The sequence below is a fragment of the Geomonas sp. Red32 genome (assembly GCF_023652955.1).
Taxonomy (GTDB): Bacteria; Desulfobacterota; Desulfuromonadia; order Geobacterales; family Geobacteraceae; genus Geomonas.
In genome coordinates, this window is record NZ_JAKLOY010000001.1 from 170,763 (window position 1) to 228,433 (window position 57,671).

The following is a 57,671-nucleotide window of genomic DNA, read 5'->3' on the forward strand; positions in this document are numbered from 1 at the left end:
TCACGTTCTTGGGCTGGTGAGCCTTGTGGCAGGCCGAGCAGTCCTTGGCGGTGATGTCAGCCGAGTGCGAGTTGTGGCACTTGGTGCAAGCCGGCTTGAAGCCGTGAACGTTATGGCAGAAGGAGCAGGCGAGGGCAGTATGCTTGCTCGGGTTCGCCCGCAGCTGCTGGATCTGCTGGGTGTGGCAGGTCAGGCAGGGGTCGGTCACGTTGTTGCCGAACTTGATGATCTTCGGGGTGTGCGGGTTGGTGTGGCAACCAAGGCAGCCCTGGAGCTTGAAGTGCGGCTTGTCGGTGTGGCACATGTTGCACTGCGGGATGGGATGCTTAACCTTGGGGGGATGACCCTGGTGGCAGTCCTGGCAGGTGACCTCGGTCTTGTGCTTGCCGCCGTTGGCTGCGATATCGCGCGGCGGAGCCTCGTGACACTTTACGCAGTCAGCGCTGGTCAGCTTGGCAACCGGCTGTGCGGGGTCAGCGGCCATTGCCGTCCCGACCAGAACGGTCAGTACGAATGCCGGTATAAGGTTGATTAGTCTTGCTACTCTCATTGCCCCCTCCTTGGTTTTAAATAAATCGAGTTTAATTTAATTACGGATTTTAATCACGGATTTATATAACGTCTTTAGGTGCTTGTCAACCATTGCCTGTCGCGGATCGTCGTTATTTTGGGCCCCGGCGGAATTTAGGGGGCTACATCGACTTGTTCCAGGCAAGTTTGCGTTCCAGCAGCCTCGAAAGGGAGGTGAACGCGTAGCAGATCACGAAGTAGACCGCCGCGATGAAGATGAAGATTTCCGTCGGGTAGGCCATGGTCCGGTTGTTGATCTGGGTCGCTACGTGGGTCAGCTCGGAGACCCCCACGATGAAGGCCAGCGAGGTGTCCTTGATCAGCGAGACGAACTGGTTCACGAAGGAGGGGATCATGTTGCGAAGCCCCTGGGGGAGGACGATGTAGAGCATCGCCTGCCACGGCTTGAGCCCCGTGGAGAGGGCAGCCTCGGTCTGCCCCTTGGGGATCCCCTCGATCCCCGCCCTGACGATCTGGGACATGTAGGCGGAGGTGAAGAGGGTGAGCCCCATGATGACGGTCTCGCTTTCCGGGGTGGTCTTCCCGAGGATGAGCGGGAGAAGGAAGTACATCCAGAAGATCACCATCAAAAGCGGGAGCCCGCGGACCGTGTTGATGAACACCATGACCGGGATCCGGATCAGGCGCTGCCGCGAGATGCTCAAAAGCCCGAGGACGAGGCCGCCGAAGAGCGAAAGGACGCAGGAGACCACGGCCAGCCAGATGGTGAGGGCGAATCCACCGAGCGGCCCGTTGGGGTAGCGGCCGATCATGAAGTAGGTGATGTTGTCGGCGATGACGTGAAAATCGAGGAACGGTTCCATCGCTATGCCGCCTTGTGCGGGTTGAGGACCCGCCGGTCATACTGATACACCAGGAAGGTGATGCTGCTGGAGATGACGAGGTAAACGACGGTGGCCGCCCCGAAGGCCTCGAACCCCTTGAAGGTGTAACTTTCCACCTGGCGGGCCTGGTAGGTGAGCTCGGCAACGCCGATGGTCATCGCCAGCGAAGAGTTTTTGGCGAGGTTCAGGAACTGGTTCACCAGGGGGGGCACCGTGATGCGCACCGCCTGGGGAAGAATGATGTACTGCATCGAGCGCAGGTAGGAGAACCCTGCACTGCGGGCGGCTTCCATCTGCTCCTTGGGGATGGAGAGGATGCCGGAGCGGATGTCCTCCGCAATGAAGGCCGAGGTGTAAATGGAGAGCGCGATGACGGCGGCGGCGAATTCGAAGTTGGTGTTGTTCAGCCAGTCGTTGACGGCCTGGGGGAGGATCTTGTAGGAGCCGAAGTACCAGAAGAAGATCTGGACCAGCAGCGGGGTGTTCCTGAAGAACTCCAGGTAGGCCAGTGCGATGTAACGGACCGGCTTCACCTGGCTCATGCGGAGCACGGCCAGCAAGAGCCCCAAAACGAAGGCGAAGACGATGGAGATGGCGGAAAGCTCCAGGGTCACCTTGACGCCGGAGACGAGCCACTCGAAGTATTTACCCGAGGTGATGATCGACCAGTCGAAATGATAATTGAGCATCAACGAGCCTCTATGGTTTATCTACTCATCGGATAACGCATCGGCATCCCCTCCCCCTTCAGGGGAGCGGCAGGTGGCAGCACCCTCTCGCGAGGGTATCCCTGCCCCCCCTCCGGATGGGAAGGGGGGCAAGGCGGACCTTATTTGTCAGCGGTGATTTTGAAGGTGCGCTTGAGCGGGGTGGAGGTCTTCGGACCGAACCAGCGCTCGAAGATCTTCCGGGCTTCGCCGTTTCTCTCCATCTCGAGGAGGGTCTTGTCGACAAACTTCACGAAGTTGGTGTCGCCTTTGCGCATGCCGAGTCCGTAGGGCTCGTTGGAGATCTGGATGTTCGGGATCTCGAACTTGTTCTTGTTGGGAGCCTTGCCGAGGATACCGGCCAAGATGGACTCGTCGGTGGTGACGGCGGCGACCTTACCCTGCTGCAGGGCCAGGAAGGCCTGCGGATAGTCGTCGAAGGAGAGGACGGTGGCGGTCGGGATGGCGGCCTTCACGTTCTGCTCGGAGGTGGAACCCTTGGCGGTGCCGATCTTCTTGCCGGCCAGGTCCTTGAGGCTCCTCACCTTCCCTTTCGGGGTGATGAACTTCTGGCCGGTCAGGAAGTAGGTGTAGGAGAAGTCGATCTGCTTCGCGCGCTCCGGGTTTTTGGTCATGGTGGCGGCGATGATGTCGATGTTGCCTTCCTCGAGCTGCGGCATCCTGCTGGCGGAGGTAACCGGCTTGAGCTCAAGCTTCACGCCGAGTTTCTTCGCGATGTACTTGCAGAAGTCGATGTCGTACCCGACGATCTCGCGGGTCTTCTCGTCGATGTAGCCGAAGGGGGGAAGGGAGTCCTTCACGCCGACCACCAGCACACCTTTCTTTTTCACCTCGGCCAGGGTGTCGCCGGCAGCGAGGGCGCTGTGGGCGAGAGTGCCGACCAGCAGTACAGCGGCAAACAGGGTCATCAGTTTCTTCATCGTGCATCCTCCTTGAGTTAATGGTAGTGCAGCATGAAAAGGTACGACGACTATCCTCCTCCCAGCCGCCCCCGATGAGGGGTGACCGGGAGAAAGGCGATACTCGGAAAACTCCGCCAGCCAAGTTCCCCTCTCTCCAGGGAGTGGACAGGGCGAGGACCGGGCTAATCAATGCATGGGCGAGAGCAGCTGTTTCAGGAACTGCTGCGCCCTTTCGTGCTGGGGATTCTTGAAGAATGCCTCTGGCTCTCTCTCCTCGAGGATGACACCGGCGTCCATGAAGACCACCCGGTCGGAGACCTCGCGGGCAAATCCCATCTCGTGGGTTACCACCACCATGGTCATTCCGCTCTTGGCCAGATCCTGCATGACCGCCAGCACCTCGCCGATCATCTCCGGGTCCAGGGCGGAGGTCGGCTCGTCGAACAGCATGATCCGCGGCTTCATCGCCAGCGCCCGGGCGATGGCGACGCGCTGCTGCTGCCCGCCGGAGAGCTGGGTGGGATAGGCATCCCTCTTCACGGCCAGCCCGACGCGCTCCAGGAGCGCCATGGCCTGCTCCTCGGCCTCCTTTTTGGGAGTCTTCCTGATCTTGATGGGGGCCAGGGTGATGTTGGAAAGCACCGAAAGGTGCGGATAGAGGTTGAACTGCTGGAATACGAAACCGACCTCGGCCCTGAGCTTATTGATGTCGGTCTTCTTGTCGGAGAGATCCATGCCGTCGACGACCAGGCGTCCTTCGTTGATCGGTTCCAGCTGGTTGATAGTCCTGATCAGGGTCGACTTGCCGCTTCCGGAGGGACCGCAGACAACGACGACTTCACCTGGTTTGACATGCAGGTTGATATCGTTAAGCACATGCAGCTTCTTGAACCACTTGTGGACACCCTCGAAGGTAATCATCTGAACTCCCAGAGGCTCTTGGATACAAGGAAAACGGATGGAAATCCGTTGCATCTTAAGTAACAGTTACATGAATTGCAACTCAAAGTTTGGCCGTCCTGAACAAAATTAAAACGGCATTGTCAGAAATCCCGGATCTATATCATACGAGGTGATCGAGATTGTGCAACTGTGTGATTGAACTTATTTTCTGTGCCAGTGCGCTTTCCACTTTGCCACGTGCCCCGGGAGAGAGGACGGGGGTCAGGGAAGCGTTGAAAGCGGCTGGGAAATAATCGGGTTTGCGTGAGCCGGGAAGTCCGCTGAAATTCCCCCTGTCCCTCCTTCGCAACGGGGGGACAGGGAGATGAGCCGCAGGAGGGAGAAGGAGCCGGGAACTTAGATCGATGGGTGTCCGAGGGTGCCGCGGATCGGTATGGAGTAGGCGCCGGGGGAAGTCTGGTACTTGACCAGCAGCAGGAAGACGAACTTCTGACGCTCGAGGAACTCGGGCTTGGGCATCATCTCCAGGGTGAGGTCGAGGGGGGAATTGGCAACCGGGTTGGCAAGGACGCTGGCCCCTTTCAGCCGGACGTAGATGCCGTCCCCTTCCAGGGTGAAGCTCTTGAGGTCGGCCTTCCCCTTGGTGATGGCGAGCGCACCTCGCACCTGGCGGTAGGAGGCGTCGGGAAGTGGCATGGCTCCGATCTTCACCCCGCCCAGCTCGGCCCCCCGCACCTCCAGCTTGATGTCACCCTCCGGGGCGTGGTTCACCATCTTCACCTGGCCGTCCACCTTGAGCTCCCCGCGGACCTTGGCCTCGGCCACCGAGGTGAAGAAGGGGACGTCCTCCAGCCGAATCCCATTCCCTTTCAGGTTCCACCCCTGGGTCCGTCCCGCGGTGGCCTCGCCGGAGAGCTCTCCCCCCGCCCCTACCCCGGCATGGTAGGCGAAAACCGCCTTGCCGGTGAAGAGGGGGAAAATCTCCAGACGGACCCGTGCCCTGCGTAGTTTGAGAAGAGACCCCTTGTCCGAGGAGATCTCGACGTTGTCGGCCTTGACCCCGACCGGGAAGGCCTTGCCGAAGCCGGTGAAGGCGACGGTGTAGCCGGCATTCTCCGCCGCCCGCACGATCACCCCTCTGATGGCGTCGTTGGGGGTGAAGACGAGGGTGAGGAAGAGAAAGGCCAAAAGGCCGGCGGGAATGCCGGCCACGTAGTAGACGAGGCGCTGTTTCATCGAGCGGTCGCGGCCGGAGCCGGCTTGAGCAGGGCAACGGTGAGGGTGACGTCCAGCTTGGAAGGATCGTCGAAACGCTGCTTGACGAGTGCCTTCTTGACGGTGACCGGCCGCGTCCCCTTCTCCAGCCGGAACAAAAGGTTGGCGAGCTCGTTGGCGGTGAGGGCGTCGATCTTGATGTCGGCGGCGTCTTCCTGGTAGCCCGGGATGTCGTCACCCTTGACCGGCTTGACCTGCACGCCGCGCCCCTTGATCCCGATCTCGTCGATGATCTTGGCGGGGGTGTCGTCGAGCTTGGTGGACGCCAGCCGGTTGGCCATCCGCTGGGCCACGGCGTTGGCGCCCTGGTAGCGGATCTTGAGCCGCATCATCTCGCTGACGTCCGCCTCGCGGGCCCGTCTCTTCTTCTCCAGCGCGGAGATCCTGCTGTTGATGGCGGAGAGGGTCACCACGACGATCAGCAAGGCGGCCAGCACGATCCCGAGCCGCTGCCGGGTGCGGACGTCGAGCCGCTGGAAGTTGGCGATCAGTTCCTGGTGGGTCATTTCTGGGCCCCCTTGAGGGTTCCGGTCAGGGTGAAGGTCACGCTCCCGTCGGGACGCGACTTGACCTCCCCGACGTCGAGCGAGGCAAAGAGGGGGGCGGCGCGCCCCTTGAAGGCGTTGACCGCCTCGGCGCTTTTGGCGTCACCCTTCAGGCGGACATCGGTGCCGGTGATCTCCGTCTCGTAGATCCCGCCGATATCGTCGTTCTTGGCCAGGGCGAGGTCCTGGAGGAGCTTCAACACGTTGCTGCTGGTCCTCGTCCCTTCCAGCCGCTTGATCTCGGCACGGACCTCGGAGACTTCGTCCACCGCCTTCTTGCGGGAGGGAAAAACCTCGCGGTAGATCCCGGAGATGGACTTGTCGAGCGAGGCGAGGTCCCTCTTCACGAGGTAAAAGCGGACGCCGCTCTCGACGAGGAAGAGAAGCACCACGGCGGCGGCGAGGAGAACCGTCATGCGCAACTTGCGGTAGAGCTTTTCGTTTCCTGCGGTGTAGGCGAGCGGTCCGCGGCGGAGGTTGATGGCGCTTCCGTCGGCCACCGCGGCAGCCACCGCGTAGGCGCCGGCCAGGTCGTGGGCGGCGTGGGCATCGCCGCCGAAGGACTCGGCAAGCGACGGGGAGGCCTTGGCCAGCGTCTCGCCCTCGGCCGACTGGTTGGAATGGGAGATGACCCGCTCCACCTTCACCTCGCGGGAGAGCTCCAGCGCGGTGAGGGTGCGGTGTACCTCGTCCTCGCCGGAACCCGGGGGGAGCGCCCGGCAAAAGGAGGTGACGCCGTTGGCGTAGACCGCCAGCGCCTCGCCATCGGTCACCGCGACGTCGCCCGTTTCCGGGGCGAGCTTGTTCCAGTGGAAAAGCGAAGCCGTCACCGTCTCCGGCTCGGCCCCCGCCCCCTTCAAAAGCTCGATCCGGGAGGTGAGCTCGTGGAGCCGTCCCCAGATCGCCAGCATTCTGCCGTCGGTGAGCGGGAGGGCGTCGAAGACCACCGCGTCGGTATCGAGCGCGGTCTCCCCCTTGAGCTCCAAGGGGAGCAGCTCGCGGACCTTGGCCCGGTCGGAGATGGGGAGCTGGACTTCCCTCATGAACAGATGGGAAGGGGGAAGCGCCAGGGCGACCCGGTGATCACCCCCGCTGGCGGCTACCGCCTCGGCGAGGATGCGGGCCACCTCTTCGTCACCGGTGACGGCGTGGCGCTCGGCGGAGAGAAACCCGACGCCGCCCCGCTTGGGCCTAAAGCGCGCCAGGATCAATTCATCGGTCTTCAGCTGGACGACCAGGATATCCATCAATACTCTCTCCAATAAACGATGAGGGGCTGCGTGCCACCCATCCTGACTACCGCTTCCGCCACACTCACACTCTCCCCGACCTTACCCTCCGAATGAATCCGGTAGACGGAACCCTGGTAGCAGACCTTGGTTGAGAAGTTCATGGAGATGGACTCGATGCCGGAGATGGCGTTGAGATCGCCTATGGAAGCGATCGGCTTCTTGCTCCGGGCGTCGATGATGCTGTCCACCTTGTCGTCGGTGAGGGAGGTGTCGAGTGCGCAGAGCACCTCTCTCGGCGCGGTGTTGACATTGACCTGGGTGGCGGATTCGGAATCCGACTGGCTGCCGTACACGGTGACGTAAGGCTTCAGCTTGTCCACCAGGGCCGGGGTGTACCCCTTGAGCAGGGCGAGTTCGTCAACGGTTTCGAGCCTTGCGTTCTTCGCCTGGTAGGGGACCTTCAGCGCCCGGTAATAATTGGTCTCGGCTCCGCCGGGGTGAGGGGCGTCGTTCGTGTCTACCCAGTCGAGCAGAGTGTCGATCAGGTCCCCCGCCCCCTGGATCTTCAGTTTGTTGAAAAGGCGCAGCGCCATCTCCGTCTGGTCGTTACGGGTTCCGTTGGGGGTGGTGGCGGTGTTCAGGTTGAACTTGCCGGTCTCTTCCTCGATGGTGAAGGAGACCGTCCCCACCCCGGCGTCGTAGCTCTGCGGCTTGGCCCACGGCTCCAAGAGCGAGGAGTAGGCGCTGTTCTTGCTCCCCTGCCGCAGGAGACTCGACATCTGCAAAAGCTTCATGGCGCCGGTGACCCCGGACTCCGCCAGAAGCGAAGCCTGCTGCGAAGCGGCGAAGTTGTGGCTGTGCGAGGTGTCGACATAGACCTCGTTCATGAATTCCACCAGGAGCGCCACCAGCAGGGCGGTGACGATCAGGGTGATGACCAGGGCGAAGCCGCGCTCGTTTCTCATGGCGCCCCCCGCTTCATCCCCGGCGAGGCGATGGTGGTGAAGGTTCCGCCCCCCTTGGTGGTCACCGTGATCCGCACCGCGTTAGGGATTCCCGGGTTGAAGCCCGGCGCGGAGTCCCACGTCTTAACCCACTTCCCACCGTCGTAGCACTCCACCAGGAAGCTCTCCACCTGATCGATGACCGGGTAGGGATAGCTCTTCACCGTGGTGTCGAAATAGGGGTCGCGCGACTCCCGGACCAGGGTCAGCACCCCATCCTTCTCGCGGACGAAGTAGCTCACCAGGGTCAGCCCGGATCCCGGGGCCGTGTCCACCCGGGGGGGAGCGAAGAAGGTGAAGGCGATGAGCGACGCCGGTTTGCCGAAGACGTCGCGGTCCTCGACCTTGAAAATGGCCTTACTGGCCGTATTGGCCCCCATGGCGGGAAAGTAGGCCGAGGCGATCTCGTTGTGGAGCCGTCCCAAGGTCGAGGAGAGCTCGCGCCGCGCCTCGATCCGGGCGCCGCCGCGCTCGCGGGCCGCGGTCACCGAGAAATAGGTGCCGTAGAGCGCCCCGGTGAGGATGACCATGAGGGCCAGTGCCACCAGCAGCTCTATCAGGGTGAATCCCTTACTGTTGAGCATTCTTGGCTGCATACTGGACCAGGGAAACCTTCTTCTTGCCGTCGTCCCAGCTGACGGTCAAAACGATCCGGTTGAGCCCCGGAAGATCGGGGACCGGGGTGATCTCGCGCCCCCACTTCAGCTCCGGGTGCTCCTTGAAGGTACCCTCGGTGTCCTGGGTTTTGGCGAATTCGGGGTCGTCGAGCTTGGCCCGGCCGGCCAGCACGGCGGTGGTCTCTTCCGCGTCGCTGCTCACCAGCGCGAGGTTGTAGTTGAGGGAGGAGATCACCGTCAGCAGCACACCGGCCGCGATGGCGAGGGCGATCATCACCTCGAGGAGCGTGAAACCTCTCACGAGACCACCTCCCCGTCGAGCGACTTGTATCCTTCCAGCACCTGGACCTTGCCGCCGGAGGGGTAGGCGATCACCGTGTAGTGCTCCTCGCCCCCCTTCAGATGGACGACGATGCAGTCGGAGTAGCCGCCGGGACCGAAGGGAAGGACCACCTCCCCTTCCGAGACCTTGCCGAGCTGGGGGACCAGCACGTCCTCGATGGTGATCCCTTCCTCGATCAGCCGGCGCCCCATGAAGTTATCGTCGGGGGCCCCCTCCTCGCCTCCCGAGCTGAGCTTGGCAATCGAGGTGGTGCTCTCCGAGATGTTCAGGTGCAGCCGGTAGATCCCCTTGGTGACGATGGCCTGATCGTTGAGGAACCGGATGCCGGAGGCTAAGTTGCGGGCGGAGTTCTTCAGCCTGGTCCCCTCGGGCGCCGGCAGACGGGGCACCACCACCGCCGCGGCCAGGGCCACGATGAGAATCACCACGACCATCTCGATCAGGGTGAATCCCGCCTGGTACCTTACCATTGCCCCCCTAGCCCCGATCCTCCTGAGAAGAAAGTCCCCCTTTGGAAAAGGGGGATTTAGGGGGATTTTCTCCAAGCGTCGGCTGCAGCAAATCCCCCCCGCCCCCCCTTTTTCAAAGGGGGGAGAAGAGGGTGAGAAGCTCGAAGCTTGGCGCCGGCGAGATATTGTCATGGCTTTACGTTCCGGATTCAGCTCGTCCGCTCCCCACGCCTTGCGGCACCGGCACTACTTCCCGAGGTTCCAGCTCTCGATGTCGGCGTTTTTGCCATCGCCGCCGCGTACGCCGTCGGCCCCGAAGGAGTAGAGGTCGTAATCGCCGTGCTCGCCCGGGGAGAGGTAGACGTAGTCGGTCCCCCAGGGATCCTTGGGAACGCTCTTGTTCTCGAGGTACCCTTCGTCCTTGTACTTGGTCGGGATCTTGCCGGTAGTCGGCTTGGTGACCAGCGCCTGGAGCCCCTGGTCGGTGGAGGGGTAGAAACCGTTGTCGAGTTTGTACAGCTTCAGCGCGGTCTCGATGTTGCGGATCTGCACCTTGGCGTCGGAGATCTTGGCGTCGTCGCTCCGGCCGATGATTTTCGGCGCGACCACGGCTGCCAGGATGCCGAGGATGACGATGACCACCATGAGTTCGATAAGAGTGAAGCCGCGGCTTTCTTTCAACTTCAACATGTGTACCTCTCCGTGTTGGACTTTTACGCATCAGCCCGTCGGCGACGGGAGTAAATCTTCTGCTATTTCACCAGCTCGTTCATCTCCATGATCGGGAGCAGCACCGCGATGACCATGAAGCCGATGGCGAGCCCCATGCCGAGGATGAGCATCGGTTCGAGGAGGGCCATGGAGCGGGTGACCGAGGCGTTGAACTCGTTCTGGAAGGCGTCGCCGGACTTGATCAGCATCCGGTCCAGCTCGCCGCTCTTCTCGCCGACCGCCGCCATGTGGGTAAGGAGCGGCGGAAAGAGCGGGCTCGCCTTGAGCGCCGCCGAGAGGCTCCCCCCCTGGATCAGCGTCTCGCGCGCCTCGGCCAGGAAGGTCTTGTACTCCCGGTTGACGACCGCCTCCCCGGTGATGTCCATCGCCTTGATGATCGGCACCCCGCTCTGCAAAAGGAGCCCGAGGACCTTGGTGAAACGCGACAGCACGAGCTGCCGCCAGAGCGCCCCCACCAGGGGAACCTTCAAGAGGAGCCGGTCCCGCTTCTTGACCATCTCCTCGTCCTTGGAGATCCGTTTCAGGGCGTAGTAGACGCCGCCCCCCGCCAAAAGGAGCGCCCACCACCCTTTCCTTACCAGGGTGCTGGCCTTGATGAGGACGATGGTGATGAACGGGAGGGTCGCCTTGTTCTGCTGGAATACGGTGACGATCTTGGGGACCACGAAGGCGAGGAGGACCAGCATGACACCGGTCCCCACCACTACCATGATGGCAGGATAGATCAGTGCGGTGATGACCCGGCTTCTGACTGCCGCCTGGTCTTCCTGGAACTCGGCCAGCCGCTCCAGCACCACTTCCAGGGCGCCGGACGCCTCACCGGCCGCCACCATGCCGACATAGCTCTCGGAGAAGACCGCAGGCTCGGCGGAGAGCGACTGGGCGAGCCCCTGACCTTCAGCCAGCCGGTCGCGCACCCGCCCAAGCACCCGCTTGAGCTCCCCCGGCGGCTCCTGTTCCCAGAGGGTCGCTACCGCCTCGTAGACCGGTACCGCGCTCCCCAAGAGAGTGGCGAGCCGGCGGGTGGCCAGCGAGAGGTCGGGGACGCTGACGCGAGACTTTAAAAGCCCCTTCCCGCCGGCCTCGGCGGCCGGGGCGATGTCCTTGGCGTAGAGCCCTTTCTGCTTGAGCTGGACGCGGGCCTCGTTGAGAGTCGGGGCATCGACCACACCGGAGACCTCCGCGCCGGCGGCATTGAAGGCGCTATAGCGAAAGATCGGCATAGTCCTCCTGGGTTACCCTCAGGACCTCCTCGATGGTGGTGATCCCCCGGGCGACCTTTTCCATTCCGTCGTCACGCAAGGTCCGCATCCCCTTGGAAGTGGCGTACTCCTTGATGGCGCCGGACGAAGCCTGGCGGATGATCATCGAGCAGAGCTCGGCGTCGATGGTGAGGAGCTCGTAGATCCCGATCCGCCCCACGGTGCCGAGGTTGAAACACTTCTCGCAGCCGCGCCCGCGGTAGAGGACCGGCGGGAGCTCCACCCCGGGATAACTCGTCTCCGGGACATAGGACTCCTTGCAGTGCGGGCAGATCACCCGGACCAGGCGCTGGGCGAGCACCGCCGAGAGCGAGGAGGCGACCATGAACGGCTCGATCCCCATGTCGATCAGGCGGGTGACCGCGGTGGCGGCGTCGTTGGTGTGCAGGGTGGAGAGCACCAGGTGGCCGGTGAGCGACGCCTGCATGGCGATCTCCGCGGTCTCGGCGTCGCGGATCTCGCCTATCATGACCACGTCCGGGTCCTGGCGCAGGATGGAGCGCAGCCCGGCGGCGAAGGTCAGCTCGATCTTCGGATTGACCTGGATCTGCCCTACCCCTTTCAGCTGGTATTCGATCGGGTCCTCGACGGTGATGATGTTCTTCTCCGGCGAGTTGATCTGGTTGAGCGCCGCGTAGAGGGTGGTGCTCTTACCGGAACCGGTCGGGCCGGTGACCAGGATGATCCCGCTCGTCCGGGAGAGGAGCCTCCCCATCAGGGCGTCGTTACGCCCGGAAAGGCCGATCTCGGTCAGGGAGAGGATCCCCCGCTGCTTGTCCAGAAGCCTCAGCACCACGCGTTCGCCGAAATAGGTCGGGATGAGGGAGACACGGATGTCGACGTCGCGGCCCGCGACCTTGATCTTGATGCGCCCGTCCTGCGGGAGCCTCTTCTCGGCGATGTTGAGCCCGGCCATGATCTTCACACGGGAGGTGAGCGCCTCCTGGATCACCTTGGGGGGCGAAAGCATCTTGTAGAGGAGGCCGTCGATCCGGAAGCGGACCTCGAGATCCCGCTCGAACGGCTCGATGTGGATATCGCTCGCCCGCTCCTTGACCGCCTGGAAGAGGATGGAGTTCAAAAGCCTGATGACCGGCGCCTCGTCGGTCAGCTCCATCAGGTCGCGCGGTTCGTTGAAGGAGGTGGCGACGGCGGAGAGTTCCTCCCCTTCGAGCTCCTCGACCACCTCTTGGGCGGAGGAGCCGGAGAGCCGTGCGTAGAGCCGGTTCACGGCATCGAGGAGCGCCGGGCGCGGGACCACCACCACGGAAACCGGGTGGCCGAAGAGTCCCGCCATCTCGTCAACCGCGAGGAGGTTGGCCGGGTCGGCGCTGGCCGCCACGATGATGCCGTCCTCCAGCCGCAGGGGAAGGAGCAGGTTGTTGCGGGCGAAATTCAGCGGAATCCGGTTAACGAGCCCCGTGTCCACCTTGCTGTCGTCGATCTCCGCCTGGAAGGGAAGCCCCAGCCGGGTCGCCACATTTTCTATGTCCGTCATCAATTCTGGCATGTGGTCCTTAAAGAAACGCCCCTCCCTCCAGGGGAGGGGGAAAGGAGGGTACCTTTATGGGGCCGGCGGCGCCGGCGCCGGCAGCGCCACTGCCGGCGTCGCCTTGATCGCCTCCGGGACGTTCAGCTGCTTCTCGCTCTTTGCCGCGTCGGCGAAGCTGTTTTTCTGGGAGGTCGAGGCGTCGGCCATGTCGCGGGCGTCCTTGATGATCCGCGGGGTGAGCATGATCAACAGGTTGGTCTTCTCGCGCGTAGTGTTCTTGGTCTTGAAGAGCCACCCAAGCCCCGGGATATCGCCCAAGAGCGGGATCTTGCTCTCCGTCACCTGGTCGCGGTCCTGGATCAGCCCGCCGATCACCACGGTGTCCGTGTTCTTCACCACCACCGAGGTCTTGGCGGAGCGCTTGGTGCTCCCGAGGTTAGGGTTGGTGGCGGTGCCGAAGTCCTTGACTGCCGAGATCTCCTGGTAGATGTCGAGCTTGATGTACTCACCCTCGCTGATCTGCGGCTTGATCTTGAGGATGATACCGGTGTCCTTCCGCTCGATCGACTGCTGGGAAAGGCCGGTGGAAGTCAGGTTGGTCCCGGAGAGGAAGGGGACGTTTTCGCCCACGAAGATCTCCGCCTCCTTGTTGTCGCTGGTCATCACGTTCGGGGTGGAAAGGACGTTCAAGGCCCCGTTGGTCTGCAGCGCCTGGAGCACCACCGGGAAGTTGGCGGCGCTCCCCAGGAGGTTCAGGTTACTGACCGAGACCCCGGCGGTGGTCAGTGCCGCGAGGGTGGATCCCAGCCCGGCAAAGGTGTTGAAGGGGTCGAAGCTCGCCGCGGTGGAAACCGAACCGTTGGAGGCGGCACCCAAAAAGCCCCACTGGACGCCGAGGGCCTTGGCCTTGTTGATGGAGACCTCGGCTATCATGGCCTGCACGAAAACCTGGCGGCTTCTGCGGTCGAGCTTCTGGATCACCTGCACGAGGTTCTGGTAGTCGGTGGGCGAGGCCACGACAACCAGCGAGTTGGTGGCCTTGTCCGGAGTGATGCTCAGCTTGTCGAAGACGGCTGCCTGCGGTGCGGCAGCGGCGCCCGGAGTGGCCGGGGCGGCGGTTGCCGCCGTACCCTTCACCACCCCCTCGAGCACCTTGGCGACCTCGGCGGCCTCGGCATTCTCCAGGTAGTAGACGTTCACCTTGCTGCTGGTGGTGGGCGGGACCACGTCGACCAGGGAGACCAGGTTCCTCACGTCCCGCTTGTCCTTTTCCGAGCCGAAGACGATGAGTGCATTCAGGCGGGTGTCGGCCACCACGCTGGTGGTGCCGGAGCTCGCTGCCGGAGCTCCCCCCGCACCTGCCGCGGCCGCCTGCTTGCCGCTGCGCCCCCCCAGCCAGTCCTTCACCACGTTGAGGACGCTGTCCACGGAGGCGTTTTTGAGAAAGACCAGCTCTGGCTTTTCGCGCACCTGGTCGGTGTCGACGTACTTGAGGATCCCCATGATCTTCTGGGCGTTAAGGGCCGAGTCGATCAACAGGAGCATGTTGCTGCCGAAGGCGGTGATCTGCCCGTCACGGGAGATGAGCGGCTGCAGGACGCTCACCGCATCCTGGGGAGCGATGTGCTGCAGCGGGAGGACCCGCGCCTGGTAGGTATCGTTCACCACCGACCGCTCGCCGTCCACCAGCACCCTCATCCCGGACTGCTTGGCCGCCGCCGTGGGGACGATCTTCATCACCTTCCCCGCCGGTACCACCGTGAACCCCTTGAGCTCCAGCACCGAGGTGAAGACGTTGTAGGCGTCCTCGTTGGAGAGCTTGGTCGGCGAGAAGATGGAGATCTTCCCCTTGACCCGGTCGTCCATCACGAAGTTCTTCCCGGTCAGGTCGCTGATGAATTTCACCATGGTGGCGATGTCCACGTCCGTAAAGTTCAGCACCACCCCCTTGGCCAGAGCCAGGTTCGGGGCGGCCAGCAGGAACATCAGCATGGCAATGGTACGTGCGAATCGACTTTTCAAGTCATCTCTCCTGTCAATGTTCAAAGAGAATGCATTCTCTATCGAATGTCATAGGTGAAGGTGGTGGGCTGTCCGTCGCGGACGAGGTCCAGCTTGATGCGGCTTTGCCCCTTGAGCGAGGCGAAGGACTGGATCGCCTTCTCCGGGGAATCGATCGGGAAGTCGTTGATCTTCATCAGCACGTCGCCGTTTCTGATGCCGATGGTGCCGAAGATCCCCTGGGGCTTCACCTCCGAGGCGCGGAACCCCTCGACCTTGCCGTCCTTCATGCTGGGAAGGAGCCGGGCGTCGGTCATCGCCTGCCCGATGTTGTCGAGGGCGGCGTTCAGGGCCCGCTGGTCTACCACGTAATTCCCGGACCCGGTGGCGGCCGCCAGACCTCCGGCCGCCGACTGGGCGGGGGCCGCCGCGGGAGTGGATGCCGCCGCCGCGGCCGCGGTCGGCGTCAGGATCTTGACACGCTTTCCTCCCACCAGGATCTCCGCCACGTCCTTCCTGACCGCCACCAGCGGCCCCGCCGAAAAGACGATGTCTCCCAGCCGGAAGACCCGCTCCTCGTGGGTGGTCCCCTTGGCGACCAAAGCGAAGCTTTCCCGGAAGGAACCGACCGCGGTCCCGAGCAGGGTCAGGTCGCCGGCCGAGGGGGCCGGAGCCGCCGCAGCCGCCGCACCGGGAGCGCCGGCCGGAGCCTGGCTGATCGGGGTCAGCTTGCCCTGGGTGGCCTTCCCGAAAAGCCCTTTTTCCAGGATGGCCGAGAAGCTCTGCAGATCCTCGGAAGCCGGAGACTGAGTCGATTGCTGGGCGGCGGGTCGGGCGGTTCGCGGATAAAGAGAGGAAATCTTGAAACTGACCAGGTCGGCGGCGATAAGCGCCATGGCTGCGATAGCCAGCACGGCCAGCAGAACGTTGAGGGGAAGAATCCACCGCGGCATGAAGGGCCCTTTGATTTCCTAGCGTTAGAACTGTCTGAATATATTAGATGGACCCGCGTTATGCAACTCAAAAAAGGGAACGCTATAATGAGTCGGCCGGCCTTCGGGACTTATGAGCCGACCCCGTTTACAGCAAGTGGCGTGCCACTTCAGGAGCTGGGCGGACGAACGGGTACTTCATTGTAGCTAAACGGCTCCCTCATTGCAATGGCGCTCCCATGAAGACCTTCGAGCCGCCGTTTTCATAAGGCCTCCGCCGCCCCCTGCTGCGCACATTTTTTTGACTCGTCAGCAGATTGACGCCGATATCGCCCCGTCCTCCGTTTAAAAAGGAATGTCCCCTCCCCCGGCGGCCTCACCTCCCCCGGCGGATAACAGGTCCCCCCCTTTGACAAAGGGGGGACAGGGGGGATTTCAGCCGTAGTAGCCCCCGCCGAGAATCTTGAAGGCGAACAGGTGCTGTGCTAGACTCAGCCGCCGTTCCGAACTCCAGGAGCCAGACCATGCCCCCAATCGCCATACTCGCCTCGACCATCATGGAGCTCTCCCAGCTCGTCAAGGCCGCCTCGGCCGTCCCCGTCGAGCTTGGCCACCTGGAAGCCTACCGGGGGAGCGTGGCCGGGCGGGAGGTCCTCTGCGCCGTCACCGGCATCGGCAAGGCCAACGCGGCCTCCGCCACCACCGTCCTGCTGGAGCGCAAGGAGATCGAACTGCTGGTCAACATCGGCTGCGGCGGTGCCTTCCCCGGCCAAGGGCTCTCCGTCGGGGGGCTCGCCATCGCCACCTCGGAATGCTTCGCCGACGAGGGGGTGTTGACCCCGCAGGGATGGCACGGACTGGATCTGATCGGCATCCCCCTCTTCGAGCACGGCGGCCGGCCGGTCTTCAACGCCGTGGAGCTTCCCGGGGAGCTCGCCTCCTTCTCGCTGCAACTCGCCCGCCGCCTGGGGGTGAGCGCCCAGCAGGGACCGTTTCTCACCGTCTCCACCTGCTCCGGCACCTCCGCCCGCGCCGCCGAACTCCTCGCCCACTTCCCCGCCCTGTGCGAAAACATGGAGGGGGCCGCCGTCGCACAGATGGCGCTGCTCTACGGGGTCCCATTCCTGGAGGTCCGCGGCATCAGCAACCTCGTGGAAGACCGCGACCTCTCCCGCTGGGACCTCAAAGGCGCCGTCACCGCCGCCCAAAGCTTCGTGCTCGAACTGCTCCAGTCCCCCCTCCCCCTGCCCCACCGCTAACCGTTCTCCGGGCGAAACGCTGGGGTCTTTCCCCTACTCTCACACCCCCGTGGAGTGAAAGCCCCAAGCTAAGAAAAAAGTTTATTTATTCTCATTTCCATTTCGTGCTATAGATAGACGAACATGGCAGAACAGGCCTAAAATGATCCACAACCGGCTCTGTTAGGACAGTGCCAGTATCGGAAACAGGCACGGGCAAGCGAACCGGCCCCAATCACTAAATTACCACTCCTCAATGAGCAACACCCAACCACACTGAGAGTACGAAGTCGAAACCGTTAATGATTCAGGCAGGATAATGACAATAGCAACTTCGAATTTGACTGAGACCGGCGGATCCACCAAGAGACTCACCCTGGGGTTCTCCCCCTGCCCCAACGACACCTTTATTTTCCATGCCATGGTTCATGGCCTCACTCCCTGCGGGGGGCTCGGGTTTACCGAGCGGCTCGAGGACGTCGAGACCCTGAACCAGCTTGCGCTCGGCAGTGTCCTGGACGTCTCCAAGATCTCCTATCATCTGCTCGGCCACATCCTCAAGGATTACCAGCTCTTGCGCAGCGGCGGCGCACTCGGCCGGGGATGTGGTCCCCTGCTGGTGGCCCGTGAACCGCTGGATCCCGCGAGGCTGGCGGGGAAGAGGATCGCCCTTCCCGGCCGCTACACCACCGCCGCTCTTCTTTTGCGGCTCTTCGCCCCCCAACTGACCGATTTCGTTTACCTCCCCTTTGACCGGATCATGACAGCGGTGGCGGACGGATCGCTGGACGCCGGGGTGATCATTCACGAGTCCCGCTTCACCTACCCCTCCCATGGGCTGGTCAAGGTCCAGGACCTCGGCGAATGGTGGGAGAAAGAGACCGGGCACCCGATACCACTCGGGGGGATCGCCGCCAAGCGGTCGCTGGGAAGGGAGACCCTGCTGGCCCTGGAAGACGGCATCGCCCGCAGCGTGGGGCACGCCTTCGCCAACCCCGGCTCGGCCAGGGGGTACATCCGCGCCCACTCCCAGGAGATGAGCGATGAAGTCTGCGACGCCCACATCGGGCTCTACGTGAACGATTTCACCCGCGCCCTCGGGAACGAGGGGGAGGCCGCCGTCCGTTACCTGCTCGACCGTGCCGCGCGGGAAGGGATCCTCCCCGCGCCGCCGGAAGGGCTCTTCGCCGAGCGGTAGCCGCCGGGGCGAAAAGCCCCGAGGTCCCACTATTCACTCAAGTTTTCGCCGTCGCCGCCGAAGTGTCTCGGAGGTGGCGGCACGGTCACCCACGGAGGATAAGGATGTCACATTGGTTTCCAAATAAGCGGCTGTGCCTGGTCATATTGGGCGCCTTCGTGCTTTTTTGGCTGACCGACGCCACGATCGATGCCGTGACCTTCGGCCACGAGTCGTTCTGGATCGCGCTACGCACCGCCGAGCCCCGCGAACTCTACATGCGGACCACCATGGCCGCGATGCTGTCGATCCTTTTTGCCGCCTACCAGTACTTCAGAGACCGCAAGCGCCAGGACGAACTGGCCCTCAAACATTCCGACGAACTCTCCCGCCTCTTCATCGAGTCCACCAAGGATGCCATCCTCGTCATCAACCCTCGCGGGCTGCAGGTAACCTCGCTGAACGAGGTTTTCCTGACCCGCTACGGGCTCACCCGGAAAACGGCCACCGGCAAGGAGATGCCGTGGCTGATCGAGCAGGGGTACCTCCCCGAGGAATTCCTCGCCATGATCACCGAGGCGGCCGCCACCGGCTCCTCGCTGACCCGGGAGATCACCTATCTCCGGGCGGGGGGTGACCGCCATTACGAGGAGGTCCAGACCCATCCCATCGGCGACCTCGAGCAGGGCATCGACCGCATCTGTCAGGTCTCGCGCGACGTCACCGTGCGCCGCACCTCGGAGTCGCTGCTCAGGGAATCGGAGGCGCGGTACCGGGCGATCTTCGAGAACACCGGCACCGCCCTGGCCATCGTGCTCCCCGACGGGACGCTGCGGATGGTCAACCGCGAGTTCGAGGCGATGACCGGCTTCTCGAGGAACGAGCTCGAGGCGAAGAAGCGCTGGACCGAATTCCTGGCACCGGGGCAGGAGGAGATCATCCACCAGCAGTACGGTGGACTGTCGCACGGAGACGACGCCGGGCAGCTTTTCGAGATCTGCCTGGTCAACGGCTTCGGAACGGTAAGAACCATGACCGGGAGTTGGGCTCCCATCGCGGGAACCGAGGAGGCAGTCCTTTCCCTGGTGGACATCACCTCCCAAAAGCACATCGAGAAGGAACTGAGGGAGAGCCAGGCTACCCTGGCCCTGGCCCAGCGGATCTCCCGCCTCGGCAACTGGGAATGGGATGTCACCACCGACACCATCACCTGGTCGGAGGAGATGTTCCACATGTTCGACGTCGAGCCGGGCACCTTCAAGCCGAGCTTCGACTATTTCATCGGGGTCGTCCATCCCGACGACCGCGACACCGTGGTACGGGCGGTCAACGAGGCGCTCTACAACCGCAAACCGTACCATTTGGATTACCGCCTGGTCCTCCCCGGCGGAGTGATCAGGACCCATTCGGCCCGCGGCGAGGTCAGCTACGACGCCCAGGGGAACCCGCTGCGGATGGTCGGCACCAACCAGGACGTCACCTGGAGGATGGAGGCGGAGCAGGCGCTCAGGGTCTCCGAGGAAAAATTCTCCAAGGCCTTCCGGGCCAGCCCCGACTCGATCGTCATCACCCGCGCCGAGGACGGGATGTACATCGACGTCAACGAGGCCTTCCAGGAGATCACCGGCTACACCCGCGACGAGGTGATCGGCAAGACCTCCATGGAGCTCGAGCTCTGGGCCGAGCCCGAGGCGCGCATGGTCATGCTGAGGCTTTTGAACCAGTTCGGCCACGTCCGCAACCTCGACGTGAAGTTCCGGGTCAAGTCCGGGGAGATCCGCGAGCTGCTCTGGTCGGCGGAGGTGATCGAGTACCGGAACGAGGCCTGCCTGATCGCCATCTCCCGCGACGTCACCGATCAGCGGCACCTGGAGAAGGAGCTTTTGGAAAGCGACGCGCGCCTCTTCATGAAGCACGAGGAACTGAAGAACCTCTTCCACCAGATGGAGGGCATCCGTCGCGAGTGGGAAGAGATCATGGACAGCATCAGCGATATGTTCATCCTCGCCGACCACTTCGGAAAGATCCGCCGCTTCAACCGCGCGTTGGAGGATTTCACCCGGCTTGCCCATCGCGACCTAGTCGGCCGGGACTGGCTGGAGCTCCTCGAGGAGCACGGACTGAAGGCCCACCTGCAGGCCCCTGGCGTGGAACTGCCCCACGAGGGAAGCGGCAAGCGCTTCGTGCTCAACCGCTACCCGCTGCCGACCCCGGAGATCGACGGCTCGGTGCGCGAGGTCATCATCATCAACGACACCTCCCGCATCCGGCTGCGCCACACCCCCACCCATCTCCGCCTCGCCACACCGCGCCAAGACCCTCATTAGAAGTCGGCAAATCAAGCACTTAGCCGACCGCGGCCTCATTGAAACTTGACTTACCCCCTGTCTCATGATATATGAGAACCTCGCCCAACAAAGGAGGTGCGCATGGCATCACCCGAGCGGAGCGGCAGGCTGGTGCTGGTTTTGGCACTCTGTCTGATGCTCCTCCCGATCCACACGCTTCCCCTGCTGGCTGCTGAAACCGGAGTAGAAAGCAAAGTAACGCAGGCAACACCCGCAGAAGAACCGCAGAAAAAGTCGTTGGTCAAGAGGCTGGTCGGTATAGCTACCTACTACGCCAAGAAATTCCAGGGACGCCGGACCACGTCGGGGGAACGATATCACCCCGAGAAGCTCACCGCGGCTCACCAGAGCCTCCCCCTGGGGACCAAAGTCCGGGTCAAGAACCTGGACAACGACAAAGAAGTTACGGTTGTAGTGAATGACCGTTGCCGCAAGAGAAACTCCCCGTTCATTGATTTGTCACGGGCTGCGGCAAAGAAGCTGGGATTCTTCGGATCGGGAAAGGCCAACGTGGCCATCATCCCGCTGAAGGAAGAAGGATCCTGACAATTTCAACAATATGGGCGAAGAAGTAGAAAAAAGACCGGGCATCCTCCCGGTCTTTTTTTGTCCCTCGCCCTCTCTCGCCCTCTCTCGCCCTCTCTCGCCCTCTCTCGCCCTCTCTCGCCCTGTCGTCCCTGTCGTCCCTGTCGTCCCTGTCGTCCCTGTCGTCCCTCTGGTCCCTTCGGGTGTAGACTGAAGGTACCTCCCCCTGCGGCACAAATGAAAGGAGGAATACCGACCGTTGCCGAGGCGGAGCCAAAGCCGCGGTCAAGGAGGTAACTACATGGAACGGACCGAGAAGAGACACTCCATCGTACGGCTTGTCCTGGAACTGGTCGAGCAATCGATCGTGCTCGTCTTCCTGGAACTGAAGCTCGGGGTGATGGAGATCAGACGCAACGTCGATTCTGCCAAAACAGGAGTCGCCATTGTTGCCCTGGGGGGCGCCCTGCTCCTCTTCTCCCTGGTCGCCGGGACCGCCACGGCCATCGCCGCCTTGGCGCTCGTACTTCCCGTCTGGCTCTCCGCCCTCATCGTCACCGCTCTTTACGTCTTCGCCGGAGCCGCGCTGCTCTTCACCGGGATCGGGAAACTCAGACACTTCACCCTCCTGCCAAAGGACACCATCGAACGAGCAGAGACTATCGGCAGGAAGCTGAAAAAGCACACCGAGCAGCGTCAAATAGAGGCGGCCGAGGCCCGTGGCGCAGCCGTCAGGGAAGCGGCCAGGGACGCCGGAAAAACGGAGGAACGAAAAGCAGTCAATAAGGCATGGGACGGCAAGGAGCGTAGGAAAAAACCTCGGGGAACCATCCGCGACCGCAAATTAGCCGGGGTCAGGGAACGGGAAGAGAAACAGCGGGCCCGGCAAGAGAGCAAGCTCAAAATCTACGGCGGCCCCCGTGCGGGCGCTTAGATGATAATAGCGGGCGATCCGCGCCAGCGAAACGTTGCCTGAGCGACCATTACATGGTATTAATTCCCGAGGAATTGCCGAGCGCTTCCGAAGGAGTCAGATACCATGCACCTGAAGATCCTGATGACCGCTTCCGAGGCGGTGCCGTTTGCCAAAGAGGGGGGCCTCGCCGACGTGGTGGGAGCCCTCCCCAAGTACCTCAAGGGGCTGGGGCACGATGTGCGAGTGGTGATGCCCCGCTACTACAAGGTCGACCGCGACGCCTATGGGCTGAGACAGCTCCCCGGGGTGCTGGTGGTCCCCATGGGGATCATCGGCATGATGTACTGCGGCGTCTACGAGGGGAGACTCCCCGGCAGCGACGTCCCCATCTACCTCCTCGAGCACGAGGAGTTCTTCGGCCGCGACCCGCTCTACGACCGCGACAACGAGGGATATCTCGACAACGACAACCGCTTCGTCTTCCTGTCGCGGGCGAGCCTGGAGATCTGCAAGATGCTCGACTTCAGGCCGGACGTGGTTCATGCCCACGACTGGCATACCGCCGCCGCTCCCATCCTCCTCAACACCGCCTACCGCCACGACCCGCACCTCCACGAGGCGGCCTCTCTCCTCACCATCCACAACATGCAGCACCAGGGTTCCTTCTACGAAGGGGTCATGGACATCCTCGGCATCGGGTGGCAGCATTTCAACTTCCTGGAGCTGGAAATGAACGACCAGGTCAATCTCCTCAAGGGTGGCATCTACCACGCGACCGTGCTGAACACGGTCAGCGAGGGATACGCCCGGGAGATCCAGACACCCGCCTTCGGATGGGGGCTTGAAGGGGTGGTGCGGGAGCGTTCGCCGGTGCTGCGCGGGATACTGAACGGGGTGGATTACCAGGAGTGGAACCCGGAGACTGATCGGCACCTGCCGGTCAATTTCGGATCTGACGATCTCTCAGGCAAGGCCCTTTGCAAGCGCGCCTTACAGCGGGAGATGGGACTCCCCGAGCGGGAGGAGGTGCCGCTGTTCGGCCTGGTCACCAGGCTGGTGAAGCAGAAAGGGATCGACGTCCTGGCCGAGGCCATCCACCGGATGCTGGAGATGGACATCCAGGTGGTCCTCTTGGGGGCGGGGGAACCGTGGGCGCATTTCTATTTCGGAGACGTGGCAGCCTCCCACCCCGGCCGTTTCGCCTGCCGGATCGGGTACAACAACGGACTCGCCCACCGGATCGAAGGAGGGTGCGACTTCTTCCTGATGCCGTCCGCTTTCGAGCCGTGCGGCCTCAACCAGATGTACAGCCTCCGCTACGGCACCATCCCCATCGTCCGCGCCACCGGCGGATTGGATGACTCCGTCGAAAACTTCGACCAGGCCGCCGGAACCGGCACCGGTTTCAAGTTCTGGGACCTCACCGCCGGCGCTCTCTACGACACCGTCGGCTGGGCCGTGCACACCTGGTACCACCATCCCGACGCCATCCAGGCGTTGAGGCGCCGCGGCATGGCCAAACGCTTCACGTGGGAAGAAGCTGCCGCCAAATACGAGGCCCTCTACCTGGACGCGATGCGTCTGCGCCTCGGCGACGCCCGCTTCCGCCAGAAAGAAGCCGAGCGCTCCGTCCCGTCATCCATCCCCGCCCCCGCCCCTCCCCTCGGCAAAGGCGAAAGCCTCCCAGCCTAACCTCGAACTCAGGTAGGATTTCAAAAGCGTTCCCTCTCCAATGAAAGATCCCTCCCCTTCAAGGGGAGGGTTAGGCCCCGCCTTTCATACCCTTTGACACGCCAGCCGATCCGTTGTAGAAACGTGCTCGCCAATTTTTTTAATAGACGATACCGGGAACGAAGATTCAATCGGGTGCGGCGTTATACAGGACCAGGAGGGGCGGATGGAAAAAGGCGGCAGGTTCGTCGTCGTGGACGTGGAGACTACCGGTTTCTCCGCGCGTCAGGGCGCGAGAGTGATAGAGGTCGGAGCAGTCGCCGTAGAAAACGGGCAGCTGACGGAAGAGTTCACCACCCTCATTGACGCCAGGGCACCCATCGCTGCGGGAGCACTCCGCACCCACGGCATCTCGCAGGCGATGCTGCGGGGAAAACCTGGCCCCTCCGACGTCTGGCCAGGCTTCAGGGATTTTGTCGGCAATGCCTCCCTGGTCGCCCACAACTCCCCGTTCGACAGCTCCTTCATTTTGAATGAACTGAGCAGGCTGGGACACCGTCTCCCGAACCGCTGGTACTGCACCGTCGAGCTCTCCCGCCGGAAGCTTCCCCATCTGCCCAACCACAAGTTGGAAACCGTAGCCCGGCATCTCCTCCCCGGCCTTCCCGCTGACCTCACCTTCCATCGAGCCCTCGACGACGCCCGGCTGACCGCCCGCGTCTGGCTCGCCCTCACAGGGGATCTGTAAGGGAACCGCGCCCAGATTTTGGAGCGCCTTTTTCGTACCAACCCGCAGTTGATCCAATCTTTTCTGGGTCGAGGGGGATCCTTGGTTATGACTTCCTCAAGGTAGTCTCAATTCGCACTTCTCCAGTAAGGGTGCGGTGCACCGGGCAGTGGTCGGCGATCTCCAAAAGCCGCTGCCTTTGCGCCTCATCCAACTCCCCGGCAAGCTCTATCTCACGCACGAATCTGTCGATCCGGCTCTCGCTTTCCGTGCAGTTTTCGCAATCCTGAGCGTGTACCTTCTCGTGAGAAAGCCGCACCACCACCCCGGCCAGCGGCCAGCTCTTGCGGCGCGCATACATCTGGAGCGTCATCCCGGTGCAGGCGCCGAGGGCGGACAGCAGGTACTCGTAGGGCGAGGGGCCCTCGTTGTTGCCGCCGTAGGCCACCGGCTCGTCGGCCACCAGGTGGAAACCGTTGGCGAAGATCTCGGTATGAAACCCCTCCGCCCCGGTGCGCGCCGTCACCCGGTTGTCGAGCACGACGGACGGCAGGGTTGAGGCGGCCAGGGTCCCCGGGAGGATCAGATAACGATCGGCCCAGGCGGCGATCATCTCACCGGCGTAGCGGGAGTCCCTGGCGTCGGAGAGGAGATGATCCGCCGGGTCGAGGGAGATGAAGCTCTTGGGATGGCGAGCGGCCTGGTAGATGGCGCTTGCGTTATCGATCCCCACCACCTGGTCGCGCGGGGAGTGCAGGACCAGGAGTGCCGCCGCTAGTTGGGCCAGCGTTTCGGACGGCCGCTGAGCCTCGAGGTCATCGAGCAGGCTCTTGCGAATGGTGAAGTCGCGCCCGCCGATGCGGACCGAGGCCTGGCCGCTTTGTTCGATCTGGGCAGCCGTCTCGCCCAGCATCCCCCGCAGATGGGCCGGACGGAAAGGAGCCGCGATGGTGGCCACGGCCTTCGCCGAGGGGATCTCCGCCACTGCGGCCAGGACGGCGGCTCCGCCCAGGGAGTGGCCGATCAAAAGCTGCGGAGCCTCATACTCGCGCTCCAGGAAGCGGGCAGCCGCCACCAGGTCGCTTATCTCGGAGGAGAAGTTGGTCGTTGCGAACTCCCCCTCGCTCTCCCCGATCCCGGTGAAGTCAAAGCGCAGCACGGCGATGCGCCGGCCGCTCAGTGCGCGGCAGATATGCACCGCGGCGGTGAGGTCCTTGGAGCAGGTAAAGCAGTGGGCGAAGAGCGCATAGGCGAGGGGACGCTCGTCCTCCGGGAGTTCCAGCCTGGCTGCGAGCTGCTCTCCTCTTGCATTGGGGAAGCTGACTCTCTTGGTGTTCATCGGGGCTCCCTGTTTTTCCTAGCTGCTGGCAGTGCTTGCGGCCAGCTCTGCCGCCAGCCCGGACAGGGTGGCGCAGTCCGCCAACCCGTCGAGGAAGCGCTGCGGGATGCCCGACATGCCGACCTGGGCGCCGACCAGGGCGCCGACCAGGATGGCGCGCGCCTGATTCTGGCCGCCACCGTTCACCGCATGGAGCAGGGCGGATTCGAAGTCGCCGCTGAAGCGTGCCGCAAGGTAATAGGCCGCCGGCAACTGGTGATAGATGGCGCACGGCATGCCGTAGACGATCGACACCTTCCAGGCCGGCTCGATGCGGATCGCGGGGTCGGCCACCGCTGCAGCCATGTAGGATGGCGTAAGCAGGGCATCGGGCGAGGCGAACCGTCCGGCCCGGGGCGGGTCCGGAGCGCCGGGGCGCGGCGGGCCCAGGTTGTCGCCGGTGACGGCATGAAACGGCAGCGCCCCGTTTTTCACCAGCTTCATCAATCGGTTGGAAAGATGCGTGTCCAGGAGGTGCCCCTGGACCAACTGCCCCAGCACAGCGCCGTAGGCCACGGTCATGGATACCACTACATCGTCGTTTTGAGTAAGGAGGGTGTTGCCGGTGATGGTGGCGGCAAGCTGCGCGGGGTCAGCCGCGTAACGCACTGCGAGAGCAAGGGTGCGCTCTACCGCCTCGGTGGTGTCGGCATGTCCGCCGGTCTGCCCCCAGGGCAGCCTCTGCTCTACCCTTTGCCGCCACAGTTCGCGGATCGACTGGCTGGTGTAGCCGCCCGGGCCGCTCATGGGGGTGCCGTCCAGAAACGGCAGCAGATCCTCATCCATGCGGCGGCAGAAGTCAGCCTCGTCGTACCCTCCACAGGAAACCAGCGAGGCCAGCAACAGCTTGAGGATGAATCCGGCCTGGGAGAGCTGGCCAGCCTTAAGCCCGGCGTGGTAGCGGCCGGGCTTGGGATCGGTGTACCCGGTTATCCACTCGCCGTAGTCGCGGCGCAGTTCGGCAAGATCGTAGTACCAGTGCGGCCCGAGCCCCAGGGCATCCCCAATGAAGGCCCCCATGAGGGCACCGGCCGCGCGATCCTTAATTGTTGTTTCAGCCATAGTCACCACCTCTGTCCAGTCAGAAAATAAGATCCCGGAGGATCCCAGTTAAGGTTAATCTTACGCCGCTGCCAGCCACGCCCGCGCGGCAACGACCAGGCTCTCCACTCCGGTCTGCAAGGTGGGGTGAAGGACAGGCGCGAACTTGGGACTGTGATTGACAGGAAGTTCATTCAGTCTATTCGACTGCTTGGCTTGTTCGTAGAGTTCCGGGTCCGTGCCGCCCACGAACCAGAAGACCGACGGCACGTGCCACTTGGCGCCAAACAATCCAAAATCCTCGCTCGCTGGCGCAGGCCCCGTCTCACGGACCCGTTCTGCACCGAAATACCCGCGAAAAGCGTCGGCCAGCCGGGTGCTGGCGTCGGGGCTGTTCACATTGAGCGGGTAATGGTCCAAAGACGTTATCTCGGGTTTGCGCGGGGCACCCGAAGCCTCAGCCTCGGCGTTGACGATTCGCTCGATTGCCCCCAGCACCCGTTCGCGCACGCCCGCATCGAAGGTCCGTACATTGAGTTTAATAATGGCTTCCTCGGGAATGACATTCTCTTTCGTCCCGGCCTGCAATACACCCACCGTGACAACCGCGGCATCAGCAGCTGCGACTTCGCGCGAGACTATGGTTTGTAGCCGCATCACGGTTGCCGCCGCCATGACGACGGGATCGACACTAGCCTGCGGCATGGATCCATGCGCACCGCGACCAAACAAACGGATTTGCAGGCTGTCCGCCGCGGAAGTAATGGGGCCCGCGCGCCCGGCCACTGTACCCGCCGGCCCCACCATGAGATGCTGGCCAAGTACCACGTCCGGCTTAGGAAAGCGTTTGAAGAGGCCATCGTCGATCATAGCTTGCGCACCTTCCGCCGTTTCTTCTCCGGGTTGAAATACCGCCATCAAGGTGCCGCGCCAGGTTGTGCGTGCGTCGGCCAGCAATTTCGTGGCACCACAGAGCCACGTCACATGCATGTCATGGCCGCACATATGCGAGACCGGCACGGTATTACCCTCTCGATCGGTGGCAGTTATCTTGCTGGCATACGGCAGACCCGTCGCTTCTGCGACCGGCAGCGCGTCCATATCGGCTCGCAGCATGACTGTAGGCCCATCACCGTTGCGGAGCAGGCCGACAACGCCGGTTTTGCCGACACCGGTCGTGACGTCAAAGCCGGCTTTACGAAGACGGTCGGCCACCAACCTTGCCGTACGCGTCTCCTGCATCGAGAGTTCGGGATGGGAGTGCACATCCTTGTAGAGAGCCTCCAAATCCGCGAGCATGGCATCCAGATTGCTCAATACCGGGTCGGGAGAACTCGTCCGGGTCGAGTTCATGGTCGCACCATTTCCTTTCGCACCAACAGGTAATCCATCCCTTGATTCATTACCAGAGTATACAATGTTTCGAATCTTAGTGGTTCAGTGCCTGAACAACTTCAAGTGGCTCCGAAGGGCCATTTCTAAGAGGCTACAGCACCGGCAATCTTAATTTTGCAGCCGACAAACGCGATTGGTCCCTCGAAATCTCGATAGGTTGTCAGAAATCAGCATTCCTCGCCAGACAACCTCAATTACCAAAAGGAAATCTCAATTCCTCGGTGGAAATCTCAATTCCTCAGTAGAAATCTCAATTGCTCGGCGGAAATCTCAATTGCTCGGCAGAAATCTCAATTGCTCGGCAGAAATCTCAATTGCTCGGCAGAAATCTCAATTGCTCGGCAGAAATCTCAATTGCTCGCCGGAAATCTCAATTCCTCGCCGGAAATCTCAATTCCTCGCCGGAAATCTCAATTCCTCGCCGGAAATCTCAATTGCTCGCCGGAAATCTCAATTCCTCGGCAGAAATCTCAATTCCTCGGCAGAAATCTCAATTCCTCGGCAGAAATCTCAATTCCTCGGTGGAAATCTCAATTCGTTGGCGGAAAATCACAATTAGCCGCTAAAAATCCGGATTTGGCGAGGGGGAATATTGATCGGTGGCGGGGATTTCGAATTGGGCTGGGGACAACGGGAAGCTTGCACCTCCCGCCGAATGGGACGAATACGAACAGGGGGACTGGCGCCTGATTGAGCCAGTCCCCCTTCCATCCTTGCTTACGATTCGCCGGTTAGCCTACGATGATGTCGACGGGTGCGCTCCAGGGGCTGGTCTCGTTGTTGCCGTGGCTCCTCACCCGGATGTAGTACCAACCTGCGCGCTCCAGACCGGGAATGAAGATCCTCACGCTCTTGTAGTTGCCGTAGGTGCTGTACGATTCATCGCCGGCCGGCACGCCCTTGCATAGCTGCACCTCGTATACGCCGGCCCCAGGATCCCTTTCGACGGTGATCACGAGCGAACCCGGCTCATCGCCTCTCTTCGCGGTCACTTTTAGAGGAAGACGTGAAACCGAGGTGTGCGTATAGGCTTTCTTGGTGTGGTCTTTGAAGTCGTGCCCGGTGTTGTCGAGGAGGCTGTCGTCGTTTTTATGCCGCGCCATGATGACTATGTAGGCTGCGTTCATGTGAATCGATTCCAGGGTCGCCGCCCGCTCCAGATCAAGTTCCTTGAGAGCTTGGGTGTCCTTGAACCGGGCGCACTCTTCTTTCCTTTCCAGGTTGGACATATGCTCCCTGAACCGCACCGGCCCCGGCGCCCAATCGGGCTTGTCCGCGCCGAAAAAGACATGCTTATCCTGCTTGCTCGCCGCGGTGGACAGCCACCCGATGATGGCACGGTGGCTCATTGTCACAAATTGGCTCATGTCGAAGACGTTGTTCGTAATGGGATAATTGAATTGGACCATGGCGCGCCTCCCGAATCGTCGTTGCAAACTCCTCAAAAAAATAGCACTGAGGGAGAGTATGGCAAGGGTTATAATTGATTTTTTTTAATCATACGTTTCCGGCGTCCTCGGTTCGGCCGGCTTTCCCCACCCCCTCGCCCCCTCCCTCCAGGGGAGGGGGAATGATCGAAATAAAAGAAAAAGGCGCCCCGGGTTAACGGGGCGCCTTTTTTTGCCTCTATCTTGGCCCGAGGGCCTCGTCTTAGTGCATCTTGTTCAGCAGCGGAACGATGAGCAGGGAGACGATGTTGATGATTTTGATCATCGGGTTGACGGCCGGGCCGGCAGTGTCTTTGTACGGGTCGCCGACGGTGTCGCCGGTAACGGCAGCCTTGTGGGCGTCGCTACCTTTGCCACCGTGGAAGCCGTCCTCGATGTACTTCTTGGCGTTGTCCCAGGCGCCGCCGCCGGTGGTCATGGAGATGGCGACGAAGATACCGGTGACGATGGAGCCGACGATGACGCCACCCAGAGCCTTGGGCCCGAGGGCGAAGCCGACGACGATCGGGGCCAGGATCGGGATGAGGCCCGGGATGACCATCTCTTTGAGGGCAGTCTTGGTCACGATGTCGACGCAGGCAGCGTAATCCGGCTTGCCGGTGCCTTCCATGATTCCTTTGATGGTGCGGAACTGGCGGCGGACTTCGTCGACAACCGCGCCGCCTGCCTTGCCCACCGCTTCCATGCACATGGCGGCGAAGTAGTAGGGGAGCATGCCACCGATGAAGAGGCCGACGATGATGTACGGGTCGGACAGCGAGAAGGTCTTGTCGGCGATGGTCAGCTCCTGAACGTAGGAGGTGAACAGGATGATGGCGGCCAGACCGGCGGAGCCGATGGCGTAGCCTTTGGTGACGGCCTTGGTGGTGTTGCCGACGGCGTCCAGCGGGTCGGTGACGGCGCGGACGGACTCGTCGAGCTCAGCCATTTCGGCGATGCCGCCGGCGTTATCGGTGATCGGGCCGTAAGCGTCCATGGCGACGACGATGCCGGTCAGGGAGAGCATGGAGACGGCGGCGATCGCAATGCCGTAGACGCCGGCGCAGTTGGAAGCGACGATGATGCCGGCGGCGATCACGATGACCGGCAGCGCGGTGGATTTCATGGAAACGCCGAGGCCGGCGATGATGTTGGTGGCGTGGCCGGTCTTGGAGGCTTCGGCGATGTGCTTGACCGGGCCGTACTCGGTGGCGGTGTAGTACTCGGTGATCCAGAAGATGGCACCGGTTACCGCGAGGCCGACCAGGGCGGAGATGAACAGGTTGGTGGCGGAGATGGTGGCGCCGCCGGCGGAGAGGCCGTCCGGGAACATCTGCACGGTCACGAAGTAGAAGGCGATGCAGGCCAGCACGGCGGAAGCGATGAGGCCTTTGTAGAGGGCGCCCATGATCTTCCCGCTGCCGCCCAGCTTCACGAAGAAGGTGCCGATGATGGAGGCGATGATGGAGATGCCGCCCAGGATCAGCGGATAGCTAACGGCTGCGGAGTTGCTGAAGGTGATGGCGCCGAGCAGCATGGACGCGATCAGGGTAACGGCGTAGGTCTCGAAGAGGTCGGCGGCCATACCGGCGCAGTCGCCGACGTTGTCGCCGACGTTGTCGGCGATGACGGCCGGGTTACGCGGGTCGTCTTCGGGGATGCCGGCTTCGACTTTCCCGACCAGGTCGGCGCCGACGTCGGCGCCCTTGGTGAAGATGCCGCCGCCCAGACGGGCGAAGATGGAGATCAGGGAGCCACCGAAGCCGAGGCCGACCAGCTGGCCGACAACTTCCTTAGCGGGCGCGCCCGGCATGAGTTTCTGGAGCAGCATGTAGTAACCGGCGACGCCGAGCAGGCCCAGACCAACCACCAGCATGCCGGTGATGGCGCCCCCCTTGAAGGCGACGTTGAGGGCCTTGTGGATGCCGGACTTGGCGGCCTCGGTGGTCCTCACGTTGGCACGGACCGAGACGAACATACCGATGAAGCCGGTGAGGCCGGAGAAGATCGCGCCGACGGCGAAGCCGACTGCGGTCATCCACCCCAGGGTGGCAAAGAGGGCGATGAACATCACCACGCCCACGGCGGCGATGATGGTGTACTGGCGCTTCATGTAAGCCCCGGCACCTTCCTGAATTGCGGCGGCGATCTGACGCATCCGGTCGTTGCCCTGGGGGAGTCCCAGAATCCATTGGGCCGAGATGAGGCCGTAGGCGACTGCCGCCACAGCGCAAGCCAGGGCGAACACTACTGCATACTGTTCCATTACCAAAATCCTCCTATTTAGTTATGCCTCTAAATAAAGGCGCGATCTTCACTGCCGGGGACGCTCGGGACGCTTGTATTGCATAAAAATGGTCATAGAAACGGGAGATTGTTATCGGAAACCCCGTTATTTGTCAACCTATTTTGGGCCAGCTCCGAGTTTCCCAGTAAACCAGTTGCGCATCAGGGGTTGAAAATGTATCATGGACCGCATGCTTGACCTCAAATGCGGCGAGAAGACCCTCCCGCTCTCGATAGCTCCGGAGCGTGTACTTTCGGTACTTCGCCCACCTGTCCCCCAGCCGACCGGATCCCCCCGCGAGTTGGTGGAATGGGCTCTGGACAGCTGCGCTTCCCACCTCTCCTCCTTCAATCCCGGAGACAAGGTTGTCATCGTCACCTCGGACGTCACCAGGCCGACCGGAAGCGAGGTGTACCTGCCGCTGCTGGTCGCCCGGCTGAACCGGCTCGGTATCCCCGACCGCGACATCGAGATCGTCTTTGCGCTGGGAATCCACCGGAAACAGTCCGCCGCCGAGCATAAAAAGATCGTGGGCGAGCTCTACGGGCGCATCGCCGTCATCGACCACGACTGCGACGATCCGGGCGGACTCGTTTACCTGGGAGAAACCTCCAACGGGATTCCGGTGGAGGTGAACCGCCGGGTGGCCGAGGCCGACCGGCTCATCCTGACCGGAGCCGTCGCCTTCCACTACTTCGCCGGCTTCGGCGGCGGCCGCAAGAGCTTCCTGCCCGGGGTCTCCAGCCGCCGCAGCTGCATGGCAAGCCACTTCTCCGTGTTGAACCCCGCGGAAGGGAGCGGGCGCAACCCCAAGGCGGTCACCGCCAACCTGGAAGGGAACCCGGTTCACGAGGCCATCATGGAAGCGTGCGCCATGCGCCCCCCCGAGTTCATCCTCAACACGGTGCTCGCCCCGGACAAGAGCATCCTCGCTGTCTTCGCCGGCGACTGGAAAGACGCCCACCACGAGGGATGCCGCTTCTACGCCGACGCCTTTTCCGCCCCCATCGAGAAGCAGGCGGACCTGGTGGTGGTTTCCTGCGGTGGCTTTCCCAAGGACATCAACGTCATCCAGGCCAACAAGTCGATGACCTACGCGAGCCGGGCACTGAAGCCGGGCGGGGTAATGATCGTTTTGGCCGAGTGCCGGGACGGCTACGGAAACGCCACTTTCTTCAACTGGTTCAGCTATGCGACCTGTGGAGAATTGGAGGCGGCGCTCAGGAAGCGCTACGAGATCAACGGGCAGACGGCCTGGTCGGTGAAGGAAAAGGCGGAGCGGTTCAGGATCTTTCTCGTGTCGCAGCTTCCTCCCGAGGAGGTGGTGACCATGGGGATGACACCGGCGGAGACGGCCCAGGCCGCACTGGCCCTGGCACTGCCGCTTCTGCCTGAGGATTGGCGGGCGTACCTCATCCCGGAGGGGGGGATCGTGCTCCCGGTGCTTACCCCATCCTCGCCCCTGCCCTCCCCTTGAAGGGGAGGGAGCTGAAACCGAGAACGTCGCGTTTCGTCCCGCAACGCGACCTACATATTATTTAAATAGAGAAAGGGAATCGATGCTCGAAAAACGCATCCTCGATGAACTGAAAGAGATAGTGGGCGCCGGCAATTTCGCTACCGGCGCGCAGGAGTTGGTCTGCTACGGCTACGACGCCACCCAGATGGAATTCCTTCCCGACTGCGTGGTGCATCCGGCCGATCCGGAAGAGGTATCCCGCATCCTCAAGCTCGCCAACAAGGAAGGGTTCCCGGTCTTCCCCCGCGGGGCAGGAAGCGGCTTCACCGGCGGGGCGTTGCCCAAAGGGGGCGGCGTGGTGCTGGTAACCACCCGGATGAACCGCATCCTGAGGATCGACACCGACAACCTGGTCGCCGAGGTCGAGCCCGGCGTGGTGACCGAGGCCTTCCAGATGGCGGTCGAAAAGCTCGGCCTCTTCTATCCCCCCGATCCCGCCTCCTTGAAATTCTCCACCGTCGGCGGGAACGTCGCCGAGTGTGCCGGCGGCCCCCGCGCCGTCAAGTACGGCGTCACCAAGGACTTCGTGATGGGACTCGAGGTGGTGCTCCCGACCGGCGAGATCATCCGCACCGGCGGCGAGACCGTGAAAGGGGTGGTCGGCTACGACCTCACCAAGCTGCTGTGCGGCTCGGAAGGGACGCTGGGGGTGATCACCAAGATCATCTTCAAACTCCTCCCCTACCCGGCTTCCAAGAAGACCATGCTGACCATCTTCGACTCCATCGACGGCGCGGCCCGGGCGGTCTCCACTATTATTAAAGGGAAAATCATCCCGACCACCCTGGAGTTCATGGACCATGCAACCCTGACCTGCGTTGAGCGGCGCTTCAACCTCGGCATCCCCGAGGAAGGGCGCGCGGTGCTCCTCATCGAGGTGGACGGCGACCCGGACCTGATCGAGAAGCAGGCCAACCAGATCCACGACCTGATCAAGCCGCTTGGGCTCGTGCAGTTCCGGGTGGCCAAGGACGCCGCCGAGAGCGAGGAACTCTGGCGGGTGCGCCGGCTGGTTTCTCCGTCTCTGCGCGACGTGAACCCGGACAAGTTCAACGAGGACATCGTGGTCCCGAGGAGCAAGGTCCCCGACGTCATCCGGAAGATCGAGCAGATCCAGACCCGCTACGAGATCCCGATCGTCAACTTCGGTCACGCGGGCGACGGCAACATCCACGTGAACATCATGATCGACAAGTCGGTCCCCGGACAACTGGAGAAGGCGCACGAGGCGATCAAGGAGGTCTTCCAGGCGGCCCTCGACCTGGGCGGCACCATGTCGGGAGAGCACGGCGTCGGGCTCGCCAAGCAGCCCTTCATCCCGATGGAGCTCTCGGCCGACCAGGTCGCCGCCATGAAGGCCATCAAAAGGGCGCTCGACCCCAAGAACATCCTCAACCCGGGGAAGATGCTGCCACTCGACTAGTCAAATCGGACCGGTCAGCCGGATCCGACCGATCGGTCTGATGGGGTCGGACGTCATAGGTCAGAGAGAAGGAAAGAGAAAAGAGATGTCCAAAAAGCAGAACGACCCGCTCGAGCGGGTGCAAAGCGAACTCAAGAAATGCGTAAAATGCGGCGCCTGCCGTGCCCACTGCCCGGCCTTCGCCACCTTCCAGCGCGAGCCCGCCACCGCCCGCGGCAAGGTCGCCCTCGCCCAGCACGTGGCCCGCGGCGACATGCCGCTCGACGACGGCACTTACGCTGCCATGTCCAAGTGTCTTTTGTGCGGCTCCTGCGTGGAGAAGTGCCCGAACCAGGTCCCCACCGACGAGATCGTCATCGCCGCCCGCGAGGCGCTCGCCCAGCGGCGCGGCCTCACCACCTTCCACAAGGCGGTCGGCCAGGTCATCAAGAACAGAAAGCTCATGAAGATGGGGGCGCTCGCCTCTGCCATCCTCGGTCCGCTCTTCTTCCGCAAGGTCCCGGCCACCTCGGGCTTAAGGCTCCGTTTCCCGATCCCCTTCCTGGGGGGGACACGCCACATCCCCGAGATCGCCCGCCACCCCTTCATGACCCGCCACCCGGAGGTCATCGAGGGTGAACCCGGCAAGCCGCGCATCGTCTTCTTCGTCGGCTGCATGACCAACTTCGTCTACACCGGCATCGGCGAGGCCACCCTCGCCCTCTTCAAGCACCTGGGCTGCACCGTCATCATCCCGCATGACCAGCAGTGCTGCGGCCTTCCCGGCATGTCCGGGGGCGACCTCGAAACCGTCCGCGAGCTCGCGGAAAGAAACCTGGCCGCCATGGAGCGCCACCAGGCGGACTACGTGATGACCGCCTGCGCCACCTGCGGGGGAGCCCTCCACAAACTCTACCCGCTGGTAATCGGGAAAAGGAACCCGGAGCTTAAAGCGCGCCTGCAGGCTTTGGCGGACAAGACCATGGACGCCACCGTCCTTCTCCAGAAGCTCGGCCTCGACCCGTCGGTGACCGGCGAGGGGGAATCGCTCAAGATCACCTACCACGATCCCTGCCATCACCGGACGGCCGGCATCACCAAGCAGCCGCGCACCATGCTGAAAGCCACTCCCGGCATCGAGATCGCCGAGATGGAAGGGGCCGACCGCTGCTGCGGGCTGGGCGGCACCTTCAACGTCTACCACTACGAAAGCTCCCTTGACATCAACGCATCCAAGACCGCCGCCATCCAGGCCACCGGCGCCGACTGCGTGGTCACCGGCTGCCCCGGCTGCATCATGCAGCTCTCCGACGGTCTCAAGCAGAAAGGTGATAAAACAAAGGTTCTCCATACCGTGGAACTTCTCGCCAGAAAACTGGGGCGCTGACGGGGTTTCCCCCGCAGCGCCTTTTTTTCACTCCCGCCAAACTTCCCCGCCGCAACTACCTGTTCCGCCGAATTTTCTTCCGTATACGCCGTTTTTCTTATTGACTTTTCCCGAGCAAAACCTTATTTACTTTTACGTTCACTTTCCCCGAAAATCGTGTTCTATTTTTGCGCATACCACTGGCTCAAAAAGCGATGCCGGCGGCACTGAACAGCGCAAGTGACTGTTATTTGGAATGTTATAGAAAAAACTGCCGCTCAGAACACCGAGTCAGGGGTCTTATCTACCGGCTTCAACACCGATTGTCTCACCGCAACGGCTACCCTTCCTGGCTTCGCGCAGCACAATGCATCGTAGCACCAGTCTCTCTGACGGCCTCCGGGATGAAACAGTGTCCCGAATAAAACAGCTCACTCAAAATGGGCCAGGCCAACGACTACGCCACCCAACCTGTTGATTTGGCGGGGCATCCCGCCAAAAGCCAGGTGAAACGGTGACTGCAAATGGACCAAGACTGCCCTCTGGGGGCTCCGATTTCGCTTACGTGAACCGCTTTTTTGTTTTAACTACCAAAACGGAGGAAGGCAAACCACCATGACCACTTTTAAGCAGCAGATGGAAAATCCCACCCATCGGAAGGATACCCGCAATGTCCATTAAAATGATCAAGCCCACCCTGAAGAACCCCTTCGAGAAGGCAGAAAAGGTCGAGTTCAACATCCCGGGCGAGATATCGCGCGCCACGGGCGGCTACGAGGAGGCGATGAAGGAAGGTCACGACCTTATCCAGCGCCCCATCAAGTCGGTCAGCATCGACCAGATCGAGAAACAGCACTTCAAGAAGCGTATGACCGTCTGGGAGAGGATCCGCGTCCTCACCGAGGAAGAGCCGAACATCCTGTTCCAGAACTGGGGCAAGAATCTTGACGGCGCCTCGCTGGTCACCGGCATCCTGAACGTCCAGGGCCGCGACGTCGCCATCTACGGCCACGACTTCACCGTGCGCGCCGGCTCCATGGACGCCACCAACGGCAACAAGCTCGCGAGGCTCATGTACATGGCCGGCGAGAAGGGTATCCCGGTCATCGGCATGAACGACTCGGCCGGCGCCTTCGTCCCCGCCGGGGTCGGCGGTCTCGACGGCTACGCCGAAGTCTTCACCGCGCTCAGGAAGATCAGCGGCGTGGTCCCCTCCATCATGTGCATGTTCGGCTTCAACGCAGGCGGCGGTTCCTACCTCCCGCGCCAGGGGAGCTTCGTCATCCAGCCCAAGGACACCTTCTTCGGCCTGACCGGCCCGGGGGTCGTGAAAAGCGTGCTCGGCGAGGACGTCACCCCCGAGGAACTGGGCGGACCCAACGTCCACAGCCAGACCGGCGTCGCCGACCTGACCGCCGAGGACGAGGTCGGGGCGCTGCGCCTCGCGATCCAACTCCTCAGCTACATCCCGGACAACAACTCGGTGCTGGCTCCGTTCCAGGCCACCAGCGACCCCCTGGACCGCAAGACCTGGGAGATCAACACCCTCTTGAAGAAGGCATTCAACTCCCCGACCGGCTTCAACACCCCGTTCGACGTCTCCATCATCATCCAGCAGATCTGCGACCACGGCGACTACTTCGAGATCCAGCCGACCCGCGCCCGTAACGTCGTCACCGCCTTCGGCCGCCTCGGCGGCAACGTGGTCGGTTTCGTGGCCAACAACTCCGCGGTGGACTCCGGCCAGATCGACTGCGACGCCGCCTACAAGATCGCCCGCTTCAACCGCTTCTGCAACATCTACAACATTCCGATAATTTTCATGGAAGACACCACCGGCTTCCTCCCGGGGCGCGAGCAGGAGGCACGCGGCATCGTCCAGGCCGGCCGCGCCATGCTCGACTCCATCGTCGACATCCGCACCCCGAGGATCCTCCTCATCCTGAGAAACGCCTACGGCGGCGCCTACGCCTCCTACAACAACTACCCGACCGGCGCCGACCTGGTCCTTGCCCTCCCCACCACCCGCCTCGCCGTCATGGGCCCGGCCGGTAAGGAGTTCGTCTACAAGAACGAGCTCAGGAAGATCAGGACCGAAGTGGTCGAGCGCGTCAAGCGCGGCACCCAGGAGCGGATCGACGCCGGCGTGAAGCCGGATGCCGCCAAGGCCGACGCCGAGAAGGAAGCTGCCGACTGGTTGAGGGCCGAGGAGGCCGTTCTCAACAGCCGCTACGAGAAGGAGCTCATGAACCCGAAAGAGGCGCTCTCGCTCGGCTCCATCTCCTCGCTCGTCATGCCGACCGACCTCAGGAAAGTGCTGGGCGAAAACCTCAACTTCTTCCTGCGCCACTACAAACCGGGGCCGATGCAGGCCGTCCAGAGGGAGTTCCACTAATGACTACTCTTAATATCGGAATGGGGACCGCTGGCGAACAGAAGGGCTTCGGCCACCAGGAGCGCCCGCTGCGTCTATTAAACGTCGAGAGGAAGCCGATGTCACACGATAACTACGCCAATAACCCGCTGGTCCACCGCGACCGGCGGCTTTCCAAGTCCACCTCCGCCTGGGTCCGCTCGTTCTCCAGCGAAGACCTCAAGCCTTTGATCGTCTGTCGTGGCCCGATCCGCATGGAGGCCATGGACGTCTACCAGGAGATGGGAATCACCCACTACGGCATCCTCCTCTCCGAGAAGGACTCCATCGTCTATGCCAACGCCCTGGCCCCCGAGCTCAGGAAATTGACCGATTCGACCCGCGTGCACCGGGTGCCCGACTACACCGGCGCCTCCAAGGAGGAGCGCGTCGAGCGTATCCACCAGATCATCCAGATCGCGCTCGATAACGGCTACGACTCCATCTTCGCCGGCTACGGCTTCATGGCCGAGGACGACGAGTTCGTCGGCGCCATCGAGCAGGCGGGGCTGAAGTTCATCGGCCCCTGCGCCGCCACCCAGGCCGGCGCCGGCAAGAAGGACGAGGCGAAGAGGACCGCGCTGTCGGTGAACGTCTCGGTCACCCCGGGTATCGACAACGTCACCGCCAAGACCCTGGTCAAGAAGCACCCGAGCCGCGACAAGCTGCTGGCCCTGATCAAGTCCCACGCTCTCGAGTGCGACCAGGAGGCGGTCAAGAAGGCTGACTCCCTCGAAGACCTGGCCGACCTGGTCCTCTACGCATCCTACGCCAAGGGGATCGACCTCTTCTCCATCGAGGAGCTCTGCGCCCAGGTGCAGGAGGAAGTGACCGGGATGCTGAAGAAGTTCCCGCAGAGCCGCGTCCGTCTGAAGGCGATCGGCGGCGGCGGCGGCAAAGGGCAGCGGCTTTTGGGCGCTTCCCTTCTGAACGAGAAAAACGCCACCGACGCGATGATCGCCAAGGAGGCGGCCGAGGCCCCGGCCCTCGTGCGCGAGATCCTCAACGAGGTAAAAGCCAACGGCATCGGCGACAACAAGAACGTGCTGGTCGAGCTCAACATCGAGCAGACCCGCCACAACGAGATCCAGCTCCTCGGTAACGGCGAGTGGTGCATCGCCTTGGGCGGCCGCGACTGCTCCCTGCAGATGCACGAGCAGAAGCTCCTCGAGGTCTCCGTCACCCAGGAAGGACTCCTGGCCGCCATCGAGGCCGCCAAGACCGCCGGCCGCACCGCCGAGGTGAAGGCACTCGAGAGCGACCTCGGCGTCCTCAAAAGGATGGAGGAAGAGTCCGAGCGCTTCGGCAAGGCCGTCGGCCTCGACTCCGCCTCCACCTTCGAGTGCATCGTGGACCGCGACCGCCACTACTTCATGGAAGTGAACACCAGGATCCAGGTGGAGCACCGCGTCACCGAGCTCTGCTACGCGCTCAAGTTCGCGAACCCCGAGGACGAGAACGACTTCTTCGTGGTGGAGAGCCTGGTCGAGGCGATGGCCCTTTTGGCCCGCCACAAGAAGCGGGTTCCCAAGCCGCAGCGTTTCGTCCGCTTCAACGCCGCCGTCGAGGCCCGTCTGAACGCCACCGACGCCTCCCTCTCCCCGCACGCGGGCGGCATGATCCGTTACTGGTCCAAGCCGATCGACGGCGAGATCCGCGACGACCAGGGGATCAGCATGGTCAACCCGGACACCAACCTCTTCATGAAGTACAAGGTGGCCGGCGCCTACGACTCCAACATCGCGCTCCTGCTCACCAAGGGTAACGACCGCCTCGACAGCTACGAGAAGATGTCGGAAGTGCTGCGTGCCACCACCCTCAGGGGGAGCGACCTGGCCACCAACCTCGAATTCCACTACGGTCTGGTCAACTGGTTCCTCGGCAGAAACGTGATGGCCAAGCCGACCACCCGCTTCGTGGTCCCTTACCTCACCCTGGTCGGGACCCTCAAGGAAGTGGCCAACAAGATCGACCCGGTCTACGCCTTCCTGCAGATGAAGAGGCACTACCAGAAGCTGATCACCGACCTCTACGCGAGCGACCCGGAGACCGGCGCCAAGGAAGCGAAGAACATCTCCACCCTGCTCGACCGGAAAGGGACCCTGATCACCCGCCCGATCGAGAGACTCTTGGGCGACCCGCATCTCCTCTCCGGCTGGCTCTCCATGAACACCAAGAACTTCCGGATCGACAACGGCAAGGTGGTCTGGCTCCGTAACCCGGTGGGGGTCCTCAACGAGACCTACGAATACCTCCACATGAACCACCGTCCGCACAAGCCGGCCGCCGAGATCATCTGGGGGCACGACAACGAACTCCTGCAGCAGGCGCTCCGTTTCTCCCGCACCATCCGCGAGAAGTTCGGCCTGGCCCGCGACGAGTACCACACCCTCCACGAAATCCTCCAGAAGGAGGAGCCGCAGGGAGGCTTCGACGCCGAGACCTGGCAGCAGATCAGAAGCGCCCACTTCGGCTACGAGGCAGGCCTCGAGATGCTCGGCATGCTCTTCATGATCGGCCAGCAGACCCGCTTCTGGGATCTCAAGGTCGAGAAAGACCTCGAGATCACCATCCCCGAGTACCTCCACGATCCGGAGCTGCAGGCCCGCATGAAGAAGGTCCTGGTTCCGCCGCCGGCCACCAAGGCCGACGAGATCGTCGCCGTCTGCGGCGGGATGTACTACGGCCAGGAAGCTCCGGGGATGCCGCCGTTCGTTTACGAGGGGATGCACTTCGACAAGGGGCAGCCTTTGTACATCATCGAGGTCATGAAGATGTTCAACAAGGTCTACGCACCCTTCTCCGGTACCATCGAGAAGATCCTGATGACCGGCACCGACGGGACCATCGTCTCCAAGGGGCAGCCGCTCTTCAAGGTCTCCCCGGACGAGAAGTTCGTCGAGGTGGATGCCACCGCAGTGGAGAAGGAGCGCCGCGCCATCACCGCCGAGTACCTGAAGGCCGTCCTCTAGAGTCCCCCAGGGCATCAGACGCAAAAAGGGCTCCGGATGTCATCATCCGGAGCCCTCTGGTAACCGACCCCGGCCAGCCGGGGTCTTTTTTTAGCGCGCCTCGTCAGGCCGCGGCAAAGCAGTAGTTGTCCCCTTCCACCGAAGCGGACAGAGCCTCCATGAAAGAATCGGCCATGGGATCCTTGACGATGGCCATCTGACCGCGATTGACCGACCAGACCGTGCCGCAGATGTGGCACTCGATCAGACCTTCGATGAACTGACCGGACCGGAGGTCGGTGGTTTCGTTTTCATGGTTTTTGCAGACGGGGCATTGCATGCTTTTTCTCCTTTTAGCCTTCCGAGACTAGAACGCGTATCAATTTTTTTAAAACTATAGGTAGAGCGGAAAGATTTTTCAAGCTAAAAAAATCGCCAAAAACCTCTCAAAACAACATGTTAGAGCTTTCCGGCGTTTTGCTGGACAAATCGTCATTTTAAATCTATAAACAAAAATAAAACAATCAGCGCCGCCTGCCGCGGCTAGCACGCCGGTAACCTGCTGTTTTTACGTAGGCAAACGAAATAGACCATCATTTTGTAAAATAAAACAACCGCGCGCCCCTGGCGCCCTTTTCACGTCAACGGTACCGGAAAAAAAATTTTCTTGCCGGCGACATTCGAAAGGTCTAATAAGGTTTTTCAACTCACCGAACGACACAGTCGCCACTTCACTTGAGGTCAGGAGAGCACCATGAGCATTTCCGAAAAGAAACAGGCATGGCAGCAGATCGTAGACAAAAGCCTCGCCAAGGCACCCGAGCGCCAAAGCTCCTTCAAAACCAGTTCCGACGTCGAGGTTGACCGTTGCTACACCCCCGGCTTCGACTACCCCGGTTACGAGGAGCAGCTGGGTTTCCCCGGCCAGTACCCGTACACCCGTGGCGTACAGCCGACCATGTACCGCGGACGCTTCTGGACCATGCGTCAGTACGCCGGTTTCGGCAACGCCGCCGAATCCAACGAGCGCTACAAGTACCTGCTTTCCGCCGGGCAGACCGGTCTTTCCATCGCCTTCGACCTCCCGACCCAGATGGGGTACGACTCCGACGCCTCCATGAGCCGCGGCGAAGTCGGCAAGGTCGGGGTCGCCATCGACTCCCTGGCCGACATGGAAGTCCTCTTCGACGGCATCCCGCTCGACAAGGTCTCCACCTCGATGACCATCAACTCCACCGCCTCCATCCTCCTGGCCATGTACATCGCGGTAGCCGAGAAGCAGGGAGTCTCCCCCGCCCAGATCTCCGGCACCATCCAGAACGATATCCTCAAGGAGTACATGGCGCGCGGCACCTACATCTATCCCCCCAAGGAGTCGATGAGGATCATCACCGACATCTTCGCCTACTGCAAGGACAACGTCCCCAAGTGGAACACCATCTCCATCTCCGGCTACCACATCCGGGAGGCGGGCTCCTCCGCAGTGCAGGAAGTCGCCTTCACCCTGGCCGACGGCATCGCCTACGTGGAAGCCGCCATCAAGGCGGGGCTCGACGTCGACCAGTTCGCCCCGCGGCTGGCCTTCTTCTTCAACGCCCACAACAACCTTCTGGAAGAGGTGGCCAAGTTCCGCGCCGCCCGCCGCATGTGGTCCAAGATCATGAAGGAGCGCTTCAAGGCCAAGGACCCGCGCTCCCAGATGCTCCGTTTCCACACCCAGACCGCCGGCTGCACGCTGACCGCCCAGCAGCCCGACAACAACATCATGAGGGTCACCCTGCAGGCCCTGGCCGCCGTCTTGGGTGGGACCCAGTCGCTGCACACCAACTCCCGCGACGAGGCGCTCGCACTCCCCACCGAGGACTCGGTCCGCATCGCGCTCCGCACCCAGCAGGTGATCGCCTACGAGTCCGGTGTAGCCGACTCCTGCGACCCCCTGGCCGGCTCCTTCCTGGTCGAATCGCTCACTGACCAGATCGAGAAGGAGGCCAGCGCCTACATCGAGCGGATCGACTCGCTGGGGGGGGCCGTGGAGGCGATCTCGCGCGGCTTCCAGCAGAAGGAGATCCAGGACTCCGCCTACGCCTACCAGCGCTCCATCGAAAAGAACGAGACCATCATCGTCGGTGTCAACAAGTTCACCATCGAGGAGCAGCCGCCCGAAGACCTGCTGAAGATCTCCGACGAGGTCGAGGTCACCCAGAAGGCCAGCCTGGCCAGAATGAAGGGCGGACGCGACGCGGCCAAAGTGGAGAGCACCCTGAAGGCCCTCGAGGAGGCAGCCCAGGGAAGCTCCAACCTGATGCCGTTCATTCTCGACGCGGTGAAGAGCTACGCCACCTTGGGCGAGATCGCCAACGTCTTTAGAAAGGTGTTCGGCACCCATCGCGAGACGGTAGTCCTGTAGTCTTAAGTAAAACAAAGAGGTCCGGTGCGGGCCAAAGCAGGCTGCCCGCACCGGACCCATTTTCCTCTCATCCGCCTCGCCTAAAGTTCCATCTCTTTCATCACTCCTCTCCCGTCAAAACGTCACTGTCTCAGCTTGTTACCGCAATGTCACAGCCATTATCATGTGATTTATCATATATTTGCCATTGTCACGGTACTTCAAGCAATTAGAGCGCCCGCCAGTCGGCATTCTGCAATTTCTACCCTTACAATCAGGTAAAAATTTTTTCAAAAGCTTGCACTTATTGGGGTTTTAGGGTATCTTTAACCGCGAAAGCTGGTATACCCATTTTATTAGGAAGTTCTTATGCTTAGCAAGATCAGCCATCTCGGGGTTGCCGTCCGCTCCATCGAAGAGACTCTCCCGTTCTATCGCGATGTTTTGGGAATGAAACTGACCGGGACCGAAGAGGTCCCCTCGCAGATGGTCAGGGTTGCCTTCCTCACCGTGGGGGAATCAAACATCGAGCTACTGGAACCGACCTCGCCGGAGAGTCCGGTGGCCAAATTCCTGGAGAAAAACGGGCCGGGAATCCACCACGTGGCCTACGGGGTGGAGGATATCGAGGCCGCCATAGCTTCCCTCACCGAAAGCGGCGCAAGAATGATCGACGCCGTTCCGCGGATCGGCGCCCACGGCGCCAAGATCGCCTTCGTACATCCCAAAAGCAGCGGCGGCGTACTGACCGAACTCTGTCAGAGTCACTGAAGGAGGACCGGCCAACCGGCAAGAGTTACAATTTCATGAACGCCTTATTTTTGTGTTGACTTTTGTTTGGATAATTATATATTGGCACCACTTTATATAACACGGTTTGCTTTTTCCGAAATGACCTGCCGAGTTTTTGGCGCAGCACTTCAACGGGAGTCGCATGAAGACTGAAAGTAGCCCTCTGCATACCTGTTCTAAGGCTCTCACTTCTTGAGGCCGCAATAGCGGCACGGGATGCGAGGGCCTTTTTGCTTAAAGGAGGAGCTTCAGCAACCAGCAGTAACCGAGCAGTTGAGCCGTAAATGCAATTTCACTCACAGTGAAACAAACAAACAGGAGGAAATGATGAGCTTCAAGAAAACTATGCTTGCAATCGCAGCAGCAGGGGTCGTCACCGCAACTGCAGTACCGGCAATGGCGCTGGAGAACGAGTTCCACGGCATGTACAAGATGAAGTACTTCATCTCGAACTTCGACAACAGCGGCTCCGGTTACTACGCCGAGACCACAGCGGCCACCACCAGCCGCTCGGCCGTCAACTACTTCGAGCAGCGCGCCCGCCTCTTCTACACCGCCAAGGCTAACGACAACCTCAAACTGGTCACCGGCTTCGAGCTCGACTCCGTCTTCGGCGACAAATCCCAGGGTACCCTGGCCGGCTCCACCGGCGTCGGCGGCGCCGGCAACATCACCACCGCCTTCAGGAACTCCGGCGGCGCGCTCGACACCGACGCCGTCAACCTGGAGACCAAGTGGGTCTACCTCGACTTCAACGTGCCCAACACCACCACCAACGTGAAAGTCGGCGCCCAGCCGATCAAGGACTCCCTCAAGGGCGTTCTCTTCGACTGCGACGCCGCCGGTATCTACACCTCCACCAAGCTCGCCGACGCCACCGTAAACGTCGGGTACTTCCGCGGCTACGAAGGGAACGCCGGCGACGTGAACGGCGGCGGCACCGCCGGCCTCGGCCTGAAGATGGGCGTCAACAACCTCGATCTCGCCATCGTCGAAGGCAAGTACGCCGTCAGCAAAGACCTCTCGGTCGGCCTGGCCTACTACGGCATCTATGACTACCGCGCCTTTGTTGACCAGATGTTCGACCACACCGTCGCCGCCTTCGCCGATGGCAAGGTCGGGCCGGTTGCCCTGAGCGGCTTCGTGGCCGGCCAGTTCGGCAAAATTTACAACGACGCCGGCGTGGCTTCCCCCATGAACGGCGGCACCGGCAATATCGACCTGAGCGGCTTCGCTGCCAACGCCGCCGCCAAAGTCAAAGTCGGCCCCGGCAGCGCACGCCTCGCCTTCCTGTACACCTCCGGCGACGACGGCTCCGATGCCGGGAAGAACAAGTCCTGGCAGAGCCTCCAGCAGTCGGTTAACGGCCTCCCCTCGGCTACCAAGGCCGGTGCCCTCAACACCTACAACGAGTCCGGCATGATGCTCCTCAACAGGAACGCTGCCGCTCAGGGCGGGTCCTCTGACCGTTCCATCATGTACACCACCGGCAACAGGGATCAGGGGATCATCGGCGCCTTCGCCGGCTACGACGCCACCATCACCCCGAAAGTCTACGCTTCCGCCAACGTCGGTATCGGCTTCACCGCCGAAGACCGCACCAAAAACCTCAACGACAAAGGTGACTCCGACGCCATCAAGCCGAAGAACCTGAAGACCAACGCCTTCAACTCCAGCAACTTCCTCGGCACCGAGATCAACGTCGAGGGCGGCTACAAACTCTACGACAACCTGACCGCTTCCGTTCAGGCTGCCTACGTGATCCTGGGCGACTACTACAAAGGGACCAGCGTCTCCACCGCTGGCGACGATCCGGCCAACCCCTACTCCGTACGCTTCGTCGTGAGCTACGTATTCTAATCCGGATGGGCCGGAGGTCTCCTCCGGCCCACCACCCGCTGCGCCAAAAAGGCGAACCGTCTGGTTCGCCTTTTTTTTGTTTCAGCACGCCAGAGTATCACCCCCTCTCACACATCCTTCCTTTGTCACAGCAGGATCTCAAAAAACAATTTGCCCACAGCAACTGCCATCCATCATCTGTCACCACGGGCCTCTCATCCTATGGCCGGACCGGCACTGACACCCCAAAGGGGGGCGCATTGACTTGCCGGGCAGTCACAGTGCATGATGGTGAGAAGATGGGAAGTTGACAACAAACATATGCGTGCTTTAATTTTCAAGTATGGCCACCATTTACACTAAAGGAGAGCCCGCATGAAAAAGATCACACTGATGCTTGCAGCAGCTGTCTTCCTGATTTCGTCGGCACCGGCCTTCCCGCAAATGACGCCAGAGGAGAAAAACGAATGCCTGCTGGCGTCCAAGAATTGCACCTCCCAGGTCGACGACATCTACAAGAGAATCCACAAGCTCGACCGGGAGATCAAAAAGGGAACCAGGGTCTACACACCGGCGGAACTGAAGAAACTCCAGGACAAACTGAAAGAGACCCAAGACCTGCTGGATGACATGACCGAGAAGGGCGGCAGTTAAGAATCGGCGCACCAGCCGATCGATCACCGGAAAGAACAAGGCGGCCGCAAGGCCGCCTTTTTTCGTGTCAAGTCGACCGGATAATCCTTTGACTAAGCGGGGCTCCTCTGCGATAATCCAGCGGTCCGACCCACCAACAGGAGCCGCCATGAGAAAATCGATCTTTGCTGCCTTTTTCGCCTGCATCCTCTTCATCCCTCTCGCGGCTTCGGCCGCCCAGATCCGCGCGTTCGTGGGCGACTTTTCGATCAGCGCCCCCGGCAGCTCCCCTCCGCCGGTCGGCACCCTCTTCACCTCCCGAATTGCGGGAGACGATCTGGTCATCGTCGGAAGCGCCGCCGAGGCGGATGTGGTCTTCACCGGGAGCTACACCAAGCTCGGAAAAAGCTACAGCCTGGACGCCCTGGCCAAGCTCCCCTCGGGACGTGTGCTCGCCACCGCATTCGAGCAGTTCCAGGACGAGGAGGGGCTGATCCCCGCCCTCAACAAGATCTGCCCGAAACTGCACGCCGCGGTGGCGGATTCCTTCCGCAACCTTACGGCGGCCCCCGCTTCGCCACAGACAAGCCCCCCTCCGGCCGCCGGGGCCGCCCCCGCCCTTCCGGTTCCGGCTGCGGCCGCCGCCGGGCGGAGCTGGAAGAACCAGAGGCTTCCCGGTGAGCTCTGCGCCGTGGCGCCGGGCAGGCCCGTCGAAGGTGGCCGCGAATACTTCACCGCCTCCGATCGCGGGATCCGGCTCTACCGCCAGGCCAAGGAGCTCACCCTCCTCGGCGAGGACGAGGTAGGGATCACCGAGAAGGTGATCGCCCTCGACACCCGCCTGGCCGACGGCGCCCTCTTTGCCTACCTTACCGTGATGGACAGCGACGCCCCGGTCTCCCGGATCTACCGCGCCGACCAGAACGGGCTCAAGCTGGTAGCCAAGAACCTCCCGTACCTGTTCCGCTCCATCGCCCTCTTCGGCGCCACCCCGCGCATCTACGCCCAGCAGATGGGGAGGGAAGAGGACTTCTATGGCGACGTCTTCGAACTGATCGATACCCCTTCGGGCTACCAGCTGAAGAATCCGGTCAAGCTCCCGGCGGGTGCCAACATCTTCAACTTCAACATGGTGCGCGATCCCTCGGGGAACCCGGTCACCATCGTCATCAAGGAAAGCGGGAGCATGGTGGTCTACTCGCAAAAGGGCGAGGAGCTCTGGACCAGTCCCGACCGCCAGGGTGGCAGCGAAACCTACTTCTCGCGGGAAACCGGCAACAACGTCCGGGTCTCCGGCTCGCTCACCCGCAACCGCTTCCTCGAGCAGCGGATAACGGTGGCCCCCGACGGGCGGGTGCTGGTTCCTCAAAACAGCGGCTTCATCATGATGGGGAACGTACGGAGCTACACGAGCTACTCGGTCGGCTCTTTCGTCTGGACCGGGGTGATCATGGAAGAGCGCTGGCGTTCCAAGCCGTCCCGTTCCTACTTGGCCGACTACTACTTCGATCCGGCCAAAAACGAACTGGTGCTGCTGGAAGTCGTGCAGGGGAAGGGAATCTTCACCGGCGGGGCCAGCACCGTGCAGGTAATTCCCGCCCAGTAGGGCGGGGGGAATTTATCGTTGACTTCCCCCTGCTATGCTGTTAATTTTTTCTTTTTTCGCCCGGACTCCGGGCCAAGCAACGTTATCCAGGATCGACCGTGACGAACCCCTCATGCATTGAAGCGCCCCTCCCCAAAGGGGTGAGCGATTTCCTCCCCGAGACTGCCGACAAGATCAGCTACATTGCGAGCCGCATTCACCGCGTATTCGACCTCTGGGGCTTCAGGCGCATCATCACCCCGTTGCTCGAATTCGAGGAGGTGCTGGCCCTCGGCATGGGCGAGGAACTGCGCGGCAAGACCTTCCGTTTCGACGACCGCCAAAGCGGCCGCCTGCTCGCCATCCCCCCCGACATAACCCCGCAGGTTGCCCGCATCGTGGCCACCAGGATGCACGCCCTGCCGCTGCCGCACCGTATCTACTACAACGGCCGCGTTCTGCGCCAGCAGGCGATGCAGTCCGGCCGAAGCCGCGAGATCTTTCAGTCGGGTGTGGAGCTCATCGGACTCGACTCGCCGGAGGCGGATGCCGAGATGATCGCCATGGCGGTCGAGGTCTTCAAGGACCTTGGGTTCACCGGCTTCAAGATCGACCTGGGGCAGGTGGCTTTCTACCGCGGCATCATGGACGCCGCCGAGATCTCCGACGCCGTGCGGCGCCCGCTGCAGGAGGCAATCGAGAAGAAAGAGGCCTCCGCGGTCCGCACCCTCCTTGAGGGAGCGCGGGTCTCCGACCGGGTCAAGGAACAGATCTCCCTGCTTCCCCGTCTCTACGGCGGCCGCGAAGTGCTCGACCAGGCGGCGGCCATCGCCGACAACGACCGTTCCAAGCAGGCCCTCGAGAACCTGGCCCAGACCCTGGAGATCCTCGACATTCACGGAGTTTCCGAGCACCTCACCCTGGACCTCGGGGAGTTGCGCGGCCTCGACTACCATACCGGCATCACCTTCGAGGGATTCGTCCCCGGCGTCGGCGAGGCGGTCTGCAACGGCGGACGCTACGACGGACTGACCGCCAAGTACGGCTTCCCCGCGCCCGCCACCGGCTTCGCCTTCAACATCATGGCGCTTTTGGCGAGCCTCTCCCAGCGGGACGCCGGCAGCCGCAGCCGCGACCTCTTGATCTTCAACCAGAAGGACGACCGCCGCGAGGCACTGGAACTTGCCCAGCAGCTTAGGGCCAGCGGCCTCACCTGCGCGCGGGACATCATCAAGCGCGACTTCGACGATTCCCTGGTCTATGCGAAGAAGATGGGGATCCGGATGCTCCTGGTGATCGGCGCCGAGAACTGCAAAGAAAACCAATACTATCTGGTACGTACCGCTGACAGAAGCGGCATGGTGGTATCCAGAGATGAGTTGTTCGATAAAGAATTAGAAACGAAATTCGACCGGCAAGGGGAAAACCATGGCTAACGTCGTTGTAATCGGCGCCCAGTGGGGTGACGAAGGCAAAGGGAAAGTGGTAGACATCTACACGGAGTTCGCGGACGACGTGGTGCGTTACCAGGGCGGCAACAATGCCGGCCACACGCTGGTGGTGGGGGACGAGAAGGTCATCCTGCACCTCATTCCGTCCGGCATCCTCCACGAAGGGACCAGGTGCGTGATCGGTAACGGCGTGGTGCTCGATCCCGAGGTCTTCATCATGGAGATCACCAGGCTGAAGAAAAACGGCTACCTGAAAGACGACAAGGCACTGCTCCTCTCCGAGGGGCTCCACATCATCATGCCGTACCACAAGCGGATCGACATCGCCCGCGAAGCCAAGAGCGGCTCCAAGAAGATCGGGACCACCGGCCGCGGCATCGGCCCCGCCTACGAGGACAAGATCGGCCGCCGCGGCATCCGCCTGATGGACCTTCTGGACGAGAAGACCTTCACCCGCAAGGTCAAAGAGATCCTCGCCGAGAAGAACCTGATCCTCACCCAGCTCCTGGGGGACAAGCCGTTCACCTTCGAAGAGATCTACAACGAGTACATGCCGTACGCGGAGATCCTCAGAAAGTACGCCGCCGACACCGCGCTCCTCCTTCACCAGGACATCAAGGCCGGCAAGAGCCTCCTCTTCGAAGGGGCGCAGGGCACCCTGCTCGACGTCGACCACGGCACCTATCCGTACGTAACCTCCTCCTCCACCTGCGCTGGCGGCGCCTGCACCGGCAGCGGTGTCAGCCCGCGCGAGATCCACGAGGTGATCGGCATCTCCAAGGCCTACGCCACCCGCGTGGGGAGCGGCCCCTTCCCGACCGAGCTCTTGGACGCGGCAGGCGACGCGCTCCGCGATGCGGGCCGCGAGTTCGGCTCCACCACCGGCCGTCCGCGCCGCTGTGGCTGGTGGGACGCGCTGGTCGCCCGCTATGCCGTCCGGGTCAACGGTCTCTCCGGTATCGCCATCACCAAGCTCGACGTACTCTCCGGCCTGGAGACCATCAAGGTCTGCACCGGTTACAACTACAACGGGACCGTGCTGGACGAGATCCCGGCCAGCCTCGAGGTGATGGAGCAGTGCACCCCGATCTACGAGGAGCTTCCCGGCTGGAGCGGCGACATCACCGGCGCTAAGAGCATGGACGAACTCCCCGAGAACGCCCGCCGCTACGTCACCCGCATCGAGGAGCTCTCCGGCGCCCCGGTGGTGCTGGTTTCGGTCGGCCCGCGCAGGGACGAGACCATCGTGCTGAGGAATCCGTTCGAGAAATAGCTCAAAGGCAATAAACACGGCTGACGTGGATTGGGCGGATTCACGCGGATAAGGCTTTAGGGAGCTTTAGCCGCCGGGCGCCCGCTCAATTAGACTCTATCCATGCAGCGCTTCTTTGAATTTACTTTTTTCGCTCTCTTTGAAAAAATCGGTTGACGCAGCCAACTTCATTTGTTATAAGGTTGTTCTTGTTTCGCCGAGCAGCAGAATGAGCCGCTAGCTCAGTTGGTAGAGCACCTGACTTTTAATCAGGTGGTCGTTGGTTCGATCCCAACGCGGCTCACCATTCGTCCCCATCGTCTAGCCCGGCCCAGGACACCGCCCTTTCACGGCGGCGACGCCGGTTCAAATCCGGCTGGGGACGCCATTCGAAAAAGGGCCCGGAAGCGATTCAGGGCTTTTTTCACCAGCAGTTGCAGTACGAGCCGCTAGCTCAGTTGGTAGAGCACCTGACTTTTAATCAGGTGGTCGTTGGTTCGATCCCAACGCGGCTCACCATTTCTACCACGCCCCCTGCCCTTTCAGGACAGGGGTTTGTTTTAGGTCCCATCGTCTAGTGGTTAGGACACCGGCCTTTCACGTCGGTAACAGGGGTTCAAGTCCCCTTGGGATCACCATCTTTGCAGCACAAGAAAAGGCCGCCTCCTTCGGGAAGCGGCCTTTTCCGTTTCGGTGGTCTCCACGCCTCGGCTAGTACCTGCGGTCAGGCCAGTTTCTCAGGCAGTACGGGCACTCCTTCACGTTATGAGGGATGGTGTCCCTCAACTGCTCTTCGTCATAGCGGGCGCTACAGCCGTTGGCGACCGGGTACTGGTGAATGACCTGGTTCTTGATGAAGTAGAGCATGCCGTTCCCCCTTTGCTTCCGGATGGTTGACTGGATAAAGTATCAGGTTAAAGGTATCTCATGTCAACGCCACACAAAGTGGTTTACAACCTCCGCGACAACAGACATAGTAACGCCGACCACTCCTTGCCCCCTTGCCCGCTTGACCATCCGAGCCATGACTGAGACCACCGAAATCCTCGCCCCCCATACGCCGATGCTGCGGCACCACCCCTTCCGGCAATTCTGGCTCGGACGGCTCGCCTCCACCCTCTCCTTCCAGATGCAGGGAGTCGCGGTAGGATGGCAGATTTACGCTTTGACCGGCAGTGCCTGGTATCTCGGGCTGGCCGGTCTCGCCCAATTTCTTCCGATGTTCCTCCTGACCCTGGTGGTCGGGCACACCGCCGACCGCTACGACCGGCGTAAAATCGCCGCCTTCTGCCAGCTTATCGAGGGGGGCGCGCTAGCGGCCATGGCAGCCGGTAGCTATGGTGGATGGCTCACCAAGGAGGCCATCCTCGGGATCGTCTTCGTGACCGGGGCGGCGCGTGCCTTCGAGTCCCCCACCATGCAGGCGTTACTCCCCACCCTGGTCCCCCAGGAGTGGATTCCGCGGGCGGCGGCCTGGTCCGCCTCAGCCAACCAGACCGCCAGCATCGTCGGCCCCGCGCTGGGAGGAATTCTCTACGCCGCCGGCCCCACCATCGTGTACGCAACCGGCTCTCTTCTCTTTCTGACTGCGAGCTTCATGGTCTCCTCGATCAGGGTGGAGCGGGCACCGGCCAGGAAGGAACCGGTCAGCGTCAGCTCGCTCTTCGCCGGGATCTCCTTCATCAAGAGCCGTCCGGAAATCCTGGGCGCCATCTCCCTCGACCTCTTCGCGGTGCTGCTCGGCGGAGCCACCGCCCTCCTGCCGGTCTACGCGCGTGACATCCTTCACAGCGGGCCATGGGGGCTCGGGTTCCTGCGAGCGGCGCCGGCCGTGGGAGCGCTGGGGATGTCGGCATTCCTGGCACGGACGCCGCTACGCCACCACGTGGGACGCATCATGTTCGCCAGCGTGGCGGTCTTCGGGGTGGGGACCATTGTCTTCGCCGTCTCGACCTCTTTCACCCTCTCCGTCTGCGCACTCATCGTGCTCGGGGCGGCGGATGTCATCAGCGTGGTCATCAGAAGCTCGCTGGTGCAGATCTCGACGCCGGATGAGATGCGGGGAAGGGTCAGCGCGGTCAACATGCTCTTCATCGGCACCTCTAACCAGTTAGGCGAGTTCGAGTCGGGGGCTACCGCCGCACTGTTCGGTACGGTGCCCGCGGTCATCATCGGCGGGGTAGGGACGATAGTCGTGGTGCTTCTGTGGATGAGGCTGTTTCCGAAATTGGTGGAGGTGGACCGGCTGCAGTAAAGGGACTTTAGGGACTTTAGGGACCTCAGGGACCCCAGGGACATAAGGTAAACTTTCAAGCAGGGACTGGCCTGCCCGCGGCACTCACACGCACTCACACGCACTCACACGCACTCACACGCCTCCGCCCTCCCGGCGTCTCCCCGGCGTCTCCCCGGCGTCTCCCCGGCGTCTCCCCAGCGCACCCTCGGCGCACCTTCTTCGCACCTTCTTCGCACCTTCTTCGCACCTTCTTCGCACGTCTTCGCACGTCCGCAGCAGCCCACGCAGTCCACGCCGGCGGGAGTGGTGCCGATTACGCCTCGGTGTCATAACGTTGACACGCCTCCACCGGCGACGGTATAGTAACCACAGCACGATAAGTGCCTCAAATATTCAAAATTAATGGCTTTTTACCTGAACCAACGGAGCCAGACCAGCCGATGGAAGGCCAAACTATTCTCTTACTGGACGAGGACAAGAAGACGCTCGATTTCCTGGCCGCCTTCCTGGTCTTCAAGGGGTGCCTGGTGATCCAGGCGGCGGACGCGGAGGATGCCCTGCAGCGGGTGGAGGAGAGCGCGGTCGACATGGTCATCGCCGACACCCGCATGCAACATAACAGTGGGATCGAGTTCATCAAGAACGTCAAGGATCACCGCCCGGAGATCGTGATCATCGCCTACAGCCCCTTCGTCAACCGGGAAACCACCGAGGAGACGTTGAAGGCCGGGGCGTTTGCCGTCATGGAGAAGCCATTCAACCTCGAGCGCCTGGAGACCGCCATCCGCCAGGGGCTGGAACACCAGGAGCTTCAAGCCCGCTCGCTGCGCCATAAACCTAAGGTGAAAAACCGCGACCGTCTGAAAAACATCATCGGCGAAAGCGAGAAGATGCAGGAGCTTTTCGAGATGGTGGAAAAGGTCGCGGGGACCGACTCGACCATCATGATCCATGGCGAATCTGGTACCGGGAAGGAGCTCGTGGCCCATGCCATCCACGATCTCTCCTCCCGTGCGGAGGGCAACTTCGTGGCGGTGAACTGCGCGGCGATTCCCGACGACCTCCTGGAAAGCGAACTCTTCGGCCACGTGAAGGGATCGTTCACCGGCGCGGTGGTGACCCGGTTGGGAAGGTTCGAGCTGGCCAACAAGGGGACGCTCTTCCTCGACGAGATCGGGGACATGAAGCCCAACCTGCAAGTCAAGCTGCTGCGCGTTCTCCAGAGCAGGGAAGTGGAGCCGGTGGGGGGAACAAGGCCAAAGAAGGTGGACGTGCGGATCATCGCGGCCACCAACCAGAACCTGGAGCAGATGGTCGCGGAGAAGACCTTCCGTGAGGATCTCTACTACCGTCTTTCGGTGATACCGATCCACCTCCCCCCCCTGCGCGAACGGGGAAGCGACATAAAGCTCCTGCTGAACAGCTTCCTGAACAAGTTCAACAAGGTGAGCCACCGCAAGGTGGAGGGGTTCGACGACCAGGTCACGGAGATCCTCACCCATTACCGGTGGCCCGGAAACGTGCGGGAGCTGGAAAACCTCGTCGAGCGTCTGGTGATCGTCTGCAACTCTCCCCGCGTCGGCTACGAGGATCTGCCGGAAAAGTACCGGGGAGGAAGGACGGTCCCACGGGAAGGAGCGGTGGGCCCGGCGGGGTCACCTCAGATGGTGCTGCCGGCCAGCGGCATTTCGCTGCAGGCGGCAGTAGAGGAGTTCGAAAACGGGCTGATTCTGCAGGCACTGCAGAAGACGGGGGGAAACAAGAAGGAGGCGGCGATCCTGCTCAACCTGAAGCGGACTACCCTGATCGAGAAACTGAAGAAGAAAAACCTGGCCTACACGCCACACCCTTAGCGGCGTTCAGCGTTTTTCACCCGGATACAGCGCTCCCACCGGGCACTGGCCGAAACATTTGCCGCACGTCCTGCAGTCCCCTTCGCTACGGGCCGCCTGCTTGCGGTAACCTTCCACCTCGAGTGAGTAGCGGCGCTCGGGGCACGCCGACACACAACGTCCACACCCCGAACAGCGATGACTGTCGATAACCGGCACCAACACCCGGGCAGAGGCCCTTACTTCCTGATACCCCATCTCGTCCTCACTTTCAGCTCACGCACAGCACCACGACCAAGACAGAACCGGAAGGGCTATAATGTATGAGAATACAAAAGAACTGTCAAGGTGAGGTTGGAGAGGCGATTTATGACACGGGCACGGGCGAAGCGAGATAAACCCCTTGCACGATTAGTCTATCCCGAATAAAATACCCAATCCTTAGAAGCACATCAATGAGACCGGAGGGAGCTTACATGAAAAAGATAGGCGTGGTACTTTCGGGCTGCGGAGTACGTGACGGAAGCGAGATTCACGAAGCGGTCTTGACCCTGCTCGCCATTGACAGAAGCGGCGCCAAGGCTGTCTGTTTCGCCCCCGACATTGAGCTGGACGAGATCAACCATGTGACGATGAAAGAGACCGGTGCCAAGCGCAACGTGCTGGTCGAATCGGCCCGGATCGCCCGGGGCGACATAAGCGACGTCAAGAACGCCAAGGCCGCCGATCTCGACGCCCTGATCCTCCCGGGTGGCTTCGGCGCCGCCAAGAACCTCTGCAGCTTCGCCACCGAGGGGCCGGCGGGAAGCGTGCAGCCGGATGTGCTCCGCCTGATCCGCGAGATGTCCCAGGCCCGCAAGCCGATCTGCGCCATCTGCATCGCGCCGGCGGTCCTCGCGCTGGCGCTCGGCAAGGATCTCGCTCCCCAGGTCACCATCGGGACCGACGAAGGGACCGCCCAAGCCATCAACGGCACCGGCAGCAAGCATGTCAACTGCCCGGTGAACGAGTTCGTGATCGACAAGGAGCACCTCATCGTCACCACCCCCGCCTACATGCTGGCAACCCACATCGCCGAGGCGGCCGAAGGGATCGAGAAGGCGGTGAAGGCCACCATCGACCTCATCAAGTAACGCACCACCGAGGGAAACTGATCTTCCGCAGCACGTTGCCCCCCCTTCCCCATCCTCACCCCAGCCCTTTCTTGAAGGGGAGGGAGAGTTGGAGCCAGCGGAAGACACGGAGTAAGCAGATCTATACATGATTCAATGGAGGGAACAATCGAGATGAAGAAACTGATCGTACTGGCTGTCTGTGTGTTACTCACCGCCCTGGCCGCCGGAAACGCGGCTGCCGAGGAACTAAGGGGAAGAGTGGCGCTCAACGCCAGGTTCGGGTTAATCAATCCGTCCAACAGCCAGATGGCCGATAGGGACGGCACCCTGCTGGTATCGACCGACCCCGGCATCATCGGTGGCGGCGGCCTCCTCTTCGGGGTCGACGACAACATCGCCATCGAAATCGACATCACCCGCTCCGTCTTCCATACCTCGGGCCTCGGGACGGCGGGAATCACCAACCTCTCCATGGGCGGGCAGTACCGGCTCCCCGAGCGGCAGCGCTTCGTCCCCTACGGCGGCGCAGGCCTCGACGTCCTCATCAACGATCTCAGCGACAAGGTGGTCGACACGGTGGTGGGCGCCCATCTCGCGGTCGGGGTCGATTACATGCTCATGAGGCAGGTGGCGCTCAACGCCGAGATCAAAGGGGTCGAGGCATTCTCGGCCGACGTAAGGGACTTCGGCGGGGCAAAGATCGGCGAGTTCGATCCCTCCAACTTCGCCTTCACGGTGGGAGCCAGGTTCTTCTTCAACTAGCTTCACCCCATCGACGCAAAAAGCCCCCTTTCCGGATGGAGAGGGGGCTTTTTCATTTTGGCGCAGAGAACTTCAGGGGGTACCGCAAAAAGCAAATCCCCCCTGTCCCCCCTTTGACAAGGGGGGGACCTGTATTCCCCTGGAATTCCCGGAAGATCCTTGGTCAAAGGGGGAC

49 protein-coding genes and 4 tRNA genes (1 of these 53 only partly in view) are annotated in these 57,671 nt (G+C 62.0%); 28 read left to right on the plus strand and 25 right to left on the minus strand.

Annotation, left to right across the window (positions count from 1 at the left end; genetic code table 11):
- The 17 genes from L4X63_RS00770 to gspC all read right to left on the minus strand — a co-directional run.
- Nucleotides 1-550, minus strand: the 5' portion of a protein-coding gene (locus L4X63_RS00770) for a cytochrome C (RefSeq protein ID WP_250676683.1). 341 nt of this gene lie to the left of the window's left edge; only the first 550 of its 891 coding nucleotides appear in the window; the start codon lies at nt 548-550; its stop codon lies beyond the left edge, outside the window.
- Nucleotides 551-692: 142 nt separating this feature from the next.
- Complete coding sequence (locus tag L4X63_RS00775) at nt 693-1,394, minus strand: amino acid ABC transporter permease (protein ID WP_250676684.1); 702 nt, start codon at nt 1,392-1,394, stop codon at nt 693-695.
- A 2-nt stretch (nt 1,395-1,396) separates the two neighbouring features.
- Nucleotides 1,397-2,104, minus strand: a complete 708-nt coding sequence (locus tag L4X63_RS00780) for an amino acid ABC transporter permease (RefSeq protein WP_250676685.1) — start codon at nt 2,102-2,104, stop codon at nt 1,397-1,399.
- Between the two features lie 140 nt (nt 2,105-2,244).
- Entirely contained in the window at nt 2,245-3,063 is an 819-nt protein-coding gene (locus L4X63_RS00785; protein ID WP_250676686.1) for an ABC transporter substrate-binding protein, read from the minus strand.
- Nucleotides 3,064-3,231: 168 nt separating this feature from the next.
- On the minus strand, nt 3,232-3,966 hold the full coding sequence (locus tag L4X63_RS00790; protein WP_250676687.1) for an amino acid ABC transporter ATP-binding protein: 735 nt from the start codon (nt 3,964-3,966) through the stop codon (nt 3,232-3,234).
- A gap of 378 nt (nt 3,967-4,344) precedes the next feature.
- Nucleotides 4,345-5,184, minus strand: coding sequence for a type II secretion system protein GspN (gene gspN / locus L4X63_RS00795; protein WP_250676688.1), 840 nt, complete (start codon nt 5,182-5,184; stop codon nt 4,345-4,347).
- Nucleotides 5,181-5,729 (minus strand): general secretion pathway protein GspM, encoded by a 549-nt coding sequence (locus L4X63_RS00800; protein WP_250676689.1) that lies wholly within the window; start codon nt 5,727-5,729, stop codon nt 5,181-5,183. Before L4X63_RS00800 ends, gspN begins: the two co-directional genes overlap by 4 nt.
- Entirely contained in the window at nt 5,726-7,015 is a 1,290-nt protein-coding gene (gene gspL / locus L4X63_RS00805) for a type II secretion system protein GspL (RefSeq protein ID WP_250676690.1), read from the minus strand. The genes L4X63_RS00800 and gspL overlap by 4 nt, the downstream gene beginning before the upstream one ends.
- Nucleotides 7,015-7,965 (minus strand): type II secretion system minor pseudopilin GspK, encoded by a 951-nt coding sequence (gspK, locus tag L4X63_RS00810; RefSeq protein WP_250676691.1) that lies wholly within the window; start codon nt 7,963-7,965, stop codon nt 7,015-7,017. Before gspK ends, gspL begins: the two co-directional genes overlap by 1 nt.
- Nucleotides 7,962-8,600, minus strand: coding sequence for a type II secretion system protein GspJ (locus L4X63_RS00815; RefSeq protein WP_250676692.1), 639 nt, complete (start codon nt 8,598-8,600; stop codon nt 7,962-7,964). Before L4X63_RS00815 ends, gspK begins: the two co-directional genes overlap by 4 nt.
- Nucleotides 8,575-8,922: a type IV pilus modification PilV family protein gene (locus L4X63_RS00820; RefSeq protein ID WP_250676693.1), complete on the minus strand. Its 348-nt coding sequence runs from the start codon at nt 8,920-8,922 to the stop codon at nt 8,575-8,577. Before L4X63_RS00820 ends, L4X63_RS00815 begins: the two co-directional genes overlap by 26 nt.
- Nucleotides 8,919-9,434, minus strand: coding sequence for a prepilin-type N-terminal cleavage/methylation domain-containing protein (locus L4X63_RS00825; RefSeq protein WP_250676694.1), 516 nt, complete (start codon nt 9,432-9,434; stop codon nt 8,919-8,921). The genes L4X63_RS00820 and L4X63_RS00825 overlap by 4 nt, the downstream gene beginning before the upstream one ends.
- A 225-nt stretch (nt 9,435-9,659) precedes the next feature.
- Nucleotides 9,660-10,103 (minus strand): type II secretion system major pseudopilin GspG, encoded by a 444-nt coding sequence (gspG, locus tag L4X63_RS00830; protein WP_250676695.1) that lies wholly within the window; start codon nt 10,101-10,103, stop codon nt 9,660-9,662.
- Nucleotides 10,104-10,165: 62 nt separating this feature from the next.
- Entirely contained in the window at nt 10,166-11,368 is a 1,203-nt protein-coding gene (gspF, locus tag L4X63_RS00835) for a type II secretion system inner membrane protein GspF (protein WP_250676696.1), read from the minus strand.
- The gene (gene gspE / locus L4X63_RS00840) at nt 11,349-12,905 is read right to left on the minus strand and encodes a type II secretion system ATPase GspE (protein WP_502799889.1); all 1,557 of its coding nucleotides are present in this window, start codon (nt 12,903-12,905) and stop codon (nt 11,349-11,351) included. The genes gspF and gspE overlap by 20 nt, the downstream gene beginning before the upstream one ends.
- 66 nt (nt 12,906-12,971) lie before the next feature.
- Nucleotides 12,972-14,921 (minus strand): type II secretion system secretin GspD, encoded by a 1,950-nt coding sequence (gene gspD, locus L4X63_RS00845; protein ID WP_502799890.1) that lies wholly within the window; start codon nt 14,919-14,921, stop codon nt 12,972-12,974.
- A gap of 38 nt (nt 14,922-14,959) precedes the next feature.
- Nucleotides 14,960-15,853 (minus strand): type II secretion system protein GspC, encoded by an 894-nt coding sequence (gspC, locus tag L4X63_RS00850; RefSeq protein WP_250676698.1) that lies wholly within the window; start codon nt 15,851-15,853, stop codon nt 14,960-14,962.
- A gap of 503 nt (nt 15,854-16,356) precedes the next feature.
- Here gspC and mqnB point away from each other — a divergent pair.
- The 7 genes from mqnB to L4X63_RS00885 all read left to right on the plus strand — a co-directional run bounded on the left by mqnB (nt 16,357) and on the right by L4X63_RS00885 (nt 24,455).
- Entirely contained in the window at nt 16,357-17,091 is a 735-nt protein-coding gene (gene mqnB / locus L4X63_RS00855; RefSeq protein WP_250676699.1) for a futalosine hydrolase, read from the plus strand.
- Between the two features lie 319 nt (nt 17,092-17,410).
- On the plus strand, nt 17,411-18,268 hold the full coding sequence (locus L4X63_RS00860) for a 1,4-dihydroxy-6-naphtoate synthase (RefSeq protein ID WP_284694433.1): 858 nt from the start codon (nt 17,411-17,413) through the stop codon (nt 18,266-18,268).
- Between the two features lie 104 nt (nt 18,269-18,372).
- On the plus strand, nt 18,373-20,574 hold the full coding sequence (locus L4X63_RS00865) for a PAS domain S-box protein (RefSeq protein WP_250676700.1): 2,202 nt from the start codon (nt 18,373-18,375) through the stop codon (nt 20,572-20,574).
- Nucleotides 20,575-20,676: 102 nt separating this feature from the next.
- A complete protein-coding gene (locus tag L4X63_RS00870) occupies nt 20,677-21,141 on the plus strand; it encodes a septal ring lytic transglycosylase RlpA family protein (protein WP_250676701.1) in 465 nt (154 codons plus the stop codon).
- A gap of 280 nt (nt 21,142-21,421) precedes the next feature.
- Entirely contained in the window at nt 21,422-22,054 is a 633-nt protein-coding gene (locus L4X63_RS00875; RefSeq protein ID WP_250676702.1) for a phage holin family protein, read from the plus strand.
- Nucleotides 22,055-22,159: 105 nt separating this feature from the next.
- Entirely contained in the window at nt 22,160-23,728 is a 1,569-nt protein-coding gene (gene glgA, locus L4X63_RS00880; RefSeq protein ID WP_250676703.1) for a glycogen synthase GlgA, read from the plus strand.
- A 205-nt stretch (nt 23,729-23,933) separates the two neighbouring features.
- Entirely contained in the window at nt 23,934-24,455 is a 522-nt protein-coding gene (locus tag L4X63_RS00885) for a 3'-5' exonuclease (protein ID WP_250676704.1), read from the plus strand.
- Between the two features lie 85 nt (nt 24,456-24,540).
- On the opposite strand, the gene L4X63_RS00890 is transcribed toward L4X63_RS00885, so the two are convergent.
- The 3 genes from L4X63_RS00890 to L4X63_RS00900 are packed head-to-tail and all read right to left on the minus strand — an operon-like array spanning nt 24,541 to nt 28,206.
- The gene (locus L4X63_RS00890; RefSeq protein ID WP_250676705.1) at nt 24,541-25,773 is read right to left on the minus strand and encodes a bifunctional alpha/beta hydrolase/OsmC family protein; all 1,233 of its coding nucleotides are present in this window, start codon (nt 25,771-25,773) and stop codon (nt 24,541-24,543) included.
- Nucleotides 25,774-25,791: 18 nt separating this feature from the next.
- Nucleotides 25,792-26,874: an ADP-ribosylglycohydrolase family protein gene (locus L4X63_RS00895; RefSeq protein WP_250676706.1), complete on the minus strand. Its 1,083-nt coding sequence runs from the start codon at nt 26,872-26,874 to the stop codon at nt 25,792-25,794.
- A gap of 60 nt (nt 26,875-26,934) precedes the next feature.
- On the minus strand, nt 26,935-28,206 hold the full coding sequence (locus L4X63_RS00900) for a M20 family metallopeptidase (protein WP_250676707.1): 1,272 nt from the start codon (nt 28,204-28,206) through the stop codon (nt 26,935-26,937).
- 199 nt (nt 28,207-28,405) lie between these two features.
- On the opposite strand from L4X63_RS00900, the gene L4X63_RS00905 reads away from it, so the two are divergent.
- A complete protein-coding gene (locus tag L4X63_RS00905; protein WP_250676708.1) occupies nt 28,406-28,807 on the plus strand; it encodes a hypothetical protein in 402 nt (133 codons plus the stop codon).
- Nucleotides 28,808-28,979: 172 nt separating this feature from the next.
- Here the strand turns inward: L4X63_RS00905 and L4X63_RS00910 are convergent, their stop codons facing one another.
- Both L4X63_RS00910 and L4X63_RS00915 read right to left on the minus strand, forming a co-directional pair.
- On the minus strand, nt 28,980-29,657 hold the full coding sequence (locus tag L4X63_RS00910; protein ID WP_250676709.1) for a fibronectin type III domain-containing protein: 678 nt from the start codon (nt 29,655-29,657) through the stop codon (nt 28,980-28,982).
- A gap of 241 nt (nt 29,658-29,898) precedes the next feature.
- Entirely contained in the window at nt 29,899-31,941 is a 2,043-nt protein-coding gene (locus tag L4X63_RS00915) for a sodium-translocating pyrophosphatase (RefSeq protein ID WP_250676710.1), read from the minus strand.
- A gap of 202 nt (nt 31,942-32,143) precedes the next feature.
- Between L4X63_RS00915 and L4X63_RS00920 the strand changes: the two genes are divergently transcribed.
- The 5 genes from L4X63_RS00920 (at nt 32,144) to L4X63_RS00940 (ending at nt 41,634) form a co-directional block, all read left to right on the plus strand.
- Nucleotides 32,144-33,439, plus strand: a complete 1,296-nt coding sequence (locus L4X63_RS00920) for a nickel-dependent lactate racemase family protein (protein ID WP_250676711.1) — start codon at nt 32,144-32,146, stop codon at nt 33,437-33,439.
- A gap of 82 nt (nt 33,440-33,521) precedes the next feature.
- Nucleotides 33,522-34,904 (plus strand): FAD-binding oxidoreductase, encoded by a 1,383-nt coding sequence (locus L4X63_RS00925; protein WP_250676712.1) that lies wholly within the window; start codon nt 33,522-33,524, stop codon nt 34,902-34,904.
- A gap of 85 nt (nt 34,905-34,989) precedes the next feature.
- Nucleotides 34,990-36,270 (plus strand): (Fe-S)-binding protein, encoded by a 1,281-nt coding sequence (locus tag L4X63_RS00930; protein ID WP_250676713.1) that lies wholly within the window; start codon nt 34,990-34,992, stop codon nt 36,268-36,270.
- Between the two features lie 649 nt (nt 36,271-36,919).
- On the plus strand, nt 36,920-38,644 hold the full coding sequence (locus L4X63_RS00935) for an acyl-CoA carboxylase subunit beta (protein WP_250676714.1): 1,725 nt from the start codon (nt 36,920-36,922) through the stop codon (nt 38,642-38,644).
- Between the two features lie 98 nt (nt 38,645-38,742).
- Nucleotides 38,743-41,634, plus strand: a complete 2,892-nt coding sequence (locus L4X63_RS00940; RefSeq protein WP_250677863.1) for an ATP-binding protein — start codon at nt 38,743-38,745, stop codon at nt 41,632-41,634.
- A 103-nt stretch (nt 41,635-41,737) separates the two neighbouring features.
- Here the strand turns inward: L4X63_RS00940 and L4X63_RS00945 are convergent, their stop codons facing one another.
- Complete coding sequence (locus L4X63_RS00945; protein ID WP_250676715.1) at nt 41,738-41,953, minus strand: hypothetical protein; 216 nt, start codon at nt 41,951-41,953, stop codon at nt 41,738-41,740.
- Nucleotides 41,954-42,367: 414 nt separating this feature from the next.
- Between L4X63_RS00945 and L4X63_RS00950 the strand changes: the two genes are divergently transcribed.
- The 11 genes from L4X63_RS00950 to L4X63_RS01000 all read left to right on the plus strand — a co-directional run bounded on the left by L4X63_RS00950 (nt 42,368) and on the right by L4X63_RS01000 (nt 52,189).
- The gene (locus tag L4X63_RS00950; RefSeq protein WP_250676716.1) at nt 42,368-44,020 is read left to right on the plus strand and encodes an acyl-CoA mutase large subunit family protein; all 1,653 of its coding nucleotides are present in this window, start codon (nt 42,368-42,370) and stop codon (nt 44,018-44,020) included.
- Nucleotides 44,021-44,368: 348 nt separating this feature from the next.
- On the plus strand, nt 44,369-44,770 hold the full coding sequence (mce, locus tag L4X63_RS00955) for a methylmalonyl-CoA epimerase (protein WP_250676717.1): 402 nt from the start codon (nt 44,369-44,371) through the stop codon (nt 44,768-44,770).
- Between the two features lie 348 nt (nt 44,771-45,118).
- Nucleotides 45,119-46,651 carry an alginate export family protein gene (locus L4X63_RS00960; RefSeq protein ID WP_250676718.1) on the plus strand — a complete coding sequence of 511 codons (1,533 nt, stop codon included), beginning with the start codon at nt 45,119-45,121 and terminating at the stop codon, nt 46,649-46,651.
- A gap of 354 nt (nt 46,652-47,005) precedes the next feature.
- Entirely contained in the window at nt 47,006-47,284 is a 279-nt protein-coding gene (locus tag L4X63_RS00965) for a hypothetical protein (RefSeq protein WP_250676719.1), read from the plus strand.
- Between the two features lie 148 nt (nt 47,285-47,432).
- On the plus strand, nt 47,433-48,869 hold the full coding sequence (locus L4X63_RS00970; protein ID WP_250676720.1) for a hypothetical protein: 1,437 nt from the start codon (nt 47,433-47,435) through the stop codon (nt 48,867-48,869).
- A gap of 98 nt (nt 48,870-48,967) precedes the next feature.
- Nucleotides 48,968-50,284: an ATP phosphoribosyltransferase regulatory subunit gene (locus L4X63_RS00975; RefSeq protein ID WP_250676721.1), complete on the plus strand. Its 1,317-nt coding sequence runs from the start codon at nt 48,968-48,970 to the stop codon at nt 50,282-50,284.
- Nucleotides 50,277-51,572, plus strand: coding sequence for an adenylosuccinate synthase (locus tag L4X63_RS00980; RefSeq protein ID WP_250676722.1), 1,296 nt, complete (start codon nt 50,277-50,279; stop codon nt 51,570-51,572). The genes L4X63_RS00975 and L4X63_RS00980 overlap by 8 nt, the downstream gene beginning before the upstream one ends.
- Nucleotides 51,573-51,782: 210 nt before the next feature.
- Nucleotides 51,783-51,858: transfer RNA gene (locus L4X63_RS00985), tRNA-Lys, on the plus strand.
- Nucleotides 51,859-51,861: 3 nt separating this feature from the next.
- Nucleotides 51,862-51,939: transfer RNA gene (locus L4X63_RS00990), tRNA-Glu, on the plus strand.
- A gap of 55 nt (nt 51,940-51,994) precedes the next feature.
- Nucleotides 51,995-52,070: transfer RNA gene (locus L4X63_RS00995), tRNA-Lys, on the plus strand.
- Between the two features lie 44 nt (nt 52,071-52,114).
- A tRNA-Glu gene (locus tag L4X63_RS01000) sits at nt 52,115-52,189 on the plus strand.
- A 73-nt stretch (nt 52,190-52,262) separates the two neighbouring features.
- Here the strand turns inward: L4X63_RS01000 and L4X63_RS01005 are convergent.
- A complete protein-coding gene (locus tag L4X63_RS01005) occupies nt 52,263-52,418 on the minus strand; it encodes a hypothetical protein (protein WP_250676723.1) in 156 nt (51 codons plus the stop codon).
- 157 nt (nt 52,419-52,575) lie between these two features.
- On the opposite strand from L4X63_RS01005, the gene L4X63_RS01010 reads away from it, so the two are divergent.
- Both L4X63_RS01010 and L4X63_RS01015 read left to right on the plus strand, forming a co-directional pair.
- Nucleotides 52,576-53,805: an MFS transporter gene (locus L4X63_RS01010; protein ID WP_250676724.1), complete on the plus strand. Its 1,230-nt coding sequence runs from the start codon at nt 52,576-52,578 to the stop codon at nt 53,803-53,805.
- 422 nt (nt 53,806-54,227) lie between these two features.
- Entirely contained in the window at nt 54,228-55,640 is a 1,413-nt protein-coding gene (locus L4X63_RS01015) for a sigma-54-dependent transcriptional regulator (protein WP_250676725.1), read from the plus strand.
- 6 nt (nt 55,641-55,646) lie between these two features.
- Here L4X63_RS01015 and L4X63_RS01020 read toward each other — a convergent pair whose 3' ends face one another.
- The gene (locus L4X63_RS01020) at nt 55,647-55,877 is read right to left on the minus strand and encodes a 4Fe-4S binding protein (RefSeq protein WP_250676726.1); all 231 of its coding nucleotides are present in this window, start codon (nt 55,875-55,877) and stop codon (nt 55,647-55,649) included.
- 218 nt (nt 55,878-56,095) lie between these two features.
- Between L4X63_RS01020 and elbB the strand changes: the two genes are divergently transcribed.
- Both elbB and L4X63_RS01030 read left to right on the plus strand, forming a co-directional pair.
- On the plus strand, nt 56,096-56,752 hold the full coding sequence (gene elbB / locus L4X63_RS01025; protein ID WP_250676727.1) for an isoprenoid biosynthesis glyoxalase ElbB: 657 nt from the start codon (nt 56,096-56,098) through the stop codon (nt 56,750-56,752).
- Nucleotides 56,753-56,905: 153 nt separating this feature from the next.
- Nucleotides 56,906-57,496 carry an outer membrane beta-barrel protein gene (locus L4X63_RS01030; RefSeq protein WP_250676728.1) on the plus strand — a complete coding sequence of 197 codons (591 nt, stop codon included), beginning with the start codon at nt 56,906-56,908 and terminating at the stop codon, nt 57,494-57,496.
- Nucleotides 57,497-57,671 lie beyond the last annotated feature (175 nt).

Bases quoted from the DNA above. Each gene is read 5' to 3' on its own strand.
- L4X63_RS01030 (WP_250676728.1), top strand. From the start codon at position 56,906: ATGAAGAAACTGATCGTACTGGCTGTCTGTGTGTTACTCACCGCCCTG.
- glgA (WP_250676703.1), top strand. From the start codon at position 22,160: ATGCACCTGAAGATCCTGATGACCGCTTCCGAGGCGGTGCCGTTTGCC.
- L4X63_RS01010 (WP_250676724.1), top strand. From the start codon at position 52,576: ATGACTGAGACCACCGAAATCCTCGCCCCCCATACGCCGATGCTGCGG.
- L4X63_RS00970 (WP_250676720.1), top strand. From the start codon at position 47,433: ATGAGAAAATCGATCTTTGCTGCCTTTTTCGCCTGCATCCTCTTCATC.
- L4X63_RS00925 (WP_250676712.1), top strand. From the start codon at position 33,522: ATGCTCGAAAAACGCATCCTCGATGAACTGAAAGAGATAGTGGGCGCC.
- L4X63_RS00900 (WP_250676707.1), bottom strand. From the start codon at position 28,206: ATGAACTCGACCCGGACGAGTTCTCCCGACCCGGTATTGAGCAATCTG.
- L4X63_RS00940 (WP_250677863.1), top strand. From the start codon at position 38,743: ATGTCACACGATAACTACGCCAATAACCCGCTGGTCCACCGCGACCGG.
- L4X63_RS00825 (WP_250676694.1), bottom strand. From the start codon at position 9,434: ATGGTAAGGTACCAGGCGGGATTCACCCTGATCGAGATGGTCGTGGTG.
- L4X63_RS00875 (WP_250676702.1), top strand. From the start codon at position 21,422: ATGGAACGGACCGAGAAGAGACACTCCATCGTACGGCTTGTCCTGGAA.
- L4X63_RS00780 (WP_250676685.1), bottom strand. From the start codon at position 2,104: ATGCTCAATTATCATTTCGACTGGTCGATCATCACCTCGGGTAAATAC.
- L4X63_RS00800 (WP_250676689.1), bottom strand. From the start codon at position 5,729: ATGACCCACCAGGAACTGATCGCCAACTTCCAGCGGCTCGACGTCCGC.
- gspC (WP_250676698.1), bottom strand. From the start codon at position 15,853: ATGCCGCGGTGGATTCTTCCCCTCAACGTTCTGCTGGCCGTGCTGGCT.
- gspE (WP_502799889.1), bottom strand. From the start codon at position 12,905: ATGACGGACATAGAAAATGTGGCGACCCGGCTGGGGCTTCCCTTCCAG.
- L4X63_RS01005 (WP_250676723.1), bottom strand. From the start codon at position 52,418: ATGCTCTACTTCATCAAGAACCAGGTCATTCACCAGTACCCGGTCGCC.
- L4X63_RS00865 (WP_250676700.1), top strand. From the start codon at position 18,373: ATGTCACATTGGTTTCCAAATAAGCGGCTGTGCCTGGTCATATTGGGC.
- L4X63_RS00920 (WP_250676711.1), top strand. From the start codon at position 32,144: ATGGACCGCATGCTTGACCTCAAATGCGGCGAGAAGACCCTCCCGCTC.
- gspL (WP_250676690.1), bottom strand. From the start codon at position 7,015: ATGGATATCCTGGTCGTCCAGCTGAAGACCGATGAATTGATCCTGGCG.
- mqnB (WP_250676699.1), top strand. From the start codon at position 16,357: ATGCCCCCAATCGCCATACTCGCCTCGACCATCATGGAGCTCTCCCAG.
- L4X63_RS00910 (WP_250676709.1), bottom strand. From the start codon at position 29,657: ATGGTCCAATTCAATTATCCCATTACGAACAACGTCTTCGACATGAGC.
- L4X63_RS01015 (WP_250676725.1), top strand. From the start codon at position 54,228: ATGGAAGGCCAAACTATTCTCTTACTGGACGAGGACAAGAAGACGCTC.
- L4X63_RS00930 (WP_250676713.1), top strand. From the start codon at position 34,990: ATGTCCAAAAAGCAGAACGACCCGCTCGAGCGGGTGCAAAGCGAACTC.
- L4X63_RS00885 (WP_250676704.1), top strand. From the start codon at position 23,934: ATGGAAAAAGGCGGCAGGTTCGTCGTCGTGGACGTGGAGACTACCGGT.
- L4X63_RS00945 (WP_250676715.1), bottom strand. From the start codon at position 41,953: ATGCAATGCCCCGTCTGCAAAAACCATGAAAACGAAACCACCGACCTC.
- L4X63_RS00815 (WP_250676692.1), bottom strand. From the start codon at position 8,600: ATGCAGCCAAGAATGCTCAACAGTAAGGGATTCACCCTGATAGAGCTG.
- gspG (WP_250676695.1), bottom strand. From the start codon at position 10,103: ATGTTGAAGTTGAAAGAAAGCCGCGGCTTCACTCTTATCGAACTCATG.
- L4X63_RS00965 (WP_250676719.1), top strand. From the start codon at position 47,006: ATGAAAAAGATCACACTGATGCTTGCAGCAGCTGTCTTCCTGATTTCG.
- L4X63_RS00915 (WP_250676710.1), bottom strand. From the start codon at position 31,941: ATGGAACAGTATGCAGTAGTGTTCGCCCTGGCTTGCGCTGTGGCGGCA.
- L4X63_RS00960 (WP_250676718.1), top strand. From the start codon at position 45,119: ATGAGCTTCAAGAAAACTATGCTTGCAATCGCAGCAGCAGGGGTCGTC.
- L4X63_RS00890 (WP_250676705.1), bottom strand. From the start codon at position 25,773: ATGAACACCAAGAGAGTCAGCTTCCCCAATGCAAGAGGAGAGCAGCTC.
- gspF (WP_250676696.1), bottom strand. From the start codon at position 11,368: ATGCCGATCTTTCGCTATAGCGCCTTCAATGCCGCCGGCGCGGAGGTC.
- L4X63_RS00785 (WP_250676686.1), bottom strand. From the start codon at position 3,063: ATGAAGAAACTGATGACCCTGTTTGCCGCTGTACTGCTGGTCGGCACT.
- elbB (WP_250676727.1), top strand. From the start codon at position 56,096: ATGAAAAAGATAGGCGTGGTACTTTCGGGCTGCGGAGTACGTGACGGA.
- L4X63_RS00895 (WP_250676706.1), bottom strand. From the start codon at position 26,874: ATGGCTGAAACAACAATTAAGGATCGCGCGGCCGGTGCCCTCATGGGG.
- L4X63_RS00790 (WP_250676687.1), bottom strand. From the start codon at position 3,966: ATGATTACCTTCGAGGGTGTCCACAAGTGGTTCAAGAAGCTGCATGTG.
- L4X63_RS00935 (WP_250676714.1), top strand. From the start codon at position 36,920: ATGTCCATTAAAATGATCAAGCCCACCCTGAAGAACCCCTTCGAGAAG.
- L4X63_RS01020 (WP_250676726.1), bottom strand. From the start codon at position 55,877: ATGGGGTATCAGGAAGTAAGGGCCTCTGCCCGGGTGTTGGTGCCGGTT.
- L4X63_RS00870 (WP_250676701.1), top strand. From the start codon at position 20,677: ATGGCATCACCCGAGCGGAGCGGCAGGCTGGTGCTGGTTTTGGCACTC.
- L4X63_RS00775 (WP_250676684.1), bottom strand. From the start codon at position 1,394: ATGGAACCGTTCCTCGATTTTCACGTCATCGCCGACAACATCACCTAC.
- mce (WP_250676717.1), top strand. From the start codon at position 44,369: ATGCTTAGCAAGATCAGCCATCTCGGGGTTGCCGTCCGCTCCATCGAA.
- L4X63_RS00980 (WP_250676722.1), top strand. From the start codon at position 50,277: ATGGCTAACGTCGTTGTAATCGGCGCCCAGTGGGGTGACGAAGGCAAA.
- gspK (WP_250676691.1), bottom strand. From the start codon at position 7,965: ATGAGAAACGAGCGCGGCTTCGCCCTGGTCATCACCCTGATCGTCACC.
- gspN (WP_250676688.1), bottom strand. From the start codon at position 5,184: ATGAAACAGCGCCTCGTCTACTACGTGGCCGGCATTCCCGCCGGCCTT.
- L4X63_RS00950 (WP_250676716.1), top strand. From the start codon at position 42,368: ATGAGCATTTCCGAAAAGAAACAGGCATGGCAGCAGATCGTAGACAAA.